The sequence below is a fragment of the Pseudoxanthomonas wuyuanensis genome, from assembly GCF_900215535.1.
Classification (GTDB): domain Bacteria; phylum Pseudomonadota; class Gammaproteobacteria; order Xanthomonadales; family Xanthomonadaceae; genus Pseudoxanthomonas_A; species Pseudoxanthomonas_A wuyuanensis.
Genome location: NZ_OCND01000002.1, coordinates 113,948 through 170,271, shown reverse-complemented (window position 1 = coordinate 170,271; position 56,324 = coordinate 113,948). Strand labels below are relative to the sequence as shown.

Annotated in this window: 58 protein-coding genes and 1 pseudogene (2 of these 59 running past the window's edge); 12 read left to right on the top strand and 47 right to left on the bottom strand. The window is 63.6% G+C overall.

The window, feature by feature from the left end:
• Both CRO39_RS05820 and CRO39_RS05815 read right to left on the bottom strand, forming a co-directional pair.
• Positions 1-73, bottom strand: partial view of a GNAT family N-acetyltransferase gene (locus tag CRO39_RS05820; RefSeq protein ID WP_162125641.1) — the start only. The gene continues 359 nt to the left of window position 1, outside the view; the window shows 73 of its 432 coding nt (coding positions 1-73); it begins with the start codon at positions 71-73; the stop codon falls past the left edge of the window.
• A gap of 303 nt (positions 74-376) precedes the next feature.
• On the bottom strand, positions 377-1,270 hold the full coding sequence (locus CRO39_RS05815; protein WP_097120939.1) for a LysR family transcriptional regulator: 894 nt from the start codon (positions 1,268-1,270) through the stop codon (positions 377-379).
• An 85-nt stretch (positions 1,271-1,355) separates the two neighbouring features.
• Between CRO39_RS05815 and CRO39_RS05810 the strand changes: the two genes are divergently transcribed.
• From CRO39_RS05810 to CRO39_RS05795, 4 genes are all read left to right on the top strand, one after another.
• A complete protein-coding gene (locus tag CRO39_RS05810) occupies positions 1,356-2,192 on the top strand; it encodes an NAD(P)H-dependent oxidoreductase (RefSeq protein ID WP_097120938.1) in 837 nt (278 codons plus the stop codon).
• 147 nt (positions 2,193-2,339) lie between these two features.
• Positions 2,340-3,722, top strand: a complete 1,383-nt coding sequence (locus tag CRO39_RS05805; RefSeq protein ID WP_202926239.1) for a serine hydrolase domain-containing protein — start codon at positions 2,340-2,342, stop codon at positions 3,720-3,722.
• Between the two features lie 249 nt (positions 3,723-3,971).
• Positions 3,972-4,376 (top strand): VOC family protein, encoded by a 405-nt coding sequence (locus tag CRO39_RS05800; RefSeq protein WP_097120936.1) that lies wholly within the window; start codon positions 3,972-3,974, stop codon positions 4,374-4,376.
• 5 nt (positions 4,377-4,381) lie between these two features.
• Positions 4,382-4,681, top strand: coding sequence for a hypothetical protein (locus CRO39_RS05795; protein WP_097120935.1), 300 nt, complete (start codon positions 4,382-4,384; stop codon positions 4,679-4,681).
• On the opposite strand, the gene CRO39_RS05790 is transcribed toward CRO39_RS05795, so the two are convergent.
• The 7 genes from CRO39_RS05790 to CRO39_RS05760 all read right to left on the bottom strand — a co-directional run bounded on the left by CRO39_RS05790 (position 4,682) and on the right by CRO39_RS05760 (position 16,407).
• A complete protein-coding gene (locus tag CRO39_RS05790; RefSeq protein ID WP_097120934.1) occupies positions 4,682-5,809 on the bottom strand; it encodes an ABC transporter permease in 1,128 nt (375 codons plus the stop codon).
• A 1-nt stretch (position 5,810) separates the two neighbouring features.
• Positions 5,811-8,540 (bottom strand): ribosome-associated ATPase/putative transporter RbbA, encoded by a 2,730-nt coding sequence (gene rbbA, locus CRO39_RS05785; protein WP_238394489.1) that lies wholly within the window; start codon positions 8,538-8,540, stop codon positions 5,811-5,813.
• Positions 8,537-9,610 (bottom strand): HlyD family secretion protein, encoded by a 1,074-nt coding sequence (locus CRO39_RS05780; protein ID WP_097120932.1) that lies wholly within the window; start codon positions 9,608-9,610, stop codon positions 8,537-8,539. Before CRO39_RS05780 ends, rbbA begins: the two co-directional genes overlap by 4 nt.
• A 326-nt stretch (positions 9,611-9,936) precedes the next feature.
• Positions 9,937-10,608: a TetR/AcrR family transcriptional regulator gene (locus CRO39_RS05775; protein ID WP_162125642.1), complete on the bottom strand. Its 672-nt coding sequence runs from the start codon at positions 10,606-10,608 to the stop codon at positions 9,937-9,939.
• Positions 10,605-12,065, bottom strand: a complete 1,461-nt coding sequence (locus CRO39_RS05770) for an efflux transporter outer membrane subunit (protein WP_097120930.1) — start codon at positions 12,063-12,065, stop codon at positions 10,605-10,607. The genes CRO39_RS05775 and CRO39_RS05770 overlap by 4 nt, the downstream gene beginning before the upstream one ends.
• A gap of 1 nt (position 12,066) precedes the next feature.
• Positions 12,067-15,213, bottom strand: coding sequence for an efflux RND transporter permease subunit (locus CRO39_RS05765; RefSeq protein ID WP_097120929.1), 3,147 nt, complete (start codon positions 15,211-15,213; stop codon positions 12,067-12,069).
• A gap of 15 nt (positions 15,214-15,228) precedes the next feature.
• Entirely contained in the window at positions 15,229-16,407 is a 1,179-nt protein-coding gene (locus CRO39_RS05760; protein WP_102047685.1) for an efflux RND transporter periplasmic adaptor subunit, read from the bottom strand.
• 135 nt (positions 16,408-16,542) lie between these two features.
• Here CRO39_RS05760 and CRO39_RS05755 point away from each other — a divergent pair, with 135 nt between their 5' ends.
• A complete protein-coding gene (locus tag CRO39_RS05755) occupies positions 16,543-17,181 on the top strand; it encodes a TetR/AcrR family transcriptional regulator (protein WP_097120928.1) in 639 nt (212 codons plus the stop codon).
• Between the two features lie 379 nt (positions 17,182-17,560).
• Here CRO39_RS05755 and CRO39_RS05750 read toward each other — a convergent pair whose 3' ends face one another.
• From CRO39_RS05750 to CRO39_RS05720, 7 genes and pseudogenes are all read right to left on the bottom strand, one after another.
• On the bottom strand, positions 17,561-17,881 hold the full coding sequence (locus CRO39_RS05750; protein WP_097120927.1) for a DUF2242 domain-containing protein: 321 nt from the start codon (positions 17,879-17,881) through the stop codon (positions 17,561-17,563).
• Entirely contained in the window at positions 17,878-18,090 is a 213-nt protein-coding gene (locus tag CRO39_RS05745) for a hypothetical protein (RefSeq protein WP_097120926.1), read from the bottom strand. Before CRO39_RS05745 ends, CRO39_RS05750 begins: the two co-directional genes overlap by 4 nt.
• A gap of 139 nt (positions 18,091-18,229) precedes the next feature.
• Positions 18,230-20,635 carry a glycosyl hydrolase family 95 catalytic domain-containing protein gene (locus tag CRO39_RS05740; protein ID WP_097120925.1) on the bottom strand — a complete coding sequence of 802 codons (2,406 nt, stop codon included), beginning with the start codon at positions 20,633-20,635 and terminating at the stop codon, positions 18,230-18,232.
• Positions 20,636-20,843: 208 nt separating this feature from the next.
• Positions 20,844-21,047: pseudogene (locus CRO39_RS21330) on the bottom strand (helix-turn-helix domain-containing protein); the annotation flags it as partial.
• A gap of 240 nt (positions 21,048-21,287) precedes the next feature.
• Positions 21,288-21,599, bottom strand: a complete 312-nt coding sequence (locus CRO39_RS05730; RefSeq protein WP_097120924.1) for a hypothetical protein — start codon at positions 21,597-21,599, stop codon at positions 21,288-21,290.
• A 66-nt stretch (positions 21,600-21,665) separates the two neighbouring features.
• On the bottom strand, positions 21,666-22,550 hold the full coding sequence (locus tag CRO39_RS05725; RefSeq protein WP_097120923.1) for a TolB family protein: 885 nt from the start codon (positions 22,548-22,550) through the stop codon (positions 21,666-21,668).
• Between the two features lie 159 nt (positions 22,551-22,709).
• Positions 22,710-23,132 carry a helix-turn-helix domain-containing protein gene (locus CRO39_RS05720; protein WP_097120922.1) on the bottom strand — a complete coding sequence of 141 codons (423 nt, stop codon included), beginning with the start codon at positions 23,130-23,132 and terminating at the stop codon, positions 22,710-22,712.
• Between the two features lie 259 nt (positions 23,133-23,391).
• Here CRO39_RS05720 and CRO39_RS05710 point away from each other — a divergent pair, with 259 nt between their 5' ends.
• Entirely contained in the window at positions 23,392-23,730 is a 339-nt protein-coding gene (locus CRO39_RS05710) for a hypothetical protein (protein ID WP_141400732.1), read from the top strand.
• A 104-nt stretch (positions 23,731-23,834) separates the two neighbouring features.
• Here CRO39_RS05710 and CRO39_RS05705 read toward each other — a convergent pair whose 3' ends face one another.
• From CRO39_RS05705 to CRO39_RS05690, 4 genes are all read right to left on the bottom strand, one after another.
• Positions 23,835-24,572: a DUF2242 domain-containing protein gene (locus CRO39_RS05705; protein ID WP_162125643.1), complete on the bottom strand. Its 738-nt coding sequence runs from the start codon at positions 24,570-24,572 to the stop codon at positions 23,835-23,837.
• 19 nt (positions 24,573-24,591) lie between these two features.
• Positions 24,592-24,984 (bottom strand): VOC family protein, encoded by a 393-nt coding sequence (locus CRO39_RS05700; RefSeq protein WP_097120918.1) that lies wholly within the window; start codon positions 24,982-24,984, stop codon positions 24,592-24,594.
• Positions 24,985-25,178: 194 nt separating this feature from the next.
• On the bottom strand, positions 25,179-26,117 hold the full coding sequence (locus tag CRO39_RS05695) for a DUF2059 domain-containing protein (protein ID WP_097120917.1): 939 nt from the start codon (positions 26,115-26,117) through the stop codon (positions 25,179-25,181).
• A gap of 195 nt (positions 26,118-26,312) precedes the next feature.
• Positions 26,313-27,206, bottom strand: coding sequence for a LysR family transcriptional regulator (locus tag CRO39_RS05690; RefSeq protein WP_097120916.1), 894 nt, complete (start codon positions 27,204-27,206; stop codon positions 26,313-26,315).
• A gap of 147 nt (positions 27,207-27,353) precedes the next feature.
• Between CRO39_RS05690 and CRO39_RS05685 the strand changes: the two genes are divergently transcribed.
• Positions 27,354-28,061, top strand: a complete 708-nt coding sequence (locus CRO39_RS05685) for a hydrolase (RefSeq protein WP_202926240.1) — start codon at positions 27,354-27,356, stop codon at positions 28,059-28,061.
• A gap of 280 nt (positions 28,062-28,341) precedes the next feature.
• Here the strand turns inward: CRO39_RS05685 and CRO39_RS05680 are convergent, their stop codons facing one another.
• The 3 genes from CRO39_RS05680 to CRO39_RS05670 form a co-directional block, all read right to left on the bottom strand.
• Positions 28,342-28,842, bottom strand: coding sequence for an REP-associated tyrosine transposase (locus CRO39_RS05680; protein ID WP_097120914.1), 501 nt, complete (start codon positions 28,840-28,842; stop codon positions 28,342-28,344).
• Positions 28,843-29,101: 259 nt separating this feature from the next.
• Positions 29,102-30,190: a M23 family metallopeptidase gene (locus tag CRO39_RS05675; RefSeq protein ID WP_217991836.1), complete on the bottom strand. Its 1,089-nt coding sequence runs from the start codon at positions 30,188-30,190 to the stop codon at positions 29,102-29,104.
• A 234-nt stretch (positions 30,191-30,424) separates the two neighbouring features.
• A complete protein-coding gene (locus tag CRO39_RS05670; protein ID WP_097120912.1) occupies positions 30,425-31,321 on the bottom strand; it encodes a LysR family transcriptional regulator in 897 nt (298 codons plus the stop codon).
• Between the two features lie 172 nt (positions 31,322-31,493).
• Between CRO39_RS05670 and CRO39_RS05665 the strand changes: the two genes are divergently transcribed.
• Both CRO39_RS05665 and CRO39_RS05660 read left to right on the top strand, forming a co-directional pair.
• Complete coding sequence (locus CRO39_RS05665) at positions 31,494-32,552, top strand: SDR family oxidoreductase (protein WP_097120911.1); 1,059 nt, start codon at positions 31,494-31,496, stop codon at positions 32,550-32,552.
• A 17-nt stretch (positions 32,553-32,569) separates the two neighbouring features.
• Positions 32,570-33,898 carry an NTP/NDP exchange transporter gene (locus CRO39_RS05660; RefSeq protein WP_097120910.1) on the top strand — a complete coding sequence of 443 codons (1,329 nt, stop codon included), beginning with the start codon at positions 32,570-32,572 and terminating at the stop codon, positions 33,896-33,898.
• A 155-nt stretch (positions 33,899-34,053) separates the two neighbouring features.
• On the opposite strand, the gene CRO39_RS05655 is transcribed toward CRO39_RS05660, so the two are convergent.
• The gene (locus CRO39_RS05655; protein WP_097120909.1) at positions 34,054-34,683 is read right to left on the bottom strand and encodes a TetR/AcrR family transcriptional regulator; all 630 of its coding nucleotides are present in this window, start codon (positions 34,681-34,683) and stop codon (positions 34,054-34,056) included.
• Positions 34,684-34,887: 204 nt separating this feature from the next.
• On the opposite strand from CRO39_RS05655, the gene CRO39_RS05650 reads away from it, so the two are divergent.
• Positions 34,888-36,021 (top strand): DUF3500 domain-containing protein, encoded by a 1,134-nt coding sequence (locus tag CRO39_RS05650; RefSeq protein WP_202926242.1) that lies wholly within the window; start codon positions 34,888-34,890, stop codon positions 36,019-36,021.
• 132 nt (positions 36,022-36,153) lie between these two features.
• On the opposite strand, the gene CRO39_RS05645 is transcribed toward CRO39_RS05650, so the two are convergent.
• From CRO39_RS05645 to CRO39_RS05610, 9 genes are all read right to left on the bottom strand, one after another.
• Positions 36,154-36,588 (bottom strand): hypothetical protein, encoded by a 435-nt coding sequence (locus CRO39_RS05645; protein WP_141400730.1) that lies wholly within the window; start codon positions 36,586-36,588, stop codon positions 36,154-36,156.
• 184 nt (positions 36,589-36,772) lie between these two features.
• Entirely contained in the window at positions 36,773-37,474 is a 702-nt protein-coding gene (locus CRO39_RS05640; protein WP_097120906.1) for a hypothetical protein, read from the bottom strand.
• A gap of 597 nt (positions 37,475-38,071) precedes the next feature.
• Positions 38,072-38,521: a hypothetical protein gene (locus tag CRO39_RS05635; RefSeq protein ID WP_141400728.1), complete on the bottom strand. Its 450-nt coding sequence runs from the start codon at positions 38,519-38,521 to the stop codon at positions 38,072-38,074.
• Between the two features lie 79 nt (positions 38,522-38,600).
• On the bottom strand, positions 38,601-39,218 hold the full coding sequence (locus tag CRO39_RS05630) for a hypothetical protein (RefSeq protein ID WP_097120904.1): 618 nt from the start codon (positions 39,216-39,218) through the stop codon (positions 38,601-38,603).
• Positions 39,219-39,338: 120 nt separating this feature from the next.
• Positions 39,339-39,818, bottom strand: coding sequence for a helix-turn-helix domain-containing protein (locus tag CRO39_RS05625; RefSeq protein WP_097120903.1), 480 nt, complete (start codon positions 39,816-39,818; stop codon positions 39,339-39,341).
• An 8-nt stretch (positions 39,819-39,826) separates the two neighbouring features.
• The gene (locus CRO39_RS20870; RefSeq protein ID WP_176520163.1) at positions 39,827-39,994 is read right to left on the bottom strand and encodes a hypothetical protein; all 168 of its coding nucleotides are present in this window, start codon (positions 39,992-39,994) and stop codon (positions 39,827-39,829) included.
• A 97-nt stretch (positions 39,995-40,091) separates the two neighbouring features.
• Positions 40,092-41,399, bottom strand: a complete 1,308-nt coding sequence (locus tag CRO39_RS05620; protein ID WP_176520162.1) for a sensor histidine kinase — start codon at positions 41,397-41,399, stop codon at positions 40,092-40,094.
• A gap of 58 nt (positions 41,400-41,457) precedes the next feature.
• The gene (locus CRO39_RS05615) at positions 41,458-42,117 is read right to left on the bottom strand and encodes a response regulator transcription factor (RefSeq protein ID WP_202926243.1); all 660 of its coding nucleotides are present in this window, start codon (positions 42,115-42,117) and stop codon (positions 41,458-41,460) included.
• Between the two features lie 189 nt (positions 42,118-42,306).
• The gene (locus CRO39_RS05610) at positions 42,307-44,730 is read right to left on the bottom strand and encodes a TonB-dependent receptor (protein ID WP_097120900.1); all 2,424 of its coding nucleotides are present in this window, start codon (positions 44,728-44,730) and stop codon (positions 42,307-42,309) included.
• A gap of 210 nt (positions 44,731-44,940) precedes the next feature.
• Between CRO39_RS05610 and CRO39_RS05605 the strand changes: the two genes are divergently transcribed.
• Positions 44,941-45,627, top strand: coding sequence for a transposase (locus CRO39_RS05605; RefSeq protein ID WP_425479660.1), 687 nt, complete (start codon positions 44,941-44,943; stop codon positions 45,625-45,627).
• Between the two features lie 10 nt (positions 45,628-45,637).
• Here CRO39_RS05605 and CRO39_RS05600 read toward each other — a convergent pair whose 3' ends face one another.
• From CRO39_RS05600 to CRO39_RS05540, 14 genes are all read right to left on the bottom strand, one after another.
• On the bottom strand, positions 45,638-46,273 hold the full coding sequence (locus tag CRO39_RS05600; protein ID WP_097120898.1) for a dihydrofolate reductase family protein: 636 nt from the start codon (positions 46,271-46,273) through the stop codon (positions 45,638-45,640).
• 385 nt (positions 46,274-46,658) lie between these two features.
• Positions 46,659-47,087, bottom strand: a complete 429-nt coding sequence (locus CRO39_RS20455) for a hypothetical protein (protein WP_141400726.1) — start codon at positions 47,085-47,087, stop codon at positions 46,659-46,661.
• A gap of 55 nt (positions 47,088-47,142) precedes the next feature.
• Positions 47,143-47,571 (bottom strand): hypothetical protein, encoded by a 429-nt coding sequence (locus tag CRO39_RS05595; protein ID WP_097120897.1) that lies wholly within the window; start codon positions 47,569-47,571, stop codon positions 47,143-47,145.
• A gap of 21 nt (positions 47,572-47,592) precedes the next feature.
• Positions 47,593-48,141: a hypothetical protein gene (locus CRO39_RS05590; RefSeq protein ID WP_141400725.1), complete on the bottom strand. Its 549-nt coding sequence runs from the start codon at positions 48,139-48,141 to the stop codon at positions 47,593-47,595.
• A 99-nt stretch (positions 48,142-48,240) separates the two neighbouring features.
• Complete coding sequence (locus CRO39_RS20450) at positions 48,241-48,804, bottom strand: hypothetical protein (RefSeq protein WP_141400724.1); 564 nt, start codon at positions 48,802-48,804, stop codon at positions 48,241-48,243.
• Positions 48,805-48,806: 2 nt separating this feature from the next.
• A complete protein-coding gene (locus CRO39_RS21165) occupies positions 48,807-49,409 on the bottom strand; it encodes an RHS repeat-associated core domain-containing protein (RefSeq protein ID WP_238394491.1) in 603 nt (200 codons plus the stop codon).
• An 83-nt stretch (positions 49,410-49,492) separates the two neighbouring features.
• A complete protein-coding gene (locus CRO39_RS05575) occupies positions 49,493-50,425 on the bottom strand; it encodes a transglutaminase family protein (protein ID WP_217991834.1) in 933 nt (310 codons plus the stop codon).
• Positions 50,426-50,961: 536 nt separating this feature from the next.
• The gene (locus CRO39_RS20865) at positions 50,962-51,699 is read right to left on the bottom strand and encodes an XAC0095 family protein (RefSeq protein ID WP_176520161.1); all 738 of its coding nucleotides are present in this window, start codon (positions 51,697-51,699) and stop codon (positions 50,962-50,964) included.
• 445 nt (positions 51,700-52,144) lie between these two features.
• The gene (locus CRO39_RS05560; RefSeq protein WP_141400723.1) at positions 52,145-52,768 is read right to left on the bottom strand and encodes a BRCT domain-containing protein; all 624 of its coding nucleotides are present in this window, start codon (positions 52,766-52,768) and stop codon (positions 52,145-52,147) included.
• Between the two features lie 301 nt (positions 52,769-53,069).
• Positions 53,070-53,369, bottom strand: coding sequence for a hypothetical protein (locus tag CRO39_RS05555; RefSeq protein WP_097120892.1), 300 nt, complete (start codon positions 53,367-53,369; stop codon positions 53,070-53,072).
• 36 nt (positions 53,370-53,405) lie between these two features.
• Positions 53,406-53,924 (bottom strand): GNAT family N-acetyltransferase, encoded by a 519-nt coding sequence (locus CRO39_RS21380; RefSeq protein WP_162125649.1) that lies wholly within the window; start codon positions 53,922-53,924, stop codon positions 53,406-53,408.
• A gap of 52 nt (positions 53,925-53,976) precedes the next feature.
• Positions 53,977-54,276: a hypothetical protein gene (locus CRO39_RS20860; RefSeq protein WP_162125650.1), complete on the bottom strand. Its 300-nt coding sequence runs from the start codon at positions 54,274-54,276 to the stop codon at positions 53,977-53,979.
• A gap of 84 nt (positions 54,277-54,360) precedes the next feature.
• Positions 54,361-54,717, bottom strand: coding sequence for a hypothetical protein (locus CRO39_RS05545; protein WP_097120890.1), 357 nt, complete (start codon positions 54,715-54,717; stop codon positions 54,361-54,363).
• Positions 54,718-55,861: 1,144 nt separating this feature from the next.
• Positions 55,862-56,155 carry a hypothetical protein gene (locus tag CRO39_RS05540; RefSeq protein ID WP_097120889.1) on the bottom strand — a complete coding sequence of 98 codons (294 nt, stop codon included), beginning with the start codon at positions 56,153-56,155 and terminating at the stop codon, positions 55,862-55,864.
• 57 nt (positions 56,156-56,212) lie between these two features.
• Here CRO39_RS05540 and CRO39_RS20440 point away from each other — a divergent pair, with 57 nt between their 5' ends.
• Positions 56,213-56,324: the 5' end (the start) of a hypothetical protein gene (locus tag CRO39_RS20440; protein WP_141400722.1), read on the top strand. Its footprint extends 119 nt past the window's final position; the window shows 112 of its 231 coding nt (coding positions 1-112); the start codon lies at positions 56,213-56,215; its stop codon lies off the right edge, out of view.

Below are 56,324 nucleotides of genomic sequence, written 5' to 3'. Positions count from 1 at the left end.
CTATCAGCGGAAACCCAAGAAAGTTGAATGTGCGGTTCGATGCCTGGAGCGGATGGCTTGCCAGGTTGGCCAAGCCCTGCCGAAGCAGATTGCAAGCTCCTCCGCAACCGCGGCGGACATCATGCGCGCCCGACCCAAGCAACGGACCGAACGGCTTTATACACCGGCCGACATGAATCGACAGGGACCGCCAGCGGACGCCCGCCGGGATCGCGCTGCGCTGCCAAGCGCCTCCCGCCGGGACGAAGCGTCCATTCCCTGTGCCGCCAGCGCCTCAATCCGTCTGCTGGCCGGCCGCCGGAACGATAACCCGGCAGTGCCCGGCAGCAGCGCGCCAGCGAAACGGCATGTCGCGCGCTTCTGCAACGCCACGGCGTCACAGCGACGCGGCGATGCGCTCGCGCAGCCACTGATGCGCAGGATCGCGATGGCAGCGTTCGTGCCACAGCATGGCCATCTCATAGCCCGGCACCTCGACAGGCGGCTCCACCACCCTGAGCGCGTGGTTGCCGCGCACCAGGCGCGACGGCAGCATCGCCACCAGGTCGGTTTCCGCCAGCACCGAAATGACGAACAGGAAATGCGGGACCGACAGCACCACCCGGCGCGTCAGTCCTGCCTGCGACAGCACATCATCGGTGACGCCGCGGAATCCGCCGCCGTCGGGCGACACCACGACGTGCTCCAGTCTGCCGAACTGTGCAAGCGTGGGCCGCCGTTTCAGCTGCGGGTGGCCGGCACGGCCCGCCAGCACGTACCGCTCGCGGAAGAGCGGCCGCCGGTGCAGGCCGGCCGGCGCGTCTTCGCTGGTGTGGAAGGCGAGATCGATCTCGCCCTGCTCGGCCTGTTTGGCGATGCGTGACGGAAACAGTTGTACGACGGCCAGGCGGGCACCGGGCGCGGCCGAACGCAAACCGGCCAGCGCCGGCAACAGCACCGTCGATTCGGCGTAGTCGGCTGCCGCGACCCGCCAGGTATGGCTGGCTTGGGCGGGGTCGAAGGCGCGCGCCGGCGCCACCGCGTGCTCCAGCGCCTCAAGCGCCAGGCGCAACGGTTCGCGCAACGCCTCGGCCCTGGCGGTGGGCCGCATGCCCCGCGGCCCCGGCAGCAGCAGCGGGTCGCCAAAGATGTCCCTCAGCTTGGCCAGATGCACGCTGACCGATGGCTGCGAGAAATGCAGGCGCTGCGCCGCGCGGGTCACGTTCTGCTCCGAGAGCAGGACATCCAGCGTCACCAGCAGGTTGAGATCCAGCCGCCTCAAATTAACCACTGCTATACCTGAAATTTTGGAAATTCATTTCCAATATACCTTAGCAGGAATCAGCATGGCTCATCAGCAAAGCAGGAGCCCTGCCATGAACGTGCTTGTCGTCTATGCCCACCCCGAACCCAGGTCGCTGAACGGATCGCTGAAGGACTTCACCGTCAAGCGCCTTCAGGACAACGGCCATGCCGTCCAGGTTTCGGATCTGTATGCGATGGACTGGAAAGCATCGCTCGACGCCGCCGATTGCACGGATTGGCAGCCCGGCGCGCGCTTCAATCCTTCGCTGGCCTCCAAGCATGCCTACGCCAACGGCAGTCAGAGCGAGGACATCGCGCGGGAACAGGACAAGCTGCGCTGGGCCGATGCGCTGATCCTGCAGTTCCCGCTGTGGTGGTTCTCGATGCCGGCCATCATGAAAGGCTGGGTGGAACGGGTCTATGCCTACGGCTTCGGCTACGGCGTTGGCGAACACTCCGATGCGCGCTGGGGCGACCGTTACGGCGAAGGGATGCTGGCGGGAAAGCGGGCAATGCTGGTCGTTACAACGGGCGGATGGGAGCCGCACTACGGACCGCGCGGCATCAACGGCCCCATCGACGACCTGTTGTTCCCCATCCAGCACGGCACCTTGTACTACCCCGGCTTCGACGTGCTGCCGCCGTTCGTGGCCTACCGGACCGACCGCATCGACGATGCGCAGTTCCTGGAGATCCGCGACAGGCTGGGTCAACGCCTCGATGATCTCTGGAAGACCGCGCCGATACCGTTCCGTCCGCAGAACGCGGGCGCGTACAGCATCCCGGATTGCACGTTGCTGCCGGATATCGCGCCGGGCATATCCGGTTTCGCCGCGCATATCGCCTCGGAAGAACCCGAGCGCGCCGCAACCGCCGACATCGCCGCGCCTGCCATGCAGTACGCCTGAGGCCCGGCGCCTGTTGACCGCGGAGGCGTCGCTTTCTGGCTCGGCGGCAGGCGGACGTCGTATTCCATCCCCATCGCGCGCGATGCCGTGGACGCTTGCAGCGGATATCCTGCAGCCAAACGGTGAACCGGTCGGGAGCGGACTGCCATGAAGAAGAGAATGCCTTGGCTGCTGGCGGCGGCGCTGGCAGCGGCCGCGCCGGCGTCGGCGCAGCAGGCGCCAACGGCCTATGACCGCGCCATCGCCGCCGGGTACAAGGCGCTGACCATGTGCAGCGGCCTGTTCAACGCGGGCCGGGAGCAAGCGCAGATCGAGGCGACCGAATTGAACGGCATCTATCCCGAATACGATGCGCTGGTGCCGACGCTCGCCTCCGAAGTGGATGCCGGCCGCAAGATGGTCGCTGTCCCGTTCGACGATGCGCTGCCGCCGCGCATCGCGGCGTGGCGGCCCAATCTGGGCTGCGTCCAGCTTCCCATCGGCGCGGGCGCGGACGCGCTTGCCGCCCTGCCCCGCTTCGATGCCGCGGCTCCCGCGCTCGACCGTGAACCCTGGCCGCTGGGCGACAAGGACGCCAGCGCGCGGCCGACCGGCGATCGGAAGCGCTTGCGCCAGAGCGTGGATGCCGCATTCGATGGCGCCAGCCATGGCGAAGCAAATCTGACCACCGGCGTCATCGTCGTCCAGCGCGGCCGCATCATCGCCGAGAAATACCGCCAGGGCTTCGGCCCGCATGTTTCCCAGCGCACCTGGTCGGTCGCCAAGAGCATCGCCGGCACGGTCGTTGGCGTTGCCGTCGGCGAAGGCTTGATCGACCCGGCGCAGCCGGCGCCTGTTCCGCAATGGCAGACCCCTGGCGACCCGCGCGCCGCCATCACGACCGATCAGCTGCTGCGCATGGCCAGTGGCCTGCATAGCAGTACCGCCGGCAATCGCACCGATGCGCTCTATTTCGGCGGCGCCGCCGTCAGCGAAGAAACGGTCGCATGGCCGCTGGAAGCACCCCCAGGAACGCGCTTCCGCTACGCCAACAACGACATCGTGCTGGCCATGCTGGGCCTGCGCACACGCGCAGGCGACGACGCCAGGGCGCTCGCGTTTCCGTTCGCCGCGCTTCTGTGGAAAATCGGCATGACCCGCACCGTTCCCGAAACCGACTGGAAGGGCAACTACGTCATGTCCAGCCAGGTGTGGACGACGGCGCGGGATCTGGCCCGGTTCGGCCTGCTCTATCAGCAGGATGGAGTCTTCCTTGGCGAGCGCATACTCCCGCAAGGTTGGGCGAAGTACGTCGCCACGCCGTCGGGCCCGCAGCCCGGCGGCGATTTCGGCTATGGCGCCACTTTCTGGCTGATGAACAACTCGCCCGGCGTGCCTGCCGATACCTATGCCGCCTTCGGCAACCGCGGGCAGTACGTGGTGATCGTGCCCGGCCAGGAAATCGTCATCGTCCGCCGCGGCGAAGATCCCTCCGGCAAGCGTTTCGATATCGCAAAGTTCACCGCGGACGTACTGGCCGCGCTCAGATGACAACGGGCATCGCCGTCATCGCGCGGTCGGCCCTCTTCACCCGGCCGGAAAGCCGCGCCCGGTAAGCGGCAGCTTACGATTCAAGTCCCGATTTGCGCTGACCACGCATGCTATCGAGGTGGAACACGCCAATGGCCGGCAGGCTGGCGGTCTTTACCCGCCCATATCGAGGGCGTATAAACCGACCCCGGGGCTGTCTGCCAAGCATCCTCCCTTCTCCCGGCAACGGTTCAACCTGGGGTGTTTTTTATGAACAACTCAACGCTTACTCCGCATCTTGCCGTCAATGATGGCGAGGCAGCGATTGCCTTCTATGAAAAGGCGTTCGGCGCCACGCTGGAAAACAAGCACCCCGCCGATGATGGCAAACGATTGATGCATGCGCATTTGAACCTTGGTACCGGTGCGCTGTTTCTGCACGACGAATTCCCCGAGTTCGGCGGAGAGGGCGCGCAGGCGCCCACGCGCCTTGGCGGCGCGAGTTGCACCCTGCACCTGGAGGTTGCCGATGCCGACGCCGCCTGGGAGCGCGCGCTCAAGGCCGGTGCCGGCGTGCTCATGCCGCTGGACAACCAGTTCTGGGGCATGCGCTACGGCCAGATAAAGGATCCTTTCGGCCATGTCTGGTCGATTGGCGGACCGGTGAAGCAGTAGGCCCGATGAGTTCGGCCACGCTACTGGTTGTCGCAATCGTCGTGGTTGTCGATGTCGCCGCATCGGTGCTCGTGCTTCGCAACGCGGTGTTTTCCCGATCCCAGCGCTTGCTGCAGCTCGCGTTCATCTGGAGCGTCCCGTTCGTCGGTGCGATCGTCTGCGCCGCGTTTGCGTCGTCCCACGCGCATGGCGCGGTTTCGCCCGGCGCCATCGACCCCGTTTATCTGCCGCCGGACGGAGCCCCGGCCGACAGCCCGGGCGTGGCTGGCTGCGACGGTGGCGATGCCGGCGCCTGCGGGGACTGATCAGCCCATCTGACCGATGGTCCGGCGGAAGCGGGCCAGCGCGATGGCGAAGAAGACGGCGCCGATTGCGGCGATGGCCAGCAGCTGCGGCCACACCACGTCCAGACCGGCGCCGCGGTAGAGGATGGCCTGCGAAGCGGAAACGAAGTAGGTGGTCGGCGCGGCCAGCATCAGGTTCTGCACCAGCTCGGGCATGCTCTCACGCGGGGTAGAACCGCCCGAGAGCATCTGCAGCGGCAGCATGATCAGTATCAGCAGCAGCGCGAACTGCGGCATCGATCGCGCCAGCGTGGCCATGAAGATGCCCATCGACGTGGTGGCGAACAGGTGCAGCGCGGCACCGGCCAGGAACAGCGCGATCGAACCGTCGATCACCACCTCCAGCGCGCCCTGCACCACAAACACCAGCGACACCGCCGCCGCCAGCAGCACCACCAGGCCCATCGACCAGGCCTTGGCCAGCATGATCTCGACCGGCGTCACTGGCATCACCAGCAGGTGTTCGATGGTGCCGTGCTCGCGTTCGCGGATCAGCGCCGCGCCGGCCAGCAGGATCGACAGCATGGTGACGTTGTCGATGAGTTCCATCAGCGCGCCGAACCAGCTGGGGTCCAGCGTGGGGTTGAAGCGCGCCCGCAACACCAGATCCACCTGCGCGCTGTCGCTGCCGCGGTAGCGCTGCACGAACTCGCTGACCTCGCCCAGCACGATCTGCTGGACGTAGCCGCTGCCGGTGAACGCCTGGCTCATGCGGGTGGCATCGACGTTGAGCTGCAGCGCCGGCGCTCGGCCGGCCAGCACGTCGCGCTGGAAGTCGGGTGGAATATCCAGCACAAAGGTGAAATCGCCGGCATCCAGGCCGGCGTCGACCTCGGCCAGCGAAATCATCGCCGGTTCCACAAAGTGCGGCGGATAGAAGCCGGCGGCGATGCGCGCCGACAGCGGCGAACCGTCCTCGTCGACGATCGCGATAGGCGCCTTGTTCAAGGTTTCCGGCACCGCGGTGGCCGAGCTGTAGATCGACGCGCTGAACAGGAACACCACCAGCGCGCCCAGCATCGGTTCGCGCCACAGCCCCCACAGCTCCTTGATGCCCAGGCGGTAGATGTTGGCGACGCGGCGCAGCATGCTAGTCGCCCTGTTTCTTCAGCAGCGCGATGGCCAGCGCCATGATGACCGGAACGGCCAGCAACAGCGGCCAGAACGAGGACGCCAGGTCGCCGAATTCCAGCGCCTTGTTGAACACCCCGCGGCTGATGGTCAGGAAATGGGTGGCCGGATAGATCCGGCCGATCAGCGCGCCTGCGCCCTCCAACGAGGACACCGGATCGATCATGCCGGAGTACTGGATCACCGGAATCATGGTGCCGATCATGGTCATGAAGATCGCTGCCACCTGGCTGCGGGTGAAGGTCGATGCCAGCAGGCCAAGGCCGGTGGCGCAGACCGTGTACGCCAGCGCGGCGGCCGCCAGCGTGACGAAGCTGCCGGTGATCGGCACGCCGAACGCGGTCACCGCCAGCAGCGTCATCAGCAGGAAGTTGAGCATCGCCAGCGCAACGTAGGGTGCCTGCTTGCCCAGCAGGAATTCGCTGCGGGTGACCGGGGTGACGTAGAGATTGACGATGGATCCCAGTTCCTTTTCGCGCACCACCGACAGCGCGGCCAGCATTGCCGGGATCATCATCAGCAGCATCGGGATCACCGCCGGCACCATCGCCGGCAAGCTTCGAATGTCCGGGTTGTAGCGGAAGCGGGTCTCGACCGTGGCGGCGCCGGCGCTGGCCTCCCGCCCCAAGCGGTGGCGGGCGGTATCGATCAGCCAGCTCTGGTGCATGCCCTGCACGTAGCCCTGCACGGTCTCGGCGCGGCTGGGCATGGCGCCGTCGATCCAGGCGCCTATCTGTACCGCATTGCCGCGTTGCAGATCGCGCGCAAAGCCGGGCGGGATTTCCAGCGCCAGCGCCAGTTCGCCCTTGCGCATGCGCCGGTCCAGGTCGGCATAGTCGGCCAGCGCCGGGCGTTCGATGAAATAGCGCGAGCCGGACAGGTTCAGCGCGTAGTTGCGGCTGAGCGCGGTCTGGTCGCGGTCGAGCACGGCAAAGGTCAGATCCTCCACGTCCATGCTGATGCCGTAGCCCATGATGAACATCAGGATCAGGCTGCCGGCCAGTGCCAATGTCGCGCGCACCGGGTCGCGGCGCAGTTCCAGCGTTTCGCGCAGCGCATAGCTGCCGGCGCGGCGCGGATCGAAACGCTGCCGCCGCGCCGCGCCCACCGCCGCTTCGGTCCAGACGTCCGCGGCCGTCTCTTCGCCGCGCGCGCCGGAATCTTCCAGGTAGCCGATGAAGGCCTGCTCCAGCGTGGCCGCGCCGCGCTGCCGGGTCAGCCCGGCCGGCGTGCCGCTGGCCAGCACGCGGCCGGCATGCATCAGCGAAATGCGGTCGCAACGCTCGGCCTCGTTCATGAAATGGGTGGAGACGAAGATCGTCACCCGGTCGTTGCGCGCCAGTTCGATCATCAAGCGCCAGAACTCGTCGCGCGCAACCGGGTCCACGCCCGAGGTCGGCTCGTCCAGGATCAGCAGTTCCGGCTTGTGCACCATCGCCACCGCCAGCGACAGCCGCTGGCGCATGCCCAGCGGCAGGCTGTCCGGCAGCGCGTCGCGCACCGCCGCCAGACCGAAACGCTGCGCCATTTCCTCCACACGCGCCCGGATGTCCGGCTCCGGCACCTGGAACAGCCGCGCGTGCAGCACCAGGTTCTGTAGCACGGTCAACTCGCTGTACAGCGAGAACGCCTGCGACATGTAGCCCACGCGGCGACGCGTGGCGATGTCCTTCGGGTCCACCAGGTGGCCGAACAACCAGGCCTGGCCGGCGCTGGCCGGCAGCAGGCCGGTCAGCATCTTCATCGTGGTGGTCTTGCCGCAGCCGTTGGAGCCGAGAAAGCCGAAGATCTCGCCGCGGCGGATGCGCAGGTCCACGTCCTGCACCGCGACAAAATCGCCGAAGCGCATGGTCAGGCCCTTGGCCTCGATCGCCACGGTCTGATCGTCGTCCTGCAAGGGCGGAATGACAATCTGGCGATGATTGCGGCGCTTTTCTTCCGGCAACAGCGCAACGAACGCGGCCTCCAGCGACCGGCTCCCGGTCTGCGCCAGCAGCTGCGCCGGCGTTCCGCTGGCCAGCACCCGGCCGGCGTCCATCGCCGCCAGCCAGTCGAAACGCTGCGCTTCATCCATATAGGCGGTGGCCACGATCACCGCCGTGTCCGGACGCGCGCGGCGGATGCGCGCGATCAGTTCCCAGAACTGCGCGCGCGCCAGCGGGTCCACACCGGTGGTCGGCTCGTCCAGAATCAGTAGATCCGGATCGTGGATCAGCGCGCAGCACAGGCCCAGTTTCTGCTTCATGCCGCCGGACAGCTTGCCCACCGGACGCTGCAGGAACGGATACAGGCCGGTGCTGCGGGTCAGTTCGTCGATGCGGCGGCGGCGTTCGCCAGCGGCATGGCCGAACAGGCGGCCGAAGAACTGCAGGTTCTCTTCCACCGACAGCGTCGGGTACAGGTTCCTGCCCAGCCCCTGCGGCATGTAGGCGATGCGCGGACAGACCTGGTCGCGGTGGCGGCGGCTGGCCATGTCGCCGCCCAGTACCTGCACCTGGCCCTGGCGGATGCGGCGCGCGCCGGCCACCAGCGCCAACAGGCTGGACTTGCCCACGCCGTCGGGCCCGATCAGGCCGGCCATGCAGCCGCCCGGGATTTCCAGGCCGACCTCATCCAGCGCCACCGTCTTGCCGTAGCGCAGCGAGACCTGCTCCAGGCGCGCGACCGGCGCAGGCGCGGCGCTGCTCACTCGGGCAGTCTCACCGCCAGTTCCGCCGGCCATTGCGCCTGCTCGTCGATCTTCAGCCAGGCAACGCCGGGCACGCCGGTCTTGACGTAGGCGATGTGCTTTTTCAGCAGATCGCGATCGATCTTGGCCTTGACCCGGAACATCAGTTTCTCCCGCTCGCTGGCCGTTTCCACCGTCTTTGGCGTGAACTGGGCAGTGCTGGCCACGAACGATACCGTGGCAGGAATCACGTACTCCGGTGCCGCATCCAGCACGATGCGCACGTCGCCGCCCATCGCCACCTTGCCGGCGACGGTTTCGGGCAGGAAGAACGTCATGTAGACGTCGGACAGATCCACCAGGTTCAGTACCTTGCCGCCGCCTCCCAGCACTTCGTCGGTATGGGCGATGCGGTACTGCACGCGGCCATCGCGTGGCGAACGCAGCGTGGCGTCTTCGATCTCGGCATCGATGCGCGCAATGACGGCAGCGGCGGCATCGACCGCCGACTCCGCGCCGATCATCTGCGAGCCGGCGGTTTCTATCGCCGCGCTGGCAGCCGCGGTCTGCGCGCGCGCGGTGGCCAGAGCGGCGATGGCGCTGGCCTGCTCGGTCACCGCATCGTCCAGCGCCTGCTGCGAGACCAGGCTCTGCGCCGCCAGCGAACGGGTGCGCTGCAGGCGCTGGCGCGCGGCATCCAGCGCGGCCTGGTACTGCGCCACCGTGGCGACCGCGGCCTGGTGCTGGCTGCGCTGCTGGGTGACGTAGAAACGCGCGGTGGCCACTGCGGTCCGCGCCTGCGCCAGTTGCGCCACCGCTTCATCGCGCTGCGCCTGCAAGGTCTGCGTGTCCATCCGCGCCAGCGGCTGGCCGGCGACGACGAACTCGCCCTCCTCCACCATCACCTCGCGCAGGCGGCCGCCGGTCTTGGCGGCAATATCGATCTCGGTCGCCTCTATGCGGCCGTTGCCGCTGACAAATCCCTCGCCCGGTCCCTGCGACCGCATCGCGCGCCAGGCCGGTACGGCCACGGCCACCACCACCGCCACGGCCGCGATGCGCAAGATCCAGGTGCGGTATTTCCTGTCCATTGTGACCCTTGTTGCAATCGGTATGACAAGGCGGTGCCGCTCCGCGGCTGGCCGGACATGCGGGTTTACCGGAATGGAAGCGCGATTGTGCGGTGTTTGCAGGCGCATCTCCGGCACGACCGCGCCGACACACGTGCAGCCTCCCATGCCGGCAGCGGTGGAACCTTGACCTCGATCAATCCAAGCCCATCCGGCTCTGGAGCGCGGCGGGCGGCGGGCGGCGGGCGGCGCAGCCGATGGTTTCCGTCGCGGTCGGCGACTCCGGCGCGGCGCGAGATTCAAGCCACCACTTTGGCCGCGATGGCGACTGCAGGCGCCGTATTCGCTTATTGCGACCCTGGCCAGCGTCCGGGCGTTGGCTGATAGCCTCGTATGAACAGGCCCACGGCATCATTGACGTGGGCCGAAAGCTCCGTTCCGGGAACCAATGGCTCGCCGATCAACAGTGCGCGTAGCGTAGGCGCGCCTGCAATCAAACCCAAGAACTGCGAAGAGGCGCGCGCATAGTCCGAGATGGCAAGTTGCCCCCGGGCCGTTTCGCGTTTGAGGAATTCCTGCATCGCCTTGTCATAGCGCCCAAAACAGATGTCCCAGTACCTACTGGCGCGGCGCAGGGAAACCCGCCTTGAAGCGGTCGGCGCACGGTGCAGGCCTTTTGCCGTTGGCGCGGTGGCGAGATCAAGGATGACCTGGGCCGCCGCCGTCAGCCGCGCATGCAGCGAGCCGCCCAGAGCGGACAACGACTCCCGCGGATCCGGAATCCCGCGGATCATGTCGTCCAGCGCCGTCCTGAACAGCGCATCCTTGCTGCGGAAATAGGCGTAAACCGTCGCTTTGGACACGCCCGCGCACCTGGCGACCGCGTCCATGCTGGCCAGCTCCAGACCATTGCTGGCGATCAGCCGTTGCGCTGCCCTCAGGACGGCGAGCCGCTTGCCGCTGGCCGTGCCGGCATCGCTCCCGCCGGCGTCCCTGCCATTGCGCCTGCCGCAGGTCACCGCTGGCGGCCCGAAGCTGCCAACGCATCCTGCGCCGGGCCCATTTCGCTCCATCCTCCGCCCATGGCCTTGTAGCAGGTTGCCAGGTTGGTCAAACGCGATAGCCGGGTATTGATCAGCGCCTGTTCGGCACTGTAGAGCGAGCGCTGCGCCTGCAAAGCGTCCTGGTAGCCGTCGATGCCTCGCTGGAAACGCGCCATCGACAAGCGGTAGCTGTCGGCGGAGGCATCCACCAGCGCTTGCTGCGCCTCAAGCTGCCGCGCCAGCGCGCTGCGCTGGGCAAGCGCATCGGACACCTCGCGAAAAGCGGTCTGGATGACCTTCTCATAGCGCGCCACTTCGATGTCGCGGCTGACAGTGGCGACATCAAGATTGGCGCGGTTGCGTCCTCCATTGAAGATCGGCAGCGATAGGCGGGGCACAAAGCTCCAACTGCCAGTCCCGCCGCCGAACAGATCGCTCAACCCTGCGCTGGCGCTGCCCGCGCTGGCGGTCAGGCTGATGCTGGGGTAGAACGCCGCCCGAGCGGCTCCGATATTGGCGTTGGCGGCCTGCAGGTTCCGCTCGGCTTCCAGGATGTCGGGCCTGCGCTGCAGCAATTCCGATGGCAGGCCCGCAGGAATGTTGGCCAGCAGGTTCGCATCGGCGCTTGCCGTGTCCGGCAGCGTGGTCGGCAACAGGTCGCTCGGCAGCTCCGTTCCGGCAAGCAACGTCAGCGCATTGCGATCCTGGGCCACTTGTGCGGTGTAGCGCTGCACGTCCACCCGCGCGCTCTCCACGGTGGTCTGCGCTTGCCGCAGGGTCAGCGCCGAGGTCGCGCCCAGTTCGAAACTGCGCTGCTGCAGGCGATAGCTGGCGCTCTGGCTGGCCAGGGTGTCCTGCGCCAGCTTCAGCAGATCCTGGTCTGCGGCCAGGCTGAGGTAGGCCGTGGCGATTTCCGCGACAAGACTGATATGCGCGCTGCGGCGCGCCTCGGCGGTGGACAGGTATTGTTGCAGCGCTTGTTCCTTCAGGCTGCGCACGCGGCCGAACAGATCCAACTCATAGCCGCTGAAGCCGAGGGTGGCGCTGTAACTGTGCGACACCGCCGGCTGGCCGCTGGCCGACAGATCGCCCGGGGTACGGCTTCCGGTTCCGCTGGCCACCCCTTCCAGGTCCGGGGCCAGGGCCGCGCGCTGCACCCGGTACTGCGCACGCGCCTGCTCGATGTTGAGCGCGGCGACGCGCAGGTCCCGGTTGTTGGCCAACGCCAACTCGATGACCTGCTGCAGCCGGCTATCGGTGAACACTTCGCGCCAACCGATGTCGGCCACCGGGACGGCACCCACGGCCCCGCTATCGCCGGTGAACGCTTCCGGCGCGGGAAAAGCGGGGCGTTGGTAGGCCGGCATCAGGCTGCAACCGGCCAGCAGGGCGGCCATCGCCAGGGCAACGGGTGTCATGGATATGCGGATCATCTCAGGCTCCCTGCGGCACCGACGTTGCCGCGCTCGCTTCCACGCCGACACCGCGCTTGAAAAGGCCGCAGACGATCACGAAGAACAGCGGCACGAAGAAGACCGCCAGGATCGTGCCCGACAGCATGCCGCCGATCACCGCGGTACCCAATGCGTTCTGCGCACCGGCGCCGGCGCCGCTGCTCAGCACCAGCGGCAGCACGCCAAGGACGAACGCCAGCGAGGTCATCAGGATCGGCCGCAGGCGCATGCGTGCGGCCTCCAATGCGGACTCGACCAAGCTCTTGCCGCTCTCGTGCAGTTCCTTTGCGAACTCCACGATCAGGATCGCGTTCTTGCAGGCCAGGCCGATCGTGGTCAACAGACCCACCTGGAAGTACACATCGTTCATTTTCCAGGTCAGGAATGCGCCGACCAGCGCGCCCAGCACGCCCAGCGGCACCACCAGGATCACCGAGAACGGAATCGACCAACTCTCGTACAGCGCCGCCAGGCACAGGAACACGATCAGGATCGACAGCGTGTAGAGCATGCCGGTCTGGCCGGTGGAGGCCTTCTCCTGCCGCGACAGCCCAGTCCATTCGTAGCCGATGCCTGGGGGCAGCTTGGCCACGGCCGCCTCGACGATGGCCAGCGCCTCGCCGCTCGACGCCGCGCCAGGCATCGCCATGCCCAGGATCTCGACCGACGGCATGCCGTTGTAGCGTTCCAGACGCGGCGAGCCGGAAGACCAGTGGGCGGTAGCGAACGAGGTGAACGCCACCATCTCGCCGGCGCTGTTGCGCACATACCAGCGGTCGATGTCCTCCGGCACCATCCGGAACCGGGCGTCGGCCTGCATCATCACCTTCTTGACGCGGCCCTTGTCGATGAAGTCGTTGACGTAGCGGCTACCCCAGGCGGCGGAGAAGGTGTTGTTGATGTCGTCGATCGACACGCCCATCGACTCCGCCTTGTGCGGGTCGATCTCCAGCTTGAACTCCGGCGCGTCCTCCTGGCCGTTGGGGCGCACCGCCACCAGCCGCTTGTCCTTGGACAGCTCGGCCAGCAACTGGTCGCGCGCCTGCATCAGCGCGGCGTGACCGAGGTTGGCGCGGTCCTGCAGCATCAGGTCGAAACCGGTGGCGTTGCCCAGTTCCGACACCGCCGGCGGCGCAAACGCGAACGCCTTGGCATCGCGGAGGGTGGCGAAGAACGCGCCGGCCTTGGCCGCAACGCCGGTCACGCTCTGATCCTCGCGGGTGCGCTCGTCCCACGGTTTTAGCTTCACGAACAGCAGCGCAACATTCTGTCCGCTGCCGGCAAAGCTGAAGCCAGGCACCGCAAACATGCCATCGACCGAATCCTGCTGATCCACCAGGAAGTGGTGCTCGATCTGCTCGATCACCGCAAGCGTGCGCGCATGGGTGGCGCCCGGCGGCAGTTGCACCAGTCCGAACAGCGTGCCCTGGTCCTCATCCGGCAGGAAGCCGACCGGCAGCTTGGTGAATCCTGCCGCCACCAGCGCCAGCATCGCCGCGAACACCAGCATGTAGCGCCGCTTCCTGCCCAGCATGTGCCGCACTCCGCCCTGGTAACGCTGGTTGCTGCGGTCGAACATGCGGTTGAACCAGCCGAAGAACCCCTTCTTCTCATGATGGCCTGGCGCGATCGGCTTGAGCAGGGTCGCGCACAGCGCCGGAGTCAGCACCATCGCCACCAGCACCGACAATGTCATCGCCGAGACGATCGTGATCGAGAACTGGCGATAGATCACGCCGGTGGAGCCGCCGAAGAACGCCATCGGCACGAACACCGCAGCCAGCACCAGGGCCACGCCGACCAGCGCGCCGGTAATCTGCCCCATCGACTTGCGCGTGGCCTCCTTCGGCGGCAGGCCGTCCTCGGCCATCACCCGCTCCACGTTCTCCACCACCACGATCGCATCGTCCACCAGCAGGCCGATCGCCAGCACCATCGCAAACATGGTCAGCGTGTTGATGGTGAACCCGAACGCGGCCAGCACCCCAAAGGTGCCCAGCAGCACCACCGGCACGGCGATGGTCGGGATCAGCGTGGCGCGGAAGTTCTGCAGGAACAGGTACATCACCAGGAACACCAGCAGCACCGCCTCGACCAGCGTGCGCACGACCTCCTCGATGGAGATGCGCACGAACGGCGTGGTGTCGTAGGGCTTCTGCACATTCATGCCCGGCGGGAAGAATGGCTCAAGCTCATCGATCTTGGCGTCGATGCCGCGCACCGTGTCCAGCGCGTTGGCGCCGGACGCCAACTTGATGGCAAGGCCGGCGGCCGGCTTGCCGTTGTAGCGGGCGGCGGTGTTGTAGCTTTCGCTGCCCAGCTCTATGCGCGCCACATCGCGCAGGCGCACCTGCGAACCGTCCGACTGCGTGCGCAGCAGGATGTCCTCGAACTCCGCGGCGGTCCGCAGCCGGGTCTGGGCGGTGATGGTGGCGTTGATCTGCTGGTTGGCCGCCGCCGGCAGCGCGCCGAGCTGGCCGGCCGACACCTGCGCATTCTGCGCCTGGATGGCGGCGCTGACGTCCAGCGGTGTCAGGTTGAAACTGGTGAGCCTGTCGGGATCCAGCCACACCCGCATCGAGTACTGCGAACCGAACAGCGTGGTATCGCCCACGCCCTCGACGCGGCTGATCGCTTCCTGCACGTTGGCCGCCACGTAGTCCGACAGGTCCGACTCGTTCATGCTGCCGTCTTCGGAGGTGAAGGCCAGCACATTGAGGAAGTTGGAGGCGGACTTGGTGACGGTCACGCCCTGCTGCTGCACTTCCTGCGGAAGCAACGGGGTGGCCAGCGACAGCTTGTTCTGCACCTGTACCTGCGCGGTGTCCGGGTCGGTGCCGTTTTCGAACGTCAGGGTGATGGTGGCCTGGCCGCTGGACTCGCTGGTGGAGGCCATGTAGCTGAGCCGGTCCAGGCCCTTCATTTTCTGCTCGATGACCTGGGTGACCGTGTCTTCCAGGGTCTGCGCCGAAGCGCCAGGGTAGTTGGCGGTGATGGAAACGGCTGGCGGCGCGATGGCCGGGTACTGGGCGATAGGCAGGATGGTGATGGACAGGATGCCGGCCAGCATCACGACAATGGCCAGCACCCACGCGAAGATCGGGCGATCGATGAAGAAACGTGCCATGGCGGTCAGGCGTCCTTAGCGTTGGGCGCCAACGGCGGCGGACTTGTCGCCACGGGGCTGCCAGGGCACGGTCTTGACCTCGATGCCATCGCGCGCGCGCGGCAGGCCATCGACCACCAGCACCTCGCCCGGCTTCAGGCCGCTGCGCACCAGCCACTGGTCGCCGACCGTGCGCTCGGTTTCCAGCACGCGCAGTTGCAGCTTGCCATCGGCTGCGACGACAAAGGCCGTCGGCTTGCCTGCGCCATTGCGCAAAACTGCCTGCTGCGGCACCAGTATCCCCCGCCCTTTCACGCCCTCCTGCACGACCGCCTTCACATACATGCCTGGCAGCAGATCGGCATCCGGGTTCGGAAACACGGCGCGCAGCGTGATCGAGCCGGTGTTCTGGTCCACGGTCACGTCGGAAAACTCCAGGCGGCCCTCCCGCGGATAGGTGCTGCCGTCCTCCATCACCAGGCGAACCTTGGCCGCGCCGGTCCCGGCTGTTTCCAGATCGCCCTGGGCCATGGCCTGCCTGAGCTTGAGCAGCGAGGCGCTGGATTGGGTGACGTCAACGTAAATGGGGTCCAGTTGCTGGACGGTGGCCAGCGGGTTGGCTTGGCTGGCGGTCACCAGCGCGCCGGGGGTCACGCTGGATTTGCCAATGCGCCCCGAGATCGGGGCATCGACCCGCGCGTAGGCAAGGTTGATGCGCGTGCTTTCCACGTTGGCCTTGGCCGCCGAGACGTCCGCCACGGCCTGCCCCAGCGCGGCGGTGGCATCGTCGTAATCCTGTTGGCTGACGGCCGAGATCGCCACCAGGTCCTTGTAGCGGTCGGCTTTCAGTTGCGTGGTGCGCAAGTTGGCCTGGGCCTTGGCCAGGGCCGCAACGCTGCTGTCGTACGCGGCCCGGTAGGTGGCCGGGTCGATCTGGTACAGCGTCTGACCCGCCTTGACGTCGCTGCCTTCCCTGAACTTGCGCGCCTGGATGATGCCACCGACCTGGGGCCTGACTTCGGCAATCAGGTAGGGAACCGTCCGCCCAGGCAGTTCGGTGGTCAACGTGACCGGCTGCGCGCTGACGGTCATGACCCCCATCTGCGGAGTGCCCTCCTCGGGCGGCGCACCTCCGGGCGGGGCGCCGCAGGCGCTCAACAGCAGGCAGGCCGCCAGGGCGGCCAAAGGCAGGTGGAACGGGACGACAGGACGCATGGGGGCTCTCCGGGCAGGAATACGGAACAGAACACGACTAAACGGTACGGTTCGGTATCCTAATAGTCGATTTTCGGGCTGTCAATCATTTCTGCCCACATCGGTATACTTAAGGCCCCATTCGAGGTCAGGCTGATGCGCGTCCGGACAGAAGCCAAACGCGAGGCGATTATCGAAGCTGCCGCCGAGGTCTTCCTGGAGGCAGGGTTCGAGGGCGCCTCGATGTCGCAAATCGCGACCCGCGCGGGCGGTTCCAAGCGCACGCTGTATGGCTACTTCCCTTCCAAGGAGGAGCTCTTCGTCGCGGTGGCCCACAGCGTGGCGGAACGGTTTTTCCAACCGGTGCTGATGACGCTGCAGGAAACTACCGAAGACCTGCCGACGGCGCTGCAGCGCTTTGGCGAGGACACGCTGGGTTTCCTGTGCAACGAACAGTCGGTGCAGATGTGGCAGACCATCATCGGCGTTGCGGGCCGCTCCGATGTGGGTGCACTGTTCTTCGAGACGGGCCCGAAAAAGGGCATGCAGCACGTCGCCGATTTCCTGCAGCGGCAGATGGATCTGGGTCGGCTGCGGCAATCCGACCCGATGATGGCCGCCCGCCACCTGCACGCATTGCTCGAATCCGAAACGCTCATGCCCCGTCTGTTCGGATTGCTCAAGGCGCCTTCCAACGCGTATCTGCGCGAGGCGACACAACGGGCCCTGCAGACCTTCTTTGCCGGCTACGCGCCTGCGGCCGTCCAGACCGCTGGCGATCCGGCCTGCCAATAGCCACCTTATCTGCGCAGCTACGGTTTTGGGACCGGACCGGCGCCAGCCAAACCGCCAAAGCCGATGACCGGTGCCGATTAGCGTCGTGTCTCGGCTATTGCTCGTCATCCCCGCGAACGCTGGGATCCATTTTGTTTTTCGCCTTCAAGCACAAGCTGGCTCTCAGCTTTACCCGCCATTCGGCTGTTGAAGGCCGCCGGCATCACCAGTGGCGGCTGAGACACGACGCTAGCCGGGCACCACCAGGATGCCCGGTCCGGCCGCATGGGCTTTGTCCTGCGGGAGCCTACCGCTCCAGTCTGACCGGATCCGGCGGACCTTCCGGTTCTGGCTCCAGCGGGGGCGGGCGCGATACACCGTCGGCCGGCGTGCCCGGCAGTTAGAACGTCACGCGGTCGAACAGGCGGCGGTAGAAGTCCTGGTTCTGCACGGTATTGCTGCCCACCCGCACCAGATTGGCGTTGCTGCCGCCAATGGGGACCGGCAGCGACACCGAGCCGATCATGCTCACGCCCACGCTGGCCGAACTGGACTGCGACTTCAGCGCATAACGGTCCTCCACCGCATTGATGAAGACGATAGCGCCGCCGCCGGAGCGCGGGACGCAGGTTGCAAGCACCTTGAGCTGGGTGTGCACGTCGGACTCGGGCTGGAAGTTCTTGAGCGCCTCCACCGCCTCGACGGTCTGCTTGGCAATCATGTACTGTAGCCCTGTCCCAGCAGCGCGCGCCGCGTGGCCTCGCAGGCGATGGCCGGCGCCACCGGGTAGCTGCGCGAATAGGTGTCCTCGGCACCGAAGGTCTCGCCCAGCGGTGGCGCCTCGGCCTTGCTGCGGCCGGAACCGCAGGCGGCCAGCGACAGGGCCGCGGCGAGGGCGATGGATGGCCAGAGAAACTTGACGAGGGACATGGGGCTGCGCGGGTTCAAGACCGGCCCGAGTGTAGCGGCCGCCGCGTGCAAGGCATCTGAACGCGCCGCTTCAACTGCAACAAGCGCGTCTCCCCCTCCCAGCGCTGGCGCGTTCCTGCCCGACCTTCTCTACCGCCGGTCAAAGCACGTCGATGGCGGCGCCGGGCGTTAGCCGGATGCGCTGCGATCGACCGTTGAAGACCAGATCGGTATCTGTCCCGCCGATGCTGCGCAGCGCTATCCGGGTCGCCTTGCCTCCTCGCCACTCCAGATCCACGACAAAGCCGCCGCGCGCAGCGATGCCGGTAACCCGGCCCTGCTCGGCCCAGGCCTTCGGCAGCGCCGGGAGCAGCCGGATGTGGCCAGGCCGCGAATACAGCAACATCTCCAGCATCGCCGCGGGGGTGCCGAAATTGGCATCGATCTGGAACACCCCGCCGAGCGAGGGGTCGCCATGCTGGCTGAGGTCGTAGATGTCGAAGAAGTTCGGCGCAGTGCCGTTGCTGTGAACGACCGATGGCTTCAAGTTGGTGTTGACCAGCGCATAGGCGCGCTCGCCATCGCCCAGCCTTGCCCAGCACAGCGCGCGCCAGGCGCAGGCCCAGCCAAAGCTGTCCATCCCGCGCGCTTCCAGCAGTTTGCGCGCGGCCGCGACCTGCTCGTGTGGCGCCAGGTCCGGGTGCAGACGATGGCCGGGAAACAGCCCCATCAGCGGCGACAAGTGACGGTGCCGGTCTTCGCCCAGGTCATCGGGCGACATCCATTCCTGCAGCTGTCCAGTGACCGGACTGATTTCCGGCAGGTACAGCCGCTGTTGCAGTTCGGCGATGGTTGCGGCGTAGGCGGCATCGCGGTCGAGCAATGCGCTGGCCTGGCGGTATTGCCCAAACAGGTTCCATGCCAGTTCCTGCGCATAGGCGATGCCGCGCGCGTTTTCCGGGCCGTGCTCGGGCGACCAGTCGTAGTCGTCGACCAGGCGTTGCTGCGGGCGGCCATCGGCGCCGGTCACCTCCAGCTCAATCAGCCGCGCTTGCCAGAATTCGCAGGCGCCCTTGAGCAACGGGTAGATCCGCGCCAGGTAGGCGCGGTCCTGGCTGTATTCGTAGTGCTGCCACAGGCTGTCGCACAGCCAGGCGTTGCCAGCCGGGTGCCAGTACCAACCGTTGCCGCCGAATGGGTTTGTCGAGATCGCCACGGTCCAACCGGCGACTTTGCCGGAGGTGTTGCGGAAGCGATTGCGCGGGTCGTTGAAGTGGGCCTGGGTGATCTGCGTCCATGCCGGCAATTGGGCCAGGCAATAGCGGGTGAGCGCGTCGAAGCACGCGCCCAATCCAGCCTGGTCTGCCAGCCAGTAATTCATCTGCAGATTGACGTCGTTGTGGTAGTCGCTCATCCATGGCGGATCGTTGTTCTCCAGCCACAGCCCCTGCAGATTGATCGGCAGCCCGTCGCGCGACGCGGCGATGGTCAGGTAGCGGCCAAACTGCAGATACAGCGCCTCCAGTTCCGGGTCCGGCGCCGCAGCGCTGCGCGCCTGCAGCCGCTGCCAGGTGTCGAGCGCGCGTTGCGCCGGACGGGAACGGCCCAGGTCCACCTGCAGGGTGCCGAACAGAGCGCGGTAGTCGGCCACATGGGTGTACAGCAACGCATCGGGCGCGACCTGAGCCACCGCCGCACAGCGCTGCCTGGCCACCGCCTGCGGGTCCATGTCCGGGTCCCGGAAGTCCCTGGCCAGGTCGGGCACATAGTTGCTGCCGCCGCACACCACGATGCTCAGCGCGCTGCAGTCGCGAAAGTGCAGGGTGTCGCCATGCGCTTCCACACTGCCGTCAGCGGCGCTCAACTGCACGCAGGCCCCATGGCGAAGGCCGTTGCCCAGCACGCCGGAAAACCCCAGTTGCCCGCTTGCATCGCTGCTCACCGCTGCAGCGTGCGCACTGACCAATTGCAGTCGGCCGCTGTGGCGGCCGCCGCCGCGCTGACTCAGCTGCATGACGATGGCGTCGTCAGGATGGCTGGCAAACGCGGTACGGGTGAATTGCGCACCACCCAGCGTGTAGCCCACGCGCATGCAGCCGTTGCTGAGGTCCAGCTCGCGCCAGTAGTCGCGCAATTGTGCCGGTGCATGTCCGTCGAGTTCGAGATACAGCCTGGCCAGCATCACGAAGCTGCCAAAGTTGTCCTTCTCGTAGGGGAACTGGCCTTGCGCATCGAGCACATCGTTGCGGCCCCCGGTCCACAGGCTGGCATCGGACAGGTACAGGAAGTCGCGGTCGGGTGCGCCGCCAACCAGCGCACCCAGCCGGCCGTTGCCGATGGGCAGTCCTTGCCGCAGTACCTCGGCCTCGTTGGCGGGGCTGTCATAGGGCATCCGCAGCGCCTGCGCCGCCGGCAGCAGCGGCGAGACGGCCGGGCGCACGGGAACAGCGCGCGTGCGCGCGAACGCCGGCAGGCCCAGCAGCGGCAGGATGGCGGCAACGACGCCAGAGTGCTTGAGAAACGCACGCCGCGACGCATTGGCCGCCGCCCTTGTGAAATCGCTCATCGTATCGGCTCCAGTCGGCGCCCCGCGCGTGGTCGCAACGATGGGCAGAAGCGCCTTTGTACCTGTCGCGCGTCAGCCAGGGAAGCATGTCTGCAAGAAAATCGAACCTGACCCCTGTGTCACGGCGCGCGGTAGCCATGGCGGCATCGTCCAGCCGGTTCTCGCGGTACAGCGGCGCGTACCCGGCGGCGAGCAGCAACTGGTTGCGCTCGCGCAGCGGAACCTCGAGGCGGTCGGACAGTCGCAGCACCACCGCGCGGCTGGGAACCGAGCGTCCGGTCTCGATAAAGCTCATGTGCCGCGGCGAAATCCCTGCCAGGTGCGCCAGATCGAGCTGGGAAAGGTAACGGCGCTGGCGCCAGTCACGCAGTTGTTCGCCGAACGGACGGGGCGACGGGGCGCGAATGCTCATGGTCGCGAGTATAGCGCTGACCCGCAGGAGCCCTGGTTGAATGGCGGGTTGTTACGGAGCCAGCACAGGCATATGCATGATCGCCACGGCCACGACAAACGCACCGCATCTTGCATGCCCACTGTAGTGGCCGCGGGACGTATGTCCGTGGCGGAATCCGCTGCGCGGGTTCCGCCCTACGGGTTGCTCCACCTTCTCCAACTGTTCAACCGCCCTGCGTCCTTCAGATGGCAGGACGCGCTACGGGAGCTTGAACTTGCGCGTGGAGCGCAGCGGCCACAGCGAGGTGAAACTTGCTCCACCGACCAGACGGTAAGCGGCCGACAAACCGTGCAAGATGCCCTTGTCTTCCAGCACGCTTCGCGCGCGCCGGAAGGAGTCCCGCGGCTCGGGCGTCAGCATGAAGAGATTGATCTCTTTCGGGCTTACGTCGTAGCCCTCCAGCTCGACGGCATCGCCCAATGCCCGCTTCAGATCGGCCTCTATCGTCGCCAGGAATGCTTCGTCCGCCAGCGACGCGCGCCAGAACTTGATGATGAGCTGGTAGTTCATTGCGGGATTGTAGAGCCTGGCGCCCGCGTGGGGCGTGCAGGGCACACCAGGCGGCGGGTGGGTTACCTACTCGCATGCCGGCGGCCACGCCGGATTCGCGCCCGGCTTCAGGTCGATCAGGAACAGTTCGCCGGAATCTCCGCCATCGGCCTGCGCAAACAGCAGCCGCTTGCCGTCCGGAGACAGCAGCGGGCCGACCTGGAACACATCCTCGCGTGCGGGCACGCGGCCGCGTTCGCGCCAATCTTCGCCGATGCGGTCGTATACATACAGGTGCGAGCGTTCGCCGCGGTTGGCCACCACCACCATCACCTTGCCGTCTTGCGACAGCTCGGCTTCGTATTCGTCGTGCGCGGAGTTTGGCGGTGCAGGCAGCGGCTCCACGTGCCAGCGTCCATCGGCCTGAGGAATCGCGAAGTAGAGATCGCGGCCGCCCGGACCGCCGGGACGGTTGGAACCGAACAACAGCCGGCCATCGGGCAACTCGCGCGGCAGCAACTCCGTGTATGGGCTGTTGACCGGTTCCGGCAGACGCTGCGGCTGGCTCCATCGCCCGTCGGCGCCACGCTCCGCTTTCCAGATATCCAGGTCCTCGCCATTGTGCCGGGCGCTGCCGTAATACAGGCGCTGGCCATCGGGGCTGAAAGCGGGGTCGGTTTCCAGCACCCCGGCGGCGGCGGCGAACGGCGGCTCCTGCGGAGACCTCCATTGCCCGCCTTCGCAACGCGAATGCAGCAAGCGGTAATTATCGAACTGGCGATCCGCGCGGAAGAAGAACAACTCGCGGCCATCGGGCGAGAACGTCGGCGAGGACTCGTACTGGTCGGTGGACAGCGTGGGCGGCGTCCAACGCACCGGCGCGGTTGTCTCGCCGCCATGCCGGTTCGCTTTGGCATGGCAGGCAGGTGCAAGGCTGGTGATGACGAGCAGTAGCAGGCAGCGCAGCAGCATGTCGTTTCTCTGGGGTGGCAATCCGGCCAGGACGTTAGACAACCCTGCGGTCGGCAGGAAGCAAACATTCCGCAAGGCAGGCTTGAACTGATTTCAATACATGCCGCGCTCTGCTCAAGGCGCATGCCGGCCACCCCGCGCACCGTGGCCAGCCAAGTCCTACGAAGGAAAACGAGGGGAAACCTCAACACCTGACCCCGCTCTTGCGGGGTCGACGGCAATGACGCCGCTCAGCAGTTCGATGATGGCAACGGCGACGCGCTTCTTTGGCTGGGACAATCGACCCAGCGCAACCAGTCCGCGACTCTCAAGCTCGTCCTGCGCGAAGTCCTTGAGGATGACAGCCTCGCCGCTCCCCTCCAGTGCTGAGCGCGCCGTGCCTCGCCCGGTGGCCAGCCACTCGAAACTGACGTCCGTTTCCAGCGCAATCCGGATCAAGTGCGAGACGCTCGGCGTCGTTCCCGCCGCGTTCTCCCACTGACTCACCGCGCTTCGCTTGATGTTGAGGCGATTGGCCAGCTCCGACTGCGTGATCCTGGACAGGTTGCGTGCGCGCCGGATTCTCATCGGCAAATTCATCATAGGTCACCTCCTTGCAAGTCCTGTGGTTAGCCGAACTGATTGGAAAGCAACGCTAATCCAATCCTGTAAAGCGAGGCTTACCGTCTGTCGCCGGGCACCGCCGCCACATGGCTCCGTGCGCATCGCGGCAGTTGGGAGAGCAGCGCTTTACGTGGTAAACGCGGTTTCGACCGACGAACGGCAACCTTTGGTAGCCGATTTCCTGCCAACGGCACGTGACTTCTCATGAGCGAATGTCCGCTCGACATAGGAGGTCATCATGATCATTGCATGGCGCTGGATATGCATTTTCCGCGACCCAAGGACAAAGCGCTGTCTGAGGTGGATCAGAATCCCGATCATCGTGTGGTTCGAGCGCTTCTTCGAGTTGCCGCCGCGGCCGGATCCGCCGTGGCTACGCGGTGAAGGGATACGGCCGGAGCTGGCGCACGATCTGCAAGTCCTGGCCACGATCGACGCGCTTGCGCAAACCTTGTCGGAACGCCCGCAAAAGGCGTTGCTGGAATCCGTCCAGAAGCAATTCGACGCACTGGATCTTCCGGAAGACATGAAAATCCTGTCAGACCGCGATCTGGATGGCGAGGCGAAGTCATCGTAATCCGCAGCAGCAACGCGCGGCGGGACCGCCATCGGCGGTTCCGCTGCCGGTGTCGGGTTTCAACGTCTTCGGGACGTTACGCAGCCCTCCGCCCGCGAAGCGGCTCATCCGCCGGGCGGGTTTTGCCCTGTGGGGGCTTGCGGTTCCTGCGTAACCGGATCCGGCGGACCTTCCGGCTCCGGCGCGGGCGGCGCGTCGGCCGGCGTGCCCGGCAGGTAGAACGTCACGCGGTCGAACAGGCGGCGGTAGAAGTCCTGGTTCTGCACGGTATTGCTGCCCACCCGCACCAGGTTGGTATTGCTGCCGCCCATGGGCACCGGCAGCGACACCGAGCCGATCATGCTCACACCAACGCTGGCCGAGCTGGATTGCGACTTGAGCGCGTAACGGTCCTGTACCGCGTTGATGAAGACGATAGCGCCGCCGCCAGAGCGCGGGACGCAGGTTGCAAGCACCTTGAGCTGGGTGTGCACGTCGGACTCGGGCTGGAAATTCTTTATCGCCTCCACCGATTCAGGGGTCATCTTGCCGATCACATAGCCCTGTCCCAGAAACGCCCGCCGCGCGGCCTCGCAGGCCAGGGTTGGCGCTACCGCATAGCTGCGCGAGTATGTGTCCTCGGCGCCGTAGGTTTCGCCCAACGGCGGCGGCGGCTCCTTGCTCCGGTTCAGGCCGCAGGCGGCCAACGAAGAGACCAGTACGATGGCGAGCGCGATGGATGGGCAGGGCAATCTGGCGAAGGACATGGCGGATGCGCGGTTTTGGAGTGCGCCCCGAGTGTAGCCACAGCGGCGTGCAAGGCGTCTGAACGCGCGGATCCAGCCGAATCCGGCTACCTTCATGCCGCGCCGGCGGCGCCCGTCAGCGCGGGCGGTAAATGGCGCAGAGCTTGTTGCCGTCCGGGTCGCGCACATAGGCCAGATACATGCTTCCCAGGTCGCTTTCGCGCAGCCCCGGCGGCGCTTCGATGGACACGCCGCCGGACGCCACCGCCACATCGTGGAACCGCTGCGCCTGCTCGGCCGAACCGCACTTGAAGCCGATGGTGCCGCCGTTGGCGCAAGTGGCCGGCTCGTCGTTGATAGGCTGGCTGACGCAGAAGGTGTTGCCGTCGTGGCGGTAGAACAGGCGCAGATGACCGGACGGCGCCCGGTGCTGGAACGGCTCGCCCACCCCAAGCACGCCAAGCACCGCCCCATAGAATCGCTTCGAACGCTCGATGTCGTTCGAGCCGACCACGATGTGATTGAACATGTTCGCTCCCGTAGTGAGATGACGCCAACCAAGCCGACTCGCGCCCGCCGGTTCCATAAGGCCGCGAGTCTACGTGATTCGACCCCAAGCCCCGTAGGGCGGAACCGCCAACGGCGCGCAGCCTGGGTTGGCTTTATCAACCCAGCCTACGATCCACGCTGGCTGTGGTTCCTTCGTGCCGCAGGAACTTACAGTCAGCGGAACAGAGTCGTCGAATCCTCGACGAAGGCAAAGCGACTGAGCACCCACCCTTGCGATCCGCGGTACCACAAGAACCACCAGACGATGGCATGTTGGTCGAACCGGTGCAGGAATACCGCCCTGATCATGGAATCACCGACCGTGTCGTTCCGCAGCAGTTCGTAACCGATGCTCTTGCCGAAGCGGTCGTCCCATGAGTCCTGTTGCTTCGTGACCTGGACGACGAAAGTATCCAGTTGCTCTCGGGTCACGACAACATGCGGGAAGCCTAGCTCGAATCCCTCGGCAACCCTTCCCGCCGCCACGTCCTGCATGATGCGATCCGACAGCGCGACGGCGGCATCTGCCGTCGGCAGTGCCTGCACCGAGCCCACCACACGGCTGCTTTCGGCGGGCGCTGGCCTGCTTGCCAGCAGGGCTTGCAGTTTCTCGTTGAACGCCTTGTAGACTTCCGCGTCGTCGACCTTCGTCGTGGTCGCGCGGTTGGCGGCAACGTTGGCCGTCAGCGATGCTTCGCGGAAGCGTGCGCCCAGGTCGCTACCATAGAATGCCACCAGGGCATCGATGTCGTCGCCTGACAACTCTTCCTGCAAGGTGCGCGCAAAGGCATCCTCCGACACTGCCTGATCGTAGTCACAACCAGCTTTCATCATGTCGCCATAGAGTGCTGCCGCTGCCGGCCACTCCGGTTCGCCGGGCCTGATCCCACCCAGCAGCTCCGGGTTCGCGGCATAGGTCTGCTCGATGTCGTACTTCTCCATCTGCTCCCGGCATACGGCGATGCTGTCCTGGAACGCCTGGGCGACCCCCATGGCATCGGAAAGCCGTTTACCTTGCAGCGCTTCCGTCGCGAGGGCAGGCGGCGTCACCGCCACTCCTGTCAGCAGGCACGCCGCCAACATGCCGTTGCGCTTAATCCCTTGCTTGAACATACGTCCCCTTCTGTTGGTGTGCGCGCCAACGATTCAGGCGGCCCGGTATGCCTGACAGGTTTCAGTCCCTGTCCTTGCGTTCCCCGATTTCCCGGTGCGGCCCGGGCGCGCGTGCAGGGGAACTATGCCATGTCAGGCAGCCAGTAACCCTGGTTAGGCCAACGACCGCACTCGGGGAACAGGGAATAGGAAACGCTAACGCTCAACATCCGCAAGCTGCGGAAACGGTTCGAAGCACTCGATCAGCATATCGGTGAGCACCCGTACCTTGCGTGCCGGATGCCGGCCTGGCGGGCGGACGACATAGATGCCTGCCGGCGGGGGCGGATAGCGCGTCATGACCGGGACAAGCGCGCCGGAGGCCAGGTACTCATTGGTGAGGCCATCGGGAAGCCAGGCGATGCCGAGCCCTGCAACGGCGGCGGAAATGAGCGCCGTACCGTTGTCGGCCTTGAAGCGCCCCCGTGGATGCGCCGTGACGACCTCGTCGCCATCCATGAACTGCCAGGTTTCCGTTCCCTGCATCAGCGCCTCATGGGCGGCCAGGTCCTTCGGCGTTTCGGGAGCGCCGTGCGCTTTGACATAGTCCGGACTTGCGACCAGCTTTCCGTGAAGCGGCCCCACGCATCTTGCGATCAAGCTGGAATCGGGCAGGTAGCCAACCCGGATCGCGCAATCGAAACCCTCTGCGACGATATCGACGAAACGGTCGCTGTAGGCGGTATGGACGTGCAGCTGCGGGTGACGCCGCGCCATTTCCGCGAACACGGGAGCGAAGTGAGTCGGGCCGAAAGAAAGCGGCGCGGCAATCCGCAAGCGACCGCGCAACTCACCCGAGGGCAGGAGCGCGTCCATGGCCGCATCCATCTCGGCACAGGCCCTGGCCGCATGGTCCCGGAATGTGAGCCCCGCTTCGGTCAGGGCAGCGCCGCGGGTGGTGCGTGCAAGCAGCTGGATACCGAGTTCGGCTTCCAGCCGGGCGAGCTGCCGGCTGACGATCGACTTGGAAACCCCCAGCCGGCGCGCGGCGGGCGAAACTCCCCCTGCGTCGGCGACTTCCACGAATGTCCGCAGCGCTTCGATATCCAACCTGAGGTTCCCGGTTTTGCGATACAGCGTGACACAAGGATAGCCAGTCCGGCGTTGCCGGATCTGCGACACAGCTTGGCACAAAAAGGCCCTACCGCCGTGCGGCCGGGAGTGACAAGGTTTGGCCCCCAGGCAGCGCATTCGTGGGTGCGTGCCTCGCCGCATATCCCCCCTCCCCGCGACAACAGTAAGGATATCCCCATGACGTTTCGAAACGGCCTTGATTCGCTTCTTCGGCCCGAAGATTCGGTACTGGTGCTGATCGACCACCAGCCCTACCAACTCAGCAATCTCAACAGTCACGACCCGCACATGGCCGTCAACAATGCGGCGGGCCTGGCCAAGGCGGCGAAGGTCTTCGGCGTCCCCACCATCCTGACCAGCGTGGTCGAAGACCGGGGCGGCAAGATCTTTCCGCAAATCACCAATGTGTTTCCCGACCAGGAAGTGATCGACCGCACCTTCATCAATACCTGGGAAGACAAGAAGGTGGTGGATGCCGTGAAGGCGACCGGCCGCAAGCAACTGATCATCGCTGGGCTGTGGACCGAGATCTGCGTGGCGATGCCGGCAATCCAGGCCGCGGGCGAAGGCTGGGATGTAACCGTGGTGACCGACGCTTCGGGGGCAACCTCGGTCGAGGCGCACGAGGTGGCGATCCAGCGCATGGCCGCAGCTGGCGTGAACCTCATGACCTGGCTGGCGCTGGCATCGGAGTGGCAACGCGACTGGGCCCGGAGCGAAACCGCGGTGGCATTGAACGATGTGGTGATCCAGCACGCGGCAGGCAGCGGCATCGCCTACCTATGGGAGCAGCAACTGCTTAACACACCGGTGCCGGGCGCCGCAGGCTGACCCAGGCGGGATGACGGGAACATCGTGCGAGGCATCGCAAGAAAATACCGATGGCTTGTCGAGCCCCCGCCATCCCCTCGCACCAGGATTGATTAGCCAGTAGCCCGGGTAACCCTGGGATACGGAGGCACCCGGTTACTGGAGCGTGATGTGTAAAACACCCCGGGTGCGGCCGTTGGCCTTACCCGGGCTACGCTCACCGACATGCTCAAGCAGCACACCGCAAGCAACTCGTAGCCCGGGTAACCCCGGACGTGATCCGGGGGCACCCGGGGATGTCTCAACGTTCGCCAAACCTTCCACCAACATCAGGCGCCGCCGCCCAGTCCAACGGCAACCAACCATTGCTCACGTAGCGATGGAAGGTGGAATACGGCCATTCCGCCACCGCGCCGACCAACCCATGTTTCACCGGGTTGATATGTACGTAGTCAACGAGGGCTTGTAGCTCTTCTTCATCGCGCACGGTGCGTTCCCAATACCGCGGTTGCCACGCGGACGGGGAACCCGGTTCGGAGGTGCGCCGGGTGAATCCCTTCTTGATGTCCTGCCACAGGCGCGGGTAATTGGCCGCATCATCCTCCATGCGGATGACGGCATGCAGATGCTCCGGCAGGACCGCCGCAGCGATCACGGTATGCGGTACGCGGCGTGCCGCCGCCCGCCACGCATCGCGCAGCGCGTCTATCTCACGGACAAGCAGGTCGCTCCTGCGGTCGCGCAACGTTACGGTGAAGAAGTACGTTGCGCCTGCAATCCGATTGCGGCGATATCCGACCATGGGCCGAGGTTACCCGACGCGGTCTACGTAAGCTATACCAGAGGTCGCGCCGGAGAACTTGGTTTTCCCGTGTGAATCACCCCGGGTGCCCCCGGATCAAGTCCGGGGTTACCCGGGCTACTTGCTTCGTCCAACGGTGTAGCCCGGGTAAGGCCAACGGCCGCACCCGGGAAACGGAAGGGTGACGTGTAGAGCACTCCGGATGCCCCCGGCTCAAATCCGGGGTTACCCGGACTGGCTGCAACCGCGAATGCGGACGCTAGTCCGGAAACACCACCACGCTAATGCCTGCCGGCAATTCGCGCTGCCGTACTTCCTGGCCGTCGCTGCGCGGCGTCCAGGGAGTTTTTCCGACGCCATCGATGCTTTCGTAGCCGCCCAGCGCGCGGAACCGTTCGATGGCGAACGGCAGTCCTTCGCCACCCAGTGCGGTGGGTCCGTCGGCCAGGTTGAAATGCAGTTGCGGATCGGAAGCGCTGCCGGTGAAACCGACCTCGGCGATCTTCTGTCCCTTGCGCACGCGCTGCCCGGGAGCCACGCGCACACTGCCTGGGCGCAGGTGGCCGTAGAAGGCGAAGCGCCCGCCGCCCAGGTCCAGCGAAACGAAGTTGCCGCTGCCGGTGTCCAGCGAGTGATCCGATCGCTCGCCCAGGCGACGCCGTTCCGGCAGGTCGTTGCGCACATCCGCCACAACACCGTCAGCGACCGCCAACACATCTTCCCCGTGACTGTAGGCATCGCCGGCAAGGCCGCTCGAACGGTCCGACTTGCGGCCATCGGCATCCAGTTTCACCCAATCGACCGCAAAGCGTCCCGGCATGCGCGCCTTGCCGTCGATGGCGTAGATCACGCGGCGGTGGCCGCGCTCCCAAGCCGGGTCGTAGATGGCAACCCAGGGACCGCCGCGCAGCGGTGGCCCCAACGCCATCGCCACATCCCCCGCTACCGCAACCGGCGCGCCTTCCACCTGCGCTATGGAGGCCTCACCCTCGACAGCGCGGTAGTCGACGCGGTGCCTGAGCGCGCGCGGGGCGGATTCGCCCGGCGGGAAGGCCAGTTCGAAAAAGACGATGCCGCGCCGTCCGGGCTCGATCGGGGCCAGTGCTTCCGCACGCCATTGCAGGCCCGAGCGGTCCAGTTGCCGCTCCAGGGCTTCGCCCTCGAAAGCCGCCAGCGCCTTGCCGGACGCCGCATCCAGCACTTCGACGCGCACCGGGTCCAGCGGCCGCCGCGAGAAATTGGCCAGGTGCAGCTCATAGAACAGACGCGCCTGCCCATCGATGGCGACCGGCGTTGGCGGCACCGGCACGCTCAGGTCGAAGGACTCCTGGATTCCGGACTGCGCCATTGCGGCGGCGGGTAACAGGCAGAGAAGCAGCCAACATATGCGTTGCTTGCGAAGGGATGTCTTCATCGGGGTTCCTCGGGTCAAGCGCCAAGCGGGATGCCATGCCATCAGATCGATCCCTGTGTAACCGCGGCGCAACCGCTGCAACCAGTGCCGGCAGTCACGCCGACGCTCCAGGCAAAACCGCCAGGCGCAGGGTGCATATCCCGTACGGTATTTATTCCCGCCGTTCCCTCAAGCAGCTTCGTCTTTCAGGAAATCAACAAATGCCCGCAGTGGCGAAGGCACATGCCGGCGGTCGTGGTAGTACAGGTACGGGCCCTCGAATGCCTGCCACCAGTCTTCCAGCACCGGCAAAAGTTTCCCTTCCTCCAGCAATGGCCTCAGGTATTCCTCGAAGGTGTAGATGATTCCCGCGCCCCCCAACGCGGCGCCCACCTCGAGATCCTGCGAGGAGGTCAGCAGCGGCCCCTGGGGCGGGATGCGGACGATGTCGCCGTTGTTTTCGAATTCCCACACGCCGAGTTTCCCGCTTTCGAAACGGTGGCCTATCAAGCGGTGAGCGAGCAGGTCCCGGGGATGTTGCGGCACGCCGTTCTTTTCAAGGTAGCGGGCAGACGCCGCGGCGACGAAACGCTGCCGGCGGGGACCGATGGGCACGGCAATCATGTCCTTGGCCAGGCTTTCCTCGTAACGCACGCCAGCGTCGTAGCCCGCGGCAATGATGTCGATGTGGGTGTTGTCCATCGCCACTTCGACGTTCACCCCGGGGTATCGCTCAAGGAACGCGGGGATCAGGCCAGGCAGCACGAAGCGGGCCGTCGGCACCGGTACGTTGAGCCGCAAGGTGCCAACCGGCCGCTGCGTGTTGTCGTCCAGGTCGTTGAATGCGGCATCTATCTCCTCCAGCGCCGGCCGCAACCGCTGCAACAGGCGGGCGCCCGCCTCCGTCGGAGTCACGCTGCGCGTCGTGCGGTTGAGCAGCCGGACGCCCAGGTCCGCCTCCAGCCGCCGGATGCAGTCGCTGAGGGATGAGGCCGACATGCCGCGTTTCTGCGCCGCAACGCGGAAGCCGCCCGCCTCCACCACCGCTGCAAACAGCACGACATCGCTCAGATGGGGCTGGCGCACTTGTCTTTCTTCCTCATGCCGGGACGCGATTGTACGAACAACCGTACACGGCATCCACTTTTATACGGCTTATCGGATGCAATCAAGACCTCAACAATCGGTTGGCACCGACGCACCGGCTTGCCGGTTCGAACGGGCGCGTCGATCCACCCCCAAGAACGAGGATTGAACAATGACGAATATTCGAACGCAGCCCCTGTCCATCGGCCGCCGGCTGTACCGCAGCGGCCTGGTGGCAGTGGGCCTGCTGTTGGGCGGCCTGCTGCTGGGCGGCCTGCTCCAGGCCGGCAGCGCGCTTGCGCAGAGTTCCCCAAAGCCGGACTGGAACCTGACGGACATGCCCTCGCAGGCCGGGCGCATCTTCCTGGTGACCGGCGGCACCAGCGGCATGGGCTACGAAGATGCCAAGGCGCTGGCCGGGGCCGGCGCGCGGGTGGTCATCGCGGCCCGCAATCGGCAGCGCGGCGAGGAAACCATCGCCCGCATCAGACAGCAGCATCCCCAAGCCCAGGTGCAGTTCGAAGCGGTCGACCTGGCCGACCTGGCCTCGGTGCGCGCGCTGGGCGAACGCCTCAACGCCACGCTGCCCCGCCTGGACGGCCTGATCAACAACGCGGCGATCATGGCGCCTCCCCAGCGCGGGACATCGGCCGACGGCTTCGAGATGCAGCTGGCCACCAACTACATCGGCCACTTTGCCTTGACCGCGCAGGTGTTGCCGCTGCTGCGCAAAAGCGATTCCGCCCGCGTCGTCACGTTGTCCAGCATCGCCGCCGCGCGCGGCCGCATCAACTTCGCCGACCTGCAATCCGAGCAGAGCTATGACGCCTATGCGGCCTATGCCCAATCCAAGCTGGCATGCCTGATGTTCGCGTTCGAACTGCAACGGCGCAGCGACTCCGAAGGCTGGGGAATTCAAAGCCTTGCCGCCCATCCAGGCGTTGCGGTGACCGAATTGATCGCGCGCGGTCCCGGCCTGGACAGCGAGTTCGGACGCAACTGGGCCAGGGACCGCGACCACTATCACTCTGCCGCGCAGGGGGCCTTGCCCACGCTGTACGCGGCTACCGCGCCCGAGGCGCAAGCCGGGGCCTACTACGGGCCTACTGGCCAGGATGAACGGCGCGGACCGCTCGGCTTGGCCACGGTGCCTCCCGCCGCAAGCGATGCAGAAGCCGCTGCCCGTCTGTGGACGGTCACCGAACGGCTCACCGGCATCGGCTATCGCTGAGGAGGAGCGCCATCATCATGCTGTCAGCCATCGTATCGCGGCGCCTGGGCGCGGCCATCAATGCCGAACGCCACGAGCTGATCCCGGCTTTGACGGGGTTTGCGTTGTTCTTCTGCCTGTTTTCCGGCTACTTCATGCTGCGGCCGGTTCGCGAGTCGATGGGCATCATGGCCGGGGTCGAGAACCTGCAGTGGCTGTTCACCGCGACGTTCGTTTCCACGCTGGTGGTCGTGCCGCTGTTCGCGTGGCTCAGCTCCAGGGTGCAGCGCATCCACTTCGTCAATTGGGTGTATGGGTTCTTCTGCCTCAACCTGGTGGCATTTGCGGTTTCGTTCCACCTCAGCAGCGACAACGTCTGGGTGGCGCGGGCGTTCTATGTGTGGATCTCGGTCTACAACCTGTTCGTGGTCTCGGTGACCTGGAGCCTGATGGCCGACGTGTTCGACGGGCGCCAGGCCAAGCGGTTGTTCGCCTTCATCGCCGCCGGCGCCAGCGTCGGCGGTCTGGTCGGACCGGCGATGAGCGCCCTGCTGGTGGCGGCCATCGGCCAGGTCGGGCTGGTCCTGCTGGCAGGCCTGCTGCTGGCCATCGCCCTTGCGCTCAAGTTCTCGCTGATGCGCTGGCGCGAGACAGGTGGCGCCGGCAGGCCCGGGGCGCCGCCGGCGGAGAGCACGCGCAGGCCCATTGCCGGCAATCCGTTCAGCGGCCTGACCCGGGTCGTGCGCTCGCCCTACCTGCTGGCGGTCGCCGGCTTCGTGGTACTGCTGGCCACGGTGACCACCTTTCTCTATTTCGAGCAGGCGCGGCTGGTGGCCGAGCACTTTCCCGACCGCGATTCGCAAATCAGGGTCTTCGGCATCATCGATGTCATCGTGCAGGCGGGAGCGTTGCTGTCCCAGGTGTTCATCACCGGGCGCATCGCCCAGAAGATGGGCGTGCGCATGCTGCTGGCCATCGTCCCGATGATGGTCTGCGTGGGCTTCATCGGCCTGGCGCTGGCGCCGACCTTCGCCATGCTGGCAATGCTGATGATCGTCCGGCGCATCGGCGAGCACGCCTTCGTCCGGCCGGGGAGGGAAATGCTGTTTGCGCCGCTGGATGCGGAGGCCAAGTACAAGGCCAAGGGCTTTATCGATACGGTGGTCTACCGCGCCGGCGATGCCACCAGCGCGTGGGTCAAGAGCGCACTGGATTTGCTGGGCCAGGGCGCCATGCTGGTGGCGCTGGTCGGTGCCGCCTGCGCCCTGGCATGGGGCGCACTGGGCTGGTACCTGGGCAGGCAGGCAGACCGCTTGAGCCGGAGTGCCGTCACCGGCGATGGTCAGCCGAGCACCGTACCCGGGTAACGGCAGCGTAGCCCGGGTAAGGCCAACGGCCGCACCCGGGGAATGGAGGAGTGACCTGCAGAGCACTGCGGCCCGGACTTTTCTAGGGCAACGCTGAAAAAATCAAAGCTCGTCATCCCGGCGCCGTTGGCGGGGAGCCTTTCAGGAGCAGCGCCCTAGCGGGCGAGCTCCCGTATGTATGCGCAGAACATGTCAGCCATACCATCAGCGTAGGTTTCGATTTCGGCGGATGATCGCGGGCTTTCCGAAAATTCCTTGCCCACGGTGCTGAGGGTCGTGGCAATCAAGTCGCAAGCCAATGAACGCACTTCCGCGGTCGCCTTCGGCAGAACTTCCATCATGAAGGCTTCGAAAATCAGGTCTGCCGAAGACTTGATCGCCTGGGCTTCCGGCGCGTCGCGGTAAAGAGGCGCTGCGTCGTTAAGCTCTACCCGCATCGCGGCTTCATCGCACTCCGACCTCACAAAGGCATGAACCAGAAGCCGCAGCCTTTCCAGGGGCGCCTTGCCGGCGTCCTGCAGGATGGTTCGCCACATCTCCGTGGTCTGCTGCCACTCATCGCTTTGCAGGCGGAACAGGATTGCCGCCTTGTTGGGGAAATACTGGTACACCGACCCAATGCTGACCCCCGCCTTCTCGGCAACCCGGGCGGTGGTGAATCGCTGCACGCCTTCGCGGGCCAAAACCTGAGTAGCGGCCTCCAGGATCGCCGCCACAAGATCCGCCGAGCGCGCCTGTTTGGGCAGCTTTCGTGTCGAAATCTGCGGGATTTTGCGATTGGCCATCGCGCCGATTGGTCCGCCGAGGAATGCGAATAGAAAACGCCGCCATTGGCCCGTACTCTGCCAATGCGACGAATCAATCGCATTTTAGCTTTGGTGCCCCATAGCGTCCATCGCAGAAAGACGTGGTTGGCCGCTCCACTTCAACCCAAGCCAATCGTCTCCACGTACCCGAAACTCATCCAGCAACTCCTGGGAAATCAACCGATGCATCCTTTCACCGACACGGCAAATCGCATGACGCTGCTTGGCACGCTCATCTTCATCCTTGGGTGCGGCGGGTGCAAAGCGGACTCTCTCCCCGAGCCGTCTTCGGCATCCGCGCAGCCTGAGGCGGGCAGGCCTATTCCCATGGCAATCGACCAGGCATCCCGGGATTCGGGTGCAATGGTGCTCAGCAGGGCAAAGGCTTTCATCGCTACCCTCAGCGCTGAGCAGCGGACCAGACTCCTGCAGGACTACACCTTCGCCAACGCTTCCCGGTGGCACACCTACCCGCAGTGGGCGCTTGGCAAGAACAAAGCCAGAATCGGACTGGCCCTGGGCACGTTGTCGGCCGAGCAATGGCAGGCGTTCAATGGCCTGCTGGCGGCAGCCACGGGCAGTGGAAAGGACGAGGGCTACGATGAGATCCAGCAACACCTGTCGGTGGACGACTGGATCCGGCAGAACGGAGGCCGGGAGGGTTATGGCAGGGGCAATTTCCATGTCGCCTTTCTCGGGCCCCCTTCGGACACCGGCACTTGGCAACTGCAGTTCGGCGGCCACCACCTCGCCCTGAACAACACCTACCGCGATGGCGTCCTGGTGGGCGCCACGCCCTCGTTCAGAGCCATCGAGCCTCACACGGCCATCGAGCATGACGGCACAATCCTCAAGCCCCAGCTTCAGGAATGGGAAACGTTCGTCGCCCTGCTCGCCTCGCTCGACCCAGCGCAACGTGCCGCCGCCAAGCTTTCCCGCAAACAGGACGAGCTGTTGCTCGGCCCTGAGGCAAGGAAGAAGGACTGGAACTTCCCCAACAAGCCCGAGGGAATCCCGGTCTCTTCCCTGACCGATGAGCAACGTTCCCTGCTGATGAAAGCCATCGGCTTGTATGTGAACGACATCTCCGACGCAAGCGCCGCATCCATCCTCTCCCGCTACCGGAGTGAGCTGGGTTCCACCTACCTTGGCTTTTCCGGCTCCACCTCGCTCACCAACGAGGGCGACTACGTCCGCATCGATGGCCCCACGGTATGGATCGAGCTTGTCATGGATCCCCCTTACTCCACCGACTCGCCTCACGTCCACGCCGTATGGCGGGACAAGTTGACCGACTACGGCGGCACCAAGCCGTGATGCCGCCCACTCGGTGAGTGCAATGCGTGGCCCAAGCAATGTAGCCAGTAGCCCGGGTAAGACCAAAGCCGTACCCGGGGAACGCGCGCGCAATCCAACCTGTCCCGGGCGCACCGCGCTTACCCGGGCCGGCTACGCGGCTCCCGCTCTACGAACTGGTGCAAACCAGGCTCTTGCCGAAGGCAGGAACATCATGACGCCAACGGCGATGCGCGCAATCACACCTGCTGTGAGCAGCCAATCGTCAGGGAACGGCCGCATCCACGGCGCCTGTGTCGCCAGCGTCACCACAGGCAAAAACGTCAGGAATGCGATCCACATCCGAGCCCACTGCATGCCTCGCAACAGCGCCCAGCTGATGCCACCGACAAACCCGGCCACAAGCAACCACGCGGGAACCGAAAGTTCAGGCGCGTCCAGTCCATTCAACAACGCCCGCGCGATCTGCGTGAGAAAGGCGAATACATACAACGCCACCGCCATCTTCACGACGAGTGGTGCAGGCGGCCGAACGTAGACCGGTAGCGGAACGCCGGAAGCCTGATAGGGATTTTCGGTGCCGCTCATTGTTTTCGCCCCCGTGTCACCGCGTGTCCTGGCCTGTGGTTCCAACTCCAACCGCACTACCGGCGTTTACGCCGTCTTGCCAACCAAGCGACCAAGCCGACCAGCAAGCCGATGACGCCACCTGTCGCGCCCTTCACGGCAATAGGACCCCAGTCCAGCCCGCCGCCTTTCAGTTTGCTGGCCGTCATGGCGACCGTTGCGTGGAACCGTTCAACGCCAGCAATGCGTCAACGCTGCTGCCCAGCGCTTGTTTCGCAGTCTCAATATCAGCGGGCGTGGACGAAGCCCGGTAGGCATAGACCATGAGCGGTTTGTTGGCGACCAGCACCATGGCGCCAGCACAGACGGCATTGATGGTCAAAGGCTCGCCATCGACGTTGATGGTCAAGGGAATAAACACGACGAAGCGCGCTTCGTTGTCCGTCTGGACGTAGACCTGCGGCGCCGCCACCTTGCCGAGTTCCATACGCACCGGTTTTCCCGCTGCCTCGCTCATGCGCTGGTTGCGTTCGCCGTCCTTGGCGAGCTGGGCATTGACATCCACCTTGTCCATTACGGCCGTCGCCTGGACCAGCAAGCTGCGCCAGTCCGAAGCGCTTACGGTATGGGATTCCAGGCTGCGGTTCGCTTGCACCATGAAGTAGGTGTCCTTGACCGCACCACCGCCGGCAAGCAGGGTCTGGATATCAGCAGGCGTATAGAACGCTTCGACCAGGCGGTTTTCCGGCGGCATGGCCGCTTGCAGGTACTGGGTAAGCGCCGGCGATTCTTCGCTGACGCGCACGTAACCGGCCGGCATGTCGTACCGCAGGCTTGTGCCGCCCACCTCCAGCTCCACTTCCGTCGCCGCCGCCCAACCCGCGGCGAAGAACAGCAACAGCGCCATCCCTCTTACCCACATAGCTTTCCTCCTTACAGACAGAATGTTTACCCGGCCGAGCCTGTTCTTCCCATTCCCGCCGGACTCCAAAGACAGCATACCTTTCCAGGCAGACATCCTGTCCTGTTCCGGTACGAAACGGCAGGCAACAGGCGTAGGGCGAGTTTCAACCCGATGTTTCCCCAACCACTCTGCCATAGCAAGTAGCCGGGTAAGCACGGCCTAACCCCAACGAAAAAACATCTTGCTTCGAAGTTTGAACACGCGCAGGTACGCGCAACAGATCAGGCCCCGCACAATCATCATCAGCGGAACCCCAAGAATAACTATCAGATACTCTGATGCATTCTGCGTAATGACAAGCGAACAAAAGAAACCTCCAGCCAAAGATGCGGCAGCTATCAAGGCATCCGAGATAGGATTCAGGTAGTTGTGACTACCACAACGTTTGCAGGTCAACTGAAAAAATTTTCTGCTGCCAGCGCCGGCAGAGAAGATTTCTGTTTCCTTTATCCTTTTATGGCAGCTTGCGCAGTGCCCGGTCCGTCTTGCAAGCATTCATGCTTCCCTGAGCTGATGGCCATTCATTTGGCGGATTCCGCTTTACGAGGGCGTTCCAAGCAAGCGCACTATCTCAGCCCTCTCTTTCAGAGTCCGCTGGAATCCCGCGGGATAGACGGGCTCGTAAGCATCGCCCTTCAACAGGAAGATGCCGGTGGCACCCGTCAAGTCGTCCTGCATGGTACCCAGCGAGTAGTGCCACATCTGCCACAGCGGCACACGCAACGTGCGCGGCGGCGGCTTCGTGCGGGCAAACAACACTTCTTGCACCTCAAGATTGAACCGCATCTGGTTCGGCAATCCGGGGCCTGTCCTGGCATTACGCTGGGTCAGCGGCCGTCCACGGCCATCGACCATGTCGACGCTGACAATCTTCGCGACGACCACATGGTCTGCCTCGCGTACCATCTCTTCCAGCGGCTTCGGCAGGACGCTGGTGGCCAACGCCAGGCCTGGCAGGCACATCGCCAAAAGCAGCAATATGATTCTCATGGGCTCCTCGATCTTCCTGCCTGACGACCGCACCAGCGCGCCTTGAATATCACGCCCTCCGGCCCTTTTCCGCAGCGGCTCATTTCGCCACGAACTTCAGCGGGCCGGTGTAGTCGGGCCACGCGATGGACGACGGCCCGCGCGTGTTCAATGCGGACTCCGGCATATCCTCGGTTTCGGTCACCGCACGCGTCATCAGCGTGGGCATCCAGAAGTTCACGGCAAAGGTAGCATCGCGCCGGATGATCGGATTGATCGACAAGGTGGTGGTCTTACCCGGCTCGATACGGAACACCAGCACATCCTCGTTGACGAAGGCGCCGCGCTCCAGGACCTTCTCCACGCTGAAACTCGTGGTCATATCCAGTCCGATGCCGGTCACCTTGTACTCGCCCGCGGGCAGCGACAGCGTCTCCTGCTGGCCGTAGCGGGTCATGTGGCTGATCGGGAAATCGATGAATTGCTTGTTGACCAGCGTAAACACCAGCTGCCGGTCGCGGATGCCCCATTCAAGCGCACCGCTCTGCAGCCGGCGCGCGACCTTCTTGGGCAGTTCTTTCTCGCTGGTGAAAGGCTTGATGTCCACCACCAGCGTGCCCGTCTCCGCCGCCGCTAGCCCGTCCTGCACCGGTATCGTGTCCTGTGCCAAAGCCGGTGCAGCCACCAGCGTGCCGGCCAGCACCAGCAGGCCTGCCATAACTTTCCGCATCATCGTTCCCCAGGTTGGGTGCGCCCCCGCGCACTAGGCGACATTCTGGCCGGGAACTGCCTGTGCAGGCAATGCGCCTGACGCCGGCGACCGAACGCCCCGCTCTGGCTACACCTTCCGCTTGCGCGCCTGCTTCCTTGCGCCTTGGGTCAGGTGTCGGCCATCCGGTGCGGCGCGCGGCGCGCGGGCATCGCCTCGCTTGGGCGACACCGACCTGAGAAGCCTCTGGAAGTTGGGGCACGCCAGATGGGAGGGAGCCGGGCAATCCGCGACATGGCGGACGGCATTGCGCAACACACGAAGCCCGGCAATCTGCCGGCCCAGCTCATCGGCCTTCGCATGCAGGTCCGCACGGGGAATGCCCAGGGTCCCATCGCCTCCAAACATCCCGGCGATCTCTTCGAGCGAGAAGCCTGCCACCTTCCCCAGCTCAATGAGCGAAAGTTTCAGCAGCACGCCCGGGTCGAACTGCCGCCGCAATCCGTTCCGGCCCACCGAACGAATCAGTCCGATTTGCTCGTAGTAGCGCAGGGCCGAAGGCGACACCCCGGACCGACGCGCCACCTCGCCAATATCCATCGCGCCCATGCTTGACCTCAAGTTGACTTGCCTCGCAACAGCGCCCAGCTGATGCCACCGACAAACCCGGCCACAAGCAGCCGCGCGGGAATCGAGAGTTCGGGCTGGTCCGGTCCATCCAACAACGCCCGCGCCAGCTGCGTGAGAAAGGCGAATACATACGACGCCACCGCCATCTTCACCACGCGTGGTGCGGGCGGTCAAATGCAGACCGGTAGCGGAGCGCTTGACGCCTGATAGGGCGTTTTCGGTGCCGCTCATTGTTACCGTCCCATGTCACCCTTACTCAGGTTCGGGAAACTCCATAACGAAACGCGCCCCGCGGGCCGCATTCGCGTCGAGCGACAGACGTCCGCCTTGCCTTTCCATGATGCATTTCGCGATAGCGAGCCCCAGACCCGCGCCGGAGCCAGAGGCATTGGGACCGCGCCGGAACCGCTCGAACAGAGACGCAGCGGTATCCGCAGCGATTCCGGGCCCATCATCGGCAATGATCACAGTGGCAGGACCAGCGGACAGCGTGATCGAGGTGCCGGCGGGCGTGTACTGAATCGCGTTCTCGATCAGGTTGCGGAAGACCAGGCGCGTCAGTGTTGCATTCCCGTACGCAGGCACGGAAGCGTCGGGCGTCGTGGCGATCACGTAGTGCTCTGATTCGAGCGCAACCGGCGCCAGCTCCCGAGCTACTTCCAGCGCTACGGCGTGAGCGTCGAACGCGGCAAACTGGAACTGTTCCTGCGAATCGAGGCGCGCAAGACAGAGCAGTTGCTCGACGAGCCGCGCGAGCTGTTCGATTTCGAACGTAACATCGCCAAGCTCCTGCGCCGAGAAGCGGGACTCAAGCCGTGCTCGCAACGTCGCAAGCGGGGTACGCAGCTCATGCGCGGCGTTGGCGGTAAATTCCCTCTGCACGCGATAGTCAGCTTCCAGCCGACCGAGCGAGGCGTTGACTGCCTGAACCAAAGGAACGAGCTCCCGGGGAAGGTTTTTGGCGTGCAACCGCTCGTCCAAACGATACAGCGACAACATCGAGGCCTGATACGAGACGGCACGCAAGGAGCGAAGCGACGACAGCACCGTCACGACCACGACGCTGACCACGGCGACCAACAGCAGGGCAATCGGCCAATACAGCTCGTCCAACGCGCCGAGCATAAGCTGGGCGACCAGACTCTCTGGATCTTCGAGATTCCGCACCACACGCAACCAGTATGGGCCGTGACGATCATCGAGATGAAGCGCCGCAGCCATGATGCGGCTGCCCGACACCGCATCCGTTTCCAGTTGCATGACGACCTGCCCACCGCCTTGACCGGCCGGCAATGGGAGATCAGGCGCAGAGAAACCGCCTGACGCCAGCATCGTGCCATCTGCGCTCAGCAATTGATAACCGTTCAACGCATCCGGTTGGGCGTAGAACGCTTGCAGGTGCCGTGGCAACTCGAGGCGCGGCGGGTCCGTCCCCGGCACAATCGACGCACGCAGATCCTGCACCTGGATGGCGATGCTCTGGCCTTCCAGACCCCACAGCCCTTCGCGAAATTCGAAGTACAACACCAGATAGCTGCCGGCCAGCGCCAGCACGACCACGATGGTCAGTCGAACGACCAGTGCTCGAAGCAGGGATGGGGCTCGCATCGAGCCGCGCTCAGGAGGCAAGATAGCCAAGACCGCGCAAAGTCCGGAGCGAAACATCAGCGCCCGCGGCCGCGAGCTTCTTGCGCAACCTGTGCATCTGCGTCTCCACCGAGTTGGCGCTGCGCTCTTTCTCGAAATCGTACAGGCATTCGGCAATTCTCTCCTTCGATATGACGCGCCCCTGATTGCGCAGCAGCGCTTCGAGCACGACCAGCTCCGAGCGTGTCAGATCGAGCGGCGTCTCGGCGACGGTGGCGACGCGTGCTGACGTATCCAGCTTCACGCTACCGAGCGTCAACGTGCGACCCAACGCCGCGCCCGGACGACGCAACAGCGCGCGCAGCCGAGCGATGAGCTCCTGCATCGCGAATGGCTTGACGAGATAGTCGTCCGCGCCGCAATCCAGACCGCTCACGCGATCCTCCACCGCTCCCAGAGCGGTGAGGATCAGCACGGGCGTCATGTTTCCTCGTTCACGCATTTCCTTCAGCGCATCGAGGCCGGTGCCATCCGGAAGCATGAGATCGAGCACGGCGGCATCGTAGTCGGCCGCCCGCCAGACCCGCAGTCCCTCGGATGCCGAGGCCGCGGTGTCGACCGCGAACCCTTGCGCACGCAGGCTCTCCGCGACGGCCTGACAGAGGCGCTGGTTATCTTCGATGAGGAGCAATCTCACTGGGCCACCTTAGAGCGTGTTATGCACTTTGGAGCACCTTCCCGCGCGCCTGGGCCGCTGCGACCCGGCGTTGCGGCCCTTGCCAAGGCCACCAGCCTTGGCGGCGGCCCGCGTCTTGCTTCGCAACGGCCCAAACACGCGGATAAGGCACCCCAAAGTACATAGCACGCTCTAGCGACCGGCTCATTCGCCTGGCGTCCAAGAGTATTCGAACCGGAGTCCGATGGTGGGCAGCGGCTCGTCGAGTCCTTCGATGATGTTGACGCCGCGACGTTCGTCCCATTCATAACCGTTGGCGTTCTCGCGACCGTAGACGTTCAGGATATCCAGATAGGCAACCAGGCTCAGCGGGCCGAAGCGGCGCTGGTAGTCCGCGCGCAGACTCAGCGAATGATAGGCTGGAAGACGCTCGGCGTTGGTGCGCGTGAGCTCCTTCGAGTAGCGCACGGGGCCTGCGCCTCCCAACACGTCGCTGTGCACGATGAACGCATCGGTGGGCCGGCCCGAAGCATATTTCCATTTCGCCGAGAATGTCCAACGATCGCTCGGCTGCCAGGCGCCGACGATACCGAACGCATGCGGCCGATCCCAATCCGACGCATACTCCCCTTCGCCCAGCCTGTCATCGCGGCGGGCGCGCGAGTATGAGTAGGTCGCCGAAGCGCTCCAGCTGCGGCTCATGCGCTTGGCAAGCATCAGATCCACGCCCGTCGCGGATCCCTCGCCTCTGTTGGTTGCGGTGTTGGTGGTCTGATCGTCGAACACGATCAGATCGTCGAGCTTCTGATAATAACCTTCGGCCGAAAAACGCAGGTCCTGGCTCAGGTGCCGGGAATAGCCCAGCACCAACTGCGTGGAGCGTTCGCTCTTCAGATCCAGGTTGGACGGATCGGCAGCGATATCAAGATAACGCGGTGCCTGGTAGTACACGCCACCTCCGGTCCACACCCGGGTGGCCGCATCGTGCTGCCAACTCACCAACAGGCGCGGGGCGACGTTGGACTTTCCGGAAAATCCATCGCGCTCGTAGCGCACTCCGGGTGTCCACGTGAAATCGCCGCGGGTCCAGGCGTAGTCGGCATACGCGGCCATCTGCGTCTCCGAAGCCTTCAGCCTTGAGTCGTATTCCTCGGGCGTCAGCACGATGTACTGTTGTGTCGGGTCGGGGCGAGGGTCCGACTGCCTGTACACATACCGTGTCCAGTCGCCGGAGAGACGGCGGTCGAAGTCCAGATCCACGCGGGCGACCCGCACGCCGGTGGAGAAGATCCCATTCGCGCCGAGTATCGTGCTGAAATCGCTGCGCCAGCCAATCTCTGTTTCACGCTCCTTGACGCGCAGGATGTCCTCGCGGACCGGCGTCGTTGCAGGGGTCGGGTCGGGACCGGCGAGATCCGGATAGGCCTCGCCCTCCGTGCCCGTCATGTCGCTTTTTCGGTAATAGAACGTGTTGCGCAACTGTGCGGCATCACCGGGAGACCACCGCCAGGTCACCCCAAGCAATGTGCTGTCCTGCCTCGAATCCTCAAGCCCCACGTCCTCGAAGTTTTCGGACGCGAGCGCATTCTCGACCGTTCGCCTGGAATCTTCTTTTGCGGAAATCGCCAGCAGCTCGAGACGATGATCGTCGTTCAGCTCGGTGACGGACTTCACGATGACGTCCGTCAGGCGCTGCGTGCCGATGTCCTTCTCATCGATCGCATCGAACAGGCGGCTGAAATCGAACCGGCGCGCTGAAAGCAGCACGCTGGTGTTGTCGGCCACATAGCTCGGCCCGTCATAGTCCGCCTCGATGCCGATGATGTCGACACGTGCGCCGGCCGTGGAGCTCACGGGGTTGCCTTCGGCGATCTCGAGCTCAAGCAGCGATCCATTCTTGCCGCCCTCGGCCGCCCGCCAGCCACCCGGAGAAAACTTGGCGCTGCCGATGATGTTCGGCGCGAAGATCGAGTATCGTCCGCCGCCATCGACGGCTTCCTGCTCGCCGAACGACTCATCGAAATGCGCAACCTTGTCGAAAGGAATGCCATCGATCAGGATCAGGTTGTCCCGCGGCCCGTTGCCGCGCACGGTGAAGCTTGAGAACTCACCCGTCGAGACGACGCCAGGCAGGACGTCCAGCGCGCGGAACACATCGCCTGCGCTGCCGGGATTGCGCCGTATCTCTTCACGTTCCAGCAGCACGGTGTTCGGCGTTGCCCGCGGATCCCCCGCCGTTGAGCGCGCCGAGACAACCACTTTGTCAAGCACCACCACATCGCCCCCACGCACCAGCGCGAACTCGACGGCGGTCGCTCTGCGAAGCACGACCCGTACATCCGCCTGTACGGCTTTCAGATAGCCCTGCTCTTCTACCTCGACCGAATACACACCTTCCGGAACGCGATCGAACAAAAACTCTCCGGCGGCATCGGCTTCAACCGTGCCGTGGACGCGCTGATTGCGGATGATCTGTACCGTCGCCATCGGCACTGCCCGTCCAGTCACGGCATCCACAATGCGCCCGCGAACGGCGCCCGCCGCCCCCTGTTGCGACGCCTGGCCATGTGCCGGAAGTGAGACAGAGGTATACACAAGAGCGAACAGCAGCAAGAATCGATGCGGCATCGACGGGCTCCTCGAACGGTTGGTCGTTATCGGCGAGCCATGCTAGCAATCGAGTCTGTCGCGAAACTTGCCGGAACGGGGGTCAGAGTACTTTTCTGACAGGCCGGGGCAGCTGTTTCCGACTGTGGTTTGCTCTGAATCCTGATACCGCCCCCTCGCGCATTGGGAAACAGTGGTCCTCCAGCCAATGGAGGAGCGAATATGCCAAGGATGAAGCGCCTGGACCTCCCGGGCGTGGCGCAGCATGTGGTGCAACGGGGGAATGACCGGCAGGCCTGCTTTTTTCGGGAAGTGGACTACGTGCGCTACCTGCAAGACCTGCGCGAGGCGGCGATCAGGTTCGAGTGCCGCGTGCATGCGTATGTGCTGATGACCAACCACGTACATCTATTGGTAACGCCGCATGGTGCAGGTGCGGTGTCCCGCATGATGCAGGCATTGGGCCGGCGTTATGTGCGCTACATCAACGACTCCGTTGGCCGCACCGGCACATTGTGGGAAGGCCGGTACAAAGCCAGCCTGGTCGAAGACCAGCACTACCTGATGACCTGCTATCGCTACATAGAGTTGAATCCCGTGCGTGCCGGGATGGTGGCGGAGCCCGCGGATTACCGTTGGTCAAGCTATCGCGCCAATGGCCTGGGGCAGCACGACCCCTTGGTGAATCCCCATGAATGCTACCTGCGGATCGCCGACCATGCTTCCGAACGGTGCGCGTTGTACCGCGAACTCGTATCCCAAACCATCTCGGACGACGATTTGGAGGCGATACGCCGTTATGCCCAGCGACAGCGCGCATTGGGTTCCGACAAGTTTCAGGCGCAGATCGAGCAACAACTGAAGCGGCGAGCGGGGCTCGGTCGCCCCGGACGACCAGCAAAGAAAAAGGTACTCTGACCCCACAGCCTCAGCCCCGTTTTCTCATGAAGGTCAGGTGCGTGACGCCGCTCGGCGTTGAGACCACCTCTATGTCGTAGCCCTGCTCAAGCGCCTCCAGGCCGTCCCAGACCCGGACCCCGCGACCGAGCACGATCGGGACCTGGACGAGGTGCATGTTGTCGACGAGCCCGGCGGCAACGAAGTCGCGGACCACGGTGGCGCCGCCACCAATGCGCACGTCCTGGCCGCCGGCCGCTTCCCGTGCGGCCTGGAGCGCCTCGGCCGGGGATGCATCGAGAAAGTGGAACGTGGTGCCGCCCGCCATCTCGATCGGTGGTCGCGGCCGGTGGGTAAGCACGAAGGTCGGCGTGTGGAATGGCGGATTCGGGCCCCACCAGCCCTTCCAGTCCGGGTCGTCCTGCCAGCCGGGTGGGCCAAACTTGTTGGCGCCCATGATCTCGGCGCCGATACCGGGTTCGTGGCGCTCCGCGAAGGCGTGGTCGGCGCCCACCGTCCCGCCGGTCTTTTTCCAGAAACGAGTGGCGAACATCCATTCGTGGAGCCGCTCGCCGGCGTGGCCGAACGGGGCTTCCTTGGACTGGGGCTCGCCGGTAGCGAAGCCGTCGAGCGAGATGGACAGATTGTGGATCCGGGTGAGGGACATCGGTGTGCTCCGTCGTAGGCTGCCTGTCGGCATGCGATGATGGGCCCGGCAGCGCGTCGTCGTCTTCGGCGGCCAGGGTGGCGTCTATCTCTACGACGAACAACGGACGCTCATCTCGACACTTGATCGCATGGTAGAGGCTGAAACCGGGATAGATCGTCTGCCCGCACTTGGACAAGACCGGGTAAAAACGTACTCTGACCCCGTTTTTGCGATCTATTGGTTTCCACGGCTTGAGCCGCTGCTCTTCCACCTCATCCAGGATGGCGCGCACGGCTTCCACGCCGTCATAGATGGCCTGCCCTATCATCGACAGCGTGTGATCGGCGAATTCGTTCAGCGCCTCCCTCAGCAGGGAGGCGCACACCCGCAAGACAGCAGTAGGCTACGGCCAAACTTCCCCGGAAGCCTCTAGCGAGATTACGTAGATACCCATACCGCCATCGCACATGCCAAGGGCCAGCTTCCTGTCTCGCTCGGCGTACCACATCAGTACACCATCACCATCGCTATCGATCCCAGGCTGAAGAAAAGCTCTTCCCACCACCTTTACTTTTTTGCCGTTCCATTTTTTTCTTACAGGGTCGGCATAAAAAAAATCTGGCAATGCGAGTTTTGCGCATTCCTCGCCAGACAAGAGAAGGGCTGCCCCTGCAGGTTCCCCAGGATGTAGATATAGCTTCCCTTCAAGCGCACAGGTCATTCCGGCTGCGCAACTGTCGAACTGCTCGTGGCTAGGATTGTGTGCACAGCCAAGAACCCCCCACGCTGACAAAAACGAAGCTATTAGCACCCGTCGTTTGTGGTTTGACATGAGACTCCCGAGCCACCTTGGTGTTGAGTTATCCCCTAGTATTCCGCGCGAAACATTAGTTGGAACAGACGAACGGGTGAACCTCGAACGTGAGCGTTCGCGTGGGATCGGCAGCGATAGTCGCCGCATCGCCGAAGGCCGCGTAAGGCAGGATGCCGCGCACCACCTGGCCAGGCTCCACGCGCAGGTTGCCGCACCCGCCTGGACAGTACGCGCTGCCTGTAGGCAACAGTTCCTTCTTTCCGCTGGAGATCGTCAACGTAGCGCCGTCGAATCCCGCCGGCAGCGCTTCCTCGGCTGGCCAGGCCTCCTTCGACAGGCAAAGTGGCTCGGCTGCCTTGGAAGTCAGGGTCAGGTCGAAACGTTGCTGGGCCGGGTTGTCGGCAATAGCCAGGGCGAAGTCGACGGGTGCCGCCCAACGAATGGGCGCCGATGACGCGCAGGCGGTGAGCATCAGCACCAAGATGGAGAAAGCCAGCCTCACCGCGCGTGATCCATCAATTGGTCATGGCTGAGCAGCCACCTGCTGGTGTATACAAGCCAGGACATCAGGCTTTAAGGCAGATGCACTGGCGTCGCAAGCGGCCTCGGTTTGCCACCCGACGACCGTATCTCCCTGTACGTGGAACGTACTGAATCTGCCATTGGTTGCAGATAGGAACCTGTCTTTTCCTAGCGTGGTAGTGACAAAGCTACCACCATATTCCTCGAATACGTCGTAGCCGATCCTTGAGAAGAAGATGTACGTTCCATCCTTCTCGCAACAAGCAGGATTCAACTCGGCGCTGTATCCGCTGACGACAAAATTAACCTCTTTCGGAGCCGTGCCTTTCAGGACATCGTGCACTTCAACGACAACATACCTATTTACACCGGGCGTTTTTTTCGATGGCTCAGTCATCGTGATGACCTTGCCTACGAATATAGCGTCAGAAGCATCGACTTGTTCTTTGATGCACATCCGCCGAGTCTCGCGTGACTCGGCGCTGCTGATGCCCAGTACCATCAGGATTGCCGCAACTGACAGAATTTTGCTTAACCATCGTCCTGGCATTGTCGCTATTCCTTACGTTGCCAAAAACGAAGCAATTAGTACCCGCCGCCTGTGGCTTGACATGAGACCTAAAAGCGTCCGCTACTGATTGATGTGAAGCTAATCGAGTTGCTGGATGGTCTCTGCAAAATCAGCGTCAAAAAGAGGGGTGGTCTCACATTCAACGCTCGTAAAACCACGTTTGGAGCAGACCCGGAAGTTCAACAAAACATCGGCCAAAGCCATCCTTGCTGCAGCGTCGCTTGCACCGAAGGCATGCACTTTTACTCCTGTCGGATACGAGATCCTCAACTCCACCGCCTTACTCTCTTTCGTGTCGCGGTACGAATTGACCGTCACATCAATACCGCGCACTTTAAACTTTTTCAAGCGAACGGCACTATCAGACTCTCGCTCTGGGATGGTCCCAACGTAAACGGAAAAAAGAGGTTGTGCGTCGCTCCCCTGTACTTGATAGATCTCGAAGTCAGGGCCAGAGCGCTGCGTTACAACTGCACCGTACGGCTTCCTGAAACAGAAGACGTAGCTGAAGACATCACACGGGTATTTGGCATTGCCTTGAATGACAGGCGTGCTTCTATCATTCGTGCCATAGGCCGAACCAGGCGTGGCTGAAAGGGCGGTAACGGTACCGAATAAAACTGAACACAGAAGCGCTCTCATGGCTATTGTCCAGAATGCTGATTTTTGGGCTCCCGCATGATCTCATTGATCACAGTATCGGTCATACGCCCCGGCAGCTGATTCATGATGTCGCCCGCACGATTCGGATCAGGTATTTTATTGCCAGAAGCATCTCGGGTGTATGCATCGTCCGCGCCGCCAAGATGATTTATTTCGTGCTCACCAACACCGTATTGGAAAGCACGGCTTGTCACATCAATCGACGCTTTGGTTCCACCTAGGGATTCGGCATAGTTGCCGCCCGTTCCGGCAGGATGGTCGGTGGGACCACTAAACATCTTTACTTCGTTGCGCAGACCTCGCGGTGTATCCTTGGTAATTTCTGTGACTTTGAAGTCAACCTGAGTCGGCTTTCCGTTGACGTTGTACACACCACTTTGGGACTCGAAACCTTTGGTCACCGTGGAAATGTTGTCGGGTGTGGCGCCGGGTCCAGTGAAACGAGTAGGCATTTCGACTCGAATCCGTCCTTCCTCGTGAATGATGCGCGCAGCTCGCCCGTCCGGGTCGGTAAACCGATACGGATTGTTGTTGCCGTAGTAGTAGCGGTTGAAGTTCGCGCCTGTTTTGGTGTTGGCCGACACAGGATCTTTCGAAACGAAGCGCGCCGACGCACTGGACGCTATAGCGCACAACGCTAGGGCTAAAGCTAGTTGAGTTACTCGCATCATTGTCCCCTTCGCGCTTTCTCGCGCTGGATGGATTGTAGGTAGTTCGCTTCCTGTTCGGGCGTTTTGACCACCCACCCCAGTTGTTCGGCCTTGGTGAACCAGGCCAGGTTCTCACCGCTCAGCCGTGAGTAGTCGGCCTGCTGCGCCAGCGGAATATCCGACGCCTTCGGATAGCGGCGGACGTAGCGGTCTTGCACCTGTAGGTAGTAGGCGTTGGCCTTCCATACCATCGCCACAGGATCCTTCGGATTGGCGTCCAGCGCCAAGTCGGCCACCGCCATCAGAGCATCGCTGTCGCGCTGGGCGGCGTAATGCTCCATCAGCGTGCTGGCGATGACGCCAACGCTCTCGCGCGGCGTGAGCGGACGCAGGTAGATGCCATTTTCGATGGCAGTGGGCGTAATGCCGGTCTCGTGCTCGTAGCTGCTATCGAACTTGAACCCGCCGGCCGTGGCTTCGACATTCACCCAGGCCTGCTGGGCGTCGTCGGCGAACTTCGCCAGCACATGGCTGGGCGCGGTGGCTAACGTGAGCGGCAGGTCCAGGCGTTGCCCGAGGATGACCAACAGAATCGGCATGCTCACGCAGTTGCCTTTGCGCGTTGTCAGGTAAGTGGCCAAGCGCTTGTTCGTCGGGTTTTTGCCCAGCGGATCGGTCAGATCGTAAGTGAACGGCCAGCCCTGGTTCCAAGGGCCGGGTTGGTAGAGCGTCTTGAGTAGCGCATCCAAGCGGTCCCGCGCAGTGGCCTCAACGGGGATGTTGCCTTGGACTGCCTTGGTCCAGGTGTCGAGCTCACGACGCACGGCCGCAGTGTCGGTGCTGGGGTCGATGAGGCTGTCTACGACGAGCTTCGCGTCAGCATAATCGACGCTGGATTCGGGCTGCTCAAACTGGGCGCGCAGCGGGGAAAGCTCAGCTGCCGCCACCATCAATGGGGCAAGCGACGCAACGCATGCGCTCCATGCGACTCGAACGACCCAACCGCGGTGGATTCGTCTCCCCATGCGCTCCTTGCCCCCGTCCTATGGGCAAACCATACCGCAGCCGCTGAGAGGCTGCCACGGGGCAAGGCCCCCGGACGTGACTCCCGTCGCCACCGCATCAAAGTTAGCCAGTAGCCCGGGTAAGGCCAGCGGCCGCACCCGGGAAACGGAACGGTTCCGTGTAGAGCGCCCCGGGTGCCCCCCGGATCAAATCCGGGGTTACCCGGGCTACACCAACTCACCGCGGCTCAACTGCCTCCGGCCCCCTTGGTCGAACGTCGGCCCTGGCAAACCGGGCCGACGGCGAACACAACAAGCCAGTAGCCCGGGTAAGGCCAACGGCCGCACCCGGGGAATGGAACGATGACGTGCAGAGCACCCCGGGTGCCCCCGGATCAAATCCGGGGTTACCCAGCTACGCTGGCTTTAGTCGCTCGTCGGCCCGGGGCAATCCGGGCCGACGACACAACGCCGCATACGCCTTACTGCAGCGTCCGGCTCACACCATCCCCAAACCCAGACTCCAACCCCGGCCTTGCAAACCCCACGTCGTACACCGCCCGCGTTTCACCCACACGATCTATCGGTTTCCGCTGCTTTAACCGCTGCGCTCGAACCTCGCCCAGGATGGCGCGTACGGCTTCCACCCCGTCATAGATGGCCTGCCCTATCAGCGGCAGCGTGTGGTCGGCGAATTCGGCATCGTGGCTGCCTGCCACCACATCGCCGTTAGCGGAGATCTTCTCGACAAGAAGGCCCAGCGCGTCTATCTGACCCAGCGTGACGCCGAAGGAATAACGCTCGGCGACCGCGGCGGAAATCTCCTGCATCTTCTCAGGCGCATCGTCTTCTTCCCCTTCCTCTTCCTCTTCCTCTTCCTCTTCCTCTTCCTCTTCCTCTTCCTCTTCTTCTTCGGCATCGGCATCCGCACCTGCTGCTTCCGCTTCCACCTTCGCCGCGTTCACCCTCGCCTTCCGCTCCGCGGGCCACGACAGCTCTTCCAACACCAGGTCAACCTGCTCTGACAGCAACTCCAGGCAGATCGCAATCTCTCCTACCCGCACGTCGGGCGTGCTTTCGTTCGCCTCGTCCGACGTACGCGGCTGCGCCAGCCGTGACAGGAACTCCGTGTAATCGCGCAGCTTCTTCAGCCGGAACTGGCTGTCCTCCGGCAGAAAATAGCCTGGCGTGCCCAAATCGCTCGATTCATGCTTCGACATCGTTGCCTCCTTATTCCATTAAGTGACCCGCCCACAGCGGACGGGAAGTCGGGAGGTTCGAAACCGCTAAGAGCCGGCGGGCATATTTCCCTTGCGGGTGTTGTATTAGCCGCCCTCCCGACGCAGGCATCGCGTCGGCTTGTGCCTGTGAAAAACAGGCACAAAAAACCCACCGGTTTGACGGAGGTGGGTACCGCTCTTAGAGGAGTTTCGACGCTCCTTGACCCAAATCGTGCATCTACGGAATGGCGGTTGTCAACCGTTATCGCGATGAATTTACCAGATGCGCTTTGACCCCGATTTTCGTTGGGCGATGGCCGCTTCTGCAGTGCCATCGTGGGCTCTAAAGCGCAGCGCGAACTAGGTCCCCCCGCCCCCTTCTGGTTAGCACCCGGAAACGGCAGCTTCAATGGGGTGAGCCGCGCTCTACCCGCCCTATGTTGGTTTATAGACTTCTCGTCCAGTGCGCCTCACTCACGATAGCTAGCGGTACGCCACTATCTCGCAGCTCTATGGCCTTCATGATCTTCGTTCCTGCATTACTGGTAAGCCAATCCCGCGAACCAAGTTCTCCAATCACAAGATAGTTTGACTTCTTAGCTGGCGCGCTGATCAGGATACCTCCACGCAACTCTATCTCCTCGACAACTTTTTTTCTTGGCCCGTAGCCGAAAGTTCCCGTCACGACGAAGATGCCCCCCGAGAAGGAAATGACTGGCTCCGGATCATCGATGGGCAACGTCGTAGATTTCGACGCCGTCTGGGCATGGGCGTCAAACGCCTCGCCGCCCACGAATCTAGCGAGCGTGTCGTGCAAGTCCGCGGACTCCTCCGCGTCGATCACACCATCTTTAAGAATCTCGGACAGCACGCGATAGATAGACGAGAACGGATACTCCGAAACGAAGGAGGCATTTCGCTCCATCCAATCCTTAAGGAACTCCGCCTCCATCTGGCTGACATGTCCATCCGCCAGCAAACCTCGGCACAGCCCCACGAGCTCACTCGACGTCCTTTCCGTTCGCCGATCAAACGTTATAGAACCACTCGGAGCGCGATCTTGTGACATTAGGTTCTCCAGCCGCTATTGATACGCCCGTCCATGCTCACATCCGAGAGCATGGGCCAATGGATGAAACACAACTGCTATGACTCATCCGTCAGGAACTGTTCAACGCTGATTGCTTGAACGCCAAGAGCTCCCGCTTTTTTTTGAGCGCATCGCACTCCGCGCTGCGTTCGTCTCGCAAGTTGGTCGCAGCTATTAGAACGTTGGAATCAAGTATGGCTTGCATATGGGTCATAGCGCCTGAAGTAGGCCGACCCGCGAAGCGGGTTCGGATTGAATTGTTAGATATGTTCCTGTCGACTCACTCACCTTTGCTTAGAAGACTCTTGAGTGTGCTGATCTGGCCGAGAGCAGCACTGACATGGTGCGAACGGTCGTGGCCGTTATCTATGTCGTATCCGACCGCCGCGTTGATGTGCAAAGCGCTCGTAGTCAGCTTTTCAAGCAAGTAGCCATCCAACTGTTCCTCGGTCTCTTCGAACTGTGCAACGATAGAACGGGTTGCGGCATAGACGGCTGCCTTTTCAAAGTCTGTGGTGGCTGTAGAAGCAAGCTTGGCAAGATCATCCAAGCGAGCAGCAAGAATCATAGGGTCGTTCATATTCTCTCCAAACACGTCTAGCGCTTGAACGATTGATTAGGTGCCAACTGCGAGCCGGTACATGTGGTGGCCGTGTTGCCAGTCGGCCGCATCGCAAACTTTAACAAACTGGAACCCAAAGGAAGCGAGAAGCGAAAGACTTGCAGTGTTATCGGGATGGACCGTCGCCTCGATAGCGGCAGCACGAATAGTTGTGGCACGCGACAGCAGAACACCGGCAGCCTCACGGCCGTATCCCTTCCCCCACGCGGCGCGTCCAAGAACTATCTCTAGCGCAACCTCGTCCCTGAAAGGCAGGGTGGGACTAAAGGCCGCGCGACCCAATAGCTCACCGGTGGAGGCTAGGCAGACAGCCAGCGTGGTAGCGCTTGGGCAGCTTTTGGACATTGAAGCGATCCAACTATCACGTGGTTTCGCCAAAACTCCGCCAAGGTATCTCTTTACCTCGGTATCGCACTCAACCTCATACAACGCTTCAACATCTTCAAGTTCAAGTGCACGTATCGAAATGCGAGAGCCGCGGAGCGGTAGCTCAGTTGCGATCGGATGGCTCATTGGCAGATAACGCCTGAACTGAGTCGAGCCGCGAAGCTTCGACTTGAACGAATTATTGGACCTCGCTTGCCATGTCAAGTGCGCAGCCTGTGATCGCTGAGACCGCAGTGACAAAGGCAATGAGGATCTGCTCATCTGGAAGGATGGAGAAAATGGGGAAGTCAGTGGCATTGCCCGCCGGCCCACTGCCAGGGCGCTCTACGCGCACGACGTTGAGGTAGCGTCCATCTTTGGCTCCGGCCCAATCTCGATCTGTACCAGGTTTCTTCTGGATCCAGGCACGTTTGTAGCCTGTCTCTCCCTGTCGCCACTCGATAAACGGCTGGCCCTTTGTGTCGTGCTGAATCTTCATGATTCCTCTATCTTTTGCTGTGAGGCCTAGCGCCTGAATTAAGCCGACACGTGAAGCGGGGTCGGCTGAAACTGTTGGGCCAACTCACGAGATGCCAGCTTCTTGGTTGGCTTGCTGGATTGCTGTTGAAAACTTTGACCATCTAGCTTGCGAAATCATGCCCTTTGGTAAGCCAAAGCTGACAATGGACTGTATCCGAGAATGCAGGGGGCTTGCCTCTGCGCGTAGCCCGAGCTTGAGAATGCCGCAATAGTAGAGCGTGGCGATGTACAAAGCGCCCTCATCCTCAGACATCTTGGTTTTCCATGCATTGTCGATCAGCTCAAGGTAGGCCAGCATGCCCGGAAAGCTTGGATTGTCCCGAGTAGCAATCTGATATTCATTATTGAGCTTGGCATCGACGGCGCCGTTGTACTCCTTGCGATCACGAAAACCGAACATACGACCTCCTTGTTGGCCAAACCACCTAGTGGATGGACGTCAGGTCCAGTTATACGACTTGCCCGCAATGGCACTAGCCGACGGTATCCCCTTGATTGTTTTCAATCCTATTCCCCTGGGATCCGGCTAACAAGCCGACGTACAACCGGACCAAGATCGCCCTACAAACCTGAGCTATCCCGCAGTCTGGCAGGCAGGCTGCCCAGGAAAAATAGCCCAGTCCTTCCCGATGCGAAACGGGCTTCATGGCTTTTCCATGGAAAAGTACGGAAGCCTAAGCCTTTGAACTTTATACAAAATATAGGTGAATTCTAATCTTTGGTCGAAGGTTCGAATCTTTCGCGACCCGCCAAACAGATAAACGACCTAAAGGGGGCGGAGGTAGTTAAATGACTTAGTTCCCTCCTCCCCCTTTAGAACGACCCCGGACTACCCGCAAAGAAAAATGTGATCTGATCCCTGTTTTCCTCAGTAGGGGGCGGTGGCACGTAACGTCCCCGGTACCAAATCCTCAGCCTCTCGATGATTGCCATAGTCTTCCTCCAAGTTCCCAACGAGGCTGTAGAAAAGTCAGACGCCCACCAGCGACATATCATTCATCCTCATCCCCTTCTTCGTCATCATCCTCCCTCTCCCACCACTGAAAGTACTGCGTCGCCTCACCCCAACGACCGCGTTGCAGGTTGAGCCTGGGCTCTGATATAGCAACTGAAACAGCTTCCAGCGTGTTTAGTGCAGCCGCAACGGTTTGATGCACGGCTGCTGTATCCGTGGAAAGCTCATGGCGCTCCGTGACCCATTGAGTGCCGAACCACGAAAATCGGTTCCATCTTTCGGAAAGATGGTCTGTTCGATGGCATTTCAGGCGTCTAAACAATCTGTCACTGCCGGCTCCTGTTTGGCCTACATACACAAGATCGTAGTCAGCATACAAAGCATAGATGCCACGTTGCTCACGAAAGTCTACGCATCTTGCCCGAGGGCTTCGGCTTGCGGCTCCATACAAAGTTCCAGCATTGTTTGGACGACCCCAGAAAACTCGGTCGATCCGCCAGTGAACTCCATAGCTTCTAATCACGACAGTCTCCGCATGGCGGCTAGCGCCTGAATTTAGCCGACCCGCGAAGCGGGTTCGGCTTGAATGCTAGGCCGCGCCACGCACACGGACGTGGATTGCCTCAGCCAAGTTTGAGTGGAACGAATCAGGCTCCAGGTCCCTGGGTTGCTCGTCTATGACGGTCTCCATGATCGCGTCGACGGCGGGACCAAAGCGTGGAAAGTGGATTTCCAGTCCGCAGGAACAGCGAAGTACGTACTCATCATTCGACTGAACATACCTTTCGCTCATAGGTGCACAGCCGACGTGCGTAAACTGATACGCGCCGAAGGAGATTTCACGATCCTCGTTGGGATCGTACACAACAAGCTCAACGTTCATTGATGCTCCATCGCGGCCTAGCGCCTGAGTTAAACCGAGCCGCGGAGCGGCTTCGGCTTGAGTGAACTGTTGGGCTCACCTCGTAGTACATACGGCAACCCCGTAGATGGAAGGCATGAGGTCGCCAAGCGCACCAAAGAGTGTGCCAAAGACTGCCGCAGTGAAGCTG

Coding starts and splice junctions, on each gene's coding strand:
- CRO39_RS05810 (WP_097120938.1), top strand. CDS start 1,356: ATGAACGTGCTTGTCGTCTATGCCCACCCCGAACCCAGGTCGCTGAAC.
- CRO39_RS05805 (WP_202926239.1), top strand. CDS start 2,340: ATGAAGAAGAGAATGCCTTGGCTGCTGGCGGCGGCGCTGGCAGCGGCC.
- CRO39_RS05800 (WP_097120936.1), top strand. CDS start 3,972: ATGAACAACTCAACGCTTACTCCGCATCTTGCCGTCAATGATGGCGAG.
- CRO39_RS05795 (WP_097120935.1), top strand. CDS start 4,382: ATGAGTTCGGCCACGCTACTGGTTGTCGCAATCGTCGTGGTTGTCGAT.
- CRO39_RS05790 (WP_097120934.1), bottom strand. CDS start 5,809: ATGCTGCGCCGCGTCGCCAACATCTACCGCCTGGGCATCAAGGAGCTG.
- CRO39_RS05780 (WP_097120932.1), bottom strand. CDS start 9,610: ATGGACAGGAAATACCGCACCTGGATCTTGCGCATCGCGGCCGTGGCG.
- CRO39_RS05770 (WP_097120930.1), bottom strand. CDS start 12,065: ATGATCCGCATATCCATGACACCCGTTGCCCTGGCGATGGCCGCCCTG.
- CRO39_RS05765 (WP_097120929.1), bottom strand. CDS start 15,213: ATGGCACGTTTCTTCATCGATCGCCCGATCTTCGCGTGGGTGCTGGCC.
- CRO39_RS05760 (WP_102047685.1), bottom strand. CDS start 16,407: ATGCGTCCTGTCGTCCCGTTCCACCTGCCTTTGGCCGCCCTGGCGGCC.
- CRO39_RS05755 (WP_097120928.1), top strand. CDS start 16,543: ATGCGCGTCCGGACAGAAGCCAAACGCGAGGCGATTATCGAAGCTGCC.
- CRO39_RS05750 (WP_097120927.1), bottom strand. CDS start 17,881: ATGATTGCCAAGCAGACCGTCGAGGCGGTGGAGGCGCTCAAGAACTTC.
- CRO39_RS05745 (WP_097120926.1), bottom strand. CDS start 18,090: ATGTCCCTCGTCAAGTTTCTCTGGCCATCCATCGCCCTCGCCGCGGCC.
- CRO39_RS05740 (WP_097120925.1), bottom strand. CDS start 20,635: ATGAGCGATTTCACAAGGGCGGCGGCCAATGCGTCGCGGCGTGCGTTT.
- CRO39_RS05730 (WP_097120924.1), bottom strand. CDS start 21,599: ATGAACTACCAGCTCATCATCAAGTTCTGGCGCGCGTCGCTGGCGGAC.
- CRO39_RS05725 (WP_097120923.1), bottom strand. CDS start 22,550: ATGCTGCTGCGCTGCCTGCTACTGCTCGTCATCACCAGCCTTGCACCT.
- CRO39_RS05720 (WP_097120922.1), bottom strand. CDS start 23,132: ATGATGAATTTGCCGATGAGAATCCGGCGCGCACGCAACCTGTCCAGG.
- CRO39_RS05710 (WP_141400732.1), top strand. CDS start 23,392: ATGATCATTGCATGGCGCTGGATATGCATTTTCCGCGACCCAAGGACA.
- CRO39_RS05705 (WP_162125643.1), bottom strand. CDS start 24,572: ATGAAGGTAGCCGGATTCGGCTGGATCCGCGCGTTCAGACGCCTTGCA.
- CRO39_RS05700 (WP_097120918.1), bottom strand. CDS start 24,984: ATGTTCAATCACATCGTGGTCGGCTCGAACGACATCGAGCGTTCGAAG.
- CRO39_RS05695 (WP_097120917.1), bottom strand. CDS start 26,117: ATGTTCAAGCAAGGGATTAAGCGCAACGGCATGTTGGCGGCGTGCCTG.
- CRO39_RS05680 (WP_097120914.1), bottom strand. CDS start 28,842: ATGGTCGGATATCGCCGCAATCGGATTGCAGGCGCAACGTACTTCTTC.
- CRO39_RS05675 (WP_217991836.1), bottom strand. CDS start 30,190: ATGGCGCAGTCCGGAATCCAGGAGTCCTTCGACCTGAGCGTGCCGGTG.
- CRO39_RS05665 (WP_097120911.1), top strand. CDS start 31,494: ATGACGAATATTCGAACGCAGCCCCTGTCCATCGGCCGCCGGCTGTAC.
- CRO39_RS05660 (WP_097120910.1), top strand. CDS start 32,570: ATGCTGTCAGCCATCGTATCGCGGCGCCTGGGCGCGGCCATCAATGCC.
- CRO39_RS05655 (WP_097120909.1), bottom strand. CDS start 34,683: ATGGCCAATCGCAAAATCCCGCAGATTTCGACACGAAAGCTGCCCAAA.
- CRO39_RS05650 (WP_202926242.1), top strand. CDS start 34,888: ATGCATCCTTTCACCGACACGGCAAATCGCATGACGCTGCTTGGCACG.
- CRO39_RS05645 (WP_141400730.1), bottom strand. CDS start 36,588: ATGAGCGGCACCGAAAATCCCTATCAGGCTTCCGGCGTTCCGCTACCG.
- CRO39_RS05640 (WP_097120906.1), bottom strand. CDS start 37,474: ATGGCGCTGTTGCTGTTCTTCGCCGCGGGTTGGGCGGCGGCGACGGAA.
- CRO39_RS05635 (WP_141400728.1), bottom strand. CDS start 38,521: ATGAGAATCATATTGCTGCTTTTGGCGATGTGCCTGCCAGGCCTGGCG.
- CRO39_RS05630 (WP_097120904.1), bottom strand. CDS start 39,218: ATGGCAGGCCTGCTGGTGCTGGCCGGCACGCTGGTGGCTGCACCGGCT.
- CRO39_RS05625 (WP_097120903.1), bottom strand. CDS start 39,818: ATGGGCGCGATGGATATTGGCGAGGTGGCGCGTCGGTCCGGGGTGTCG.
- CRO39_RS05610 (WP_097120900.1), bottom strand. CDS start 44,730: ATGCCGCATCGATTCTTGCTGCTGTTCGCTCTTGTGTATACCTCTGTC.
- CRO39_RS05605 (WP_425479660.1), top strand. CDS start 44,941: ATGAAGCGCCTGGACCTCCCGGGCGTGGCGCAGCATGTGGTGCAACGG.
- CRO39_RS05600 (WP_097120898.1), bottom strand. CDS start 46,273: ATGTCCCTCACCCGGATCCACAATCTGTCCATCTCGCTCGACGGCTTC.
- CRO39_RS20455 (WP_141400726.1), bottom strand. CDS start 47,087: ATGTCAAACCACAAACGACGGGTGCTAATAGCTTCGTTTTTGTCAGCG.
- CRO39_RS05590 (WP_141400725.1), bottom strand. CDS start 48,141: ATGCCAGGACGATGGTTAAGCAAAATTCTGTCAGTTGCGGCAATCCTG.
- CRO39_RS20450 (WP_141400724.1), bottom strand. CDS start 48,804: ATGAGAGCGCTTCTGTGTTCAGTTTTATTCGGTACCGTTACCGCCCTT.
- CRO39_RS05575 (WP_217991834.1), bottom strand. CDS start 50,425: ATGGTGGCGGCAGCTGAGCTTTCCCCGCTGCGCGCCCAGTTTGAGCAG.
- CRO39_RS20865 (WP_176520161.1), bottom strand. CDS start 51,699: ATGTCGAAGCATGAATCGAGCGATTTGGGCACGCCAGGCTATTTTCTG.
- CRO39_RS05560 (WP_141400723.1), bottom strand. CDS start 52,768: ATGTCACAAGATCGCGCTCCGAGTGGTTCTATAACGTTTGATCGGCGA.
- CRO39_RS05555 (WP_097120892.1), bottom strand. CDS start 53,369: ATGAACGACCCTATGATTCTTGCTGCTCGCTTGGATGATCTTGCCAAG.
- CRO39_RS21380 (WP_162125649.1), bottom strand. CDS start 53,924: ATGAGCCATCCGATCGCAACTGAGCTACCGCTCCGCGGCTCTCGCATT.
- CRO39_RS20860 (WP_162125650.1), bottom strand. CDS start 54,276: ATGAAGATTCAGCACGACACAAAGGGCCAGCCGTTTATCGAGTGGCGA.
- CRO39_RS05545 (WP_097120890.1), bottom strand. CDS start 54,717: ATGTTCGGTTTTCGTGATCGCAAGGAGTACAACGGCGCCGTCGATGCC.
- CRO39_RS05540 (WP_097120889.1), bottom strand. CDS start 56,155: ATGAACGTTGAGCTTGTTGTGTACGATCCCAACGAGGATCGTGAAATC.